This is a genomic window from Bradyrhizobium sp. Ec3.3, assembly GCF_000472925.1.
Classification (GTDB): Bacteria; Pseudomonadota; Alphaproteobacteria; order Rhizobiales; family Xanthobacteraceae; genus Bradyrhizobium.
On record NZ_AXAS01000007.1, the window covers coordinates 57,672 to 115,342 of the forward strand.

Annotated in this window: 48 protein-coding genes and 3 pseudogenes (2 of these 51 cut by a window edge); 29 read left to right on the plus strand and 22 right to left on the minus strand. The window is 57.8% G+C overall.

Translation table 11 applies throughout. The features are described from left to right. The 3 genes from YUU_RS0108285 to YUU_RS0108295 all read left to right on the plus strand — a co-directional run. Positions 1–404, plus strand: the end of a protein-coding gene (locus tag YUU_RS0108285; protein ID WP_027521974.1) for a DUF3363 domain-containing protein. 1,324 nt of this gene lie to the left of the window's left edge; only the last 404 of its 1,728 coding nucleotides appear in the window; its start codon lies beyond the left edge, outside the window; its stop codon occupies positions 402–404. Between the two features lie 91 nt (positions 405–495). After that, positions 496–2,469 carry a conjugal transfer protein TraG gene (locus tag YUU_RS0108290; RefSeq protein ID WP_027521975.1) on the plus strand — a complete coding sequence of 658 codons (1,974 nt, stop codon included), beginning with the start codon at positions 496–498 and terminating at the stop codon, positions 2,467–2,469. 9 nt (positions 2,470–2,478) lie between these two features. Further along, positions 2,479–2,928 carry a hypothetical protein gene (locus tag YUU_RS0108295; RefSeq protein WP_027521976.1) on the plus strand — a complete coding sequence of 150 codons (450 nt, stop codon included), beginning with the start codon at positions 2,479–2,481 and terminating at the stop codon, positions 2,926–2,928. Between the two features lie 733 nt (positions 2,929–3,661). On the opposite strand, the gene YUU_RS0108310 is transcribed toward YUU_RS0108295, so the two are convergent. Both YUU_RS0108310 and YUU_RS50315 read right to left on the minus strand, forming a co-directional pair. Beyond that, positions 3,662–4,528 carry a phosphonopyruvate hydrolase gene (locus YUU_RS0108310; RefSeq protein ID WP_035661639.1) on the minus strand — a complete coding sequence of 289 codons (867 nt, stop codon included), beginning with the start codon at positions 4,526–4,528 and terminating at the stop codon, positions 3,662–3,664. Between the two features lie 63 nt (positions 4,529–4,591). After that, the gene (locus YUU_RS50315; RefSeq protein WP_084801359.1) at positions 4,592–5,734 is read right to left on the minus strand and encodes a PLP-dependent aminotransferase family protein; all 1,143 of its coding nucleotides are present in this window, start codon (positions 5,732–5,734) and stop codon (positions 4,592–4,594) included. A 159-nt stretch (positions 5,735–5,893) separates the two neighbouring features. On the opposite strand from YUU_RS50315, the gene phnF reads away from it, so the two are divergent. From phnF to YUU_RS0108340, 5 genes are all read left to right on the plus strand, one after another. Then, the gene (gene phnF / locus YUU_RS50320; protein ID WP_198031714.1) at positions 5,894–6,649 is read left to right on the plus strand and encodes a phosphonate metabolism transcriptional regulator PhnF; all 756 of its coding nucleotides are present in this window, start codon (positions 5,894–5,896) and stop codon (positions 6,647–6,649) included. Between the two features lie 235 nt (positions 6,650–6,884). Further along, positions 6,885–8,051, plus strand: coding sequence for an ABC transporter ATP-binding protein (locus YUU_RS0108325; protein ID WP_027521979.1), 1,167 nt, complete (start codon positions 6,885–6,887; stop codon positions 8,049–8,051). Further along, positions 8,048–8,971 carry a carbohydrate ABC transporter permease gene (locus tag YUU_RS0108330; RefSeq protein WP_027521980.1) on the plus strand — a complete coding sequence of 308 codons (924 nt, stop codon included), beginning with the start codon at positions 8,048–8,050 and terminating at the stop codon, positions 8,969–8,971. The genes YUU_RS0108325 and YUU_RS0108330 overlap by 4 nt, the downstream gene beginning before the upstream one ends. An 8-nt stretch (positions 8,972–8,979) precedes the next feature. Next, positions 8,980–9,801: a carbohydrate ABC transporter permease gene (locus YUU_RS0108335; RefSeq protein WP_245287969.1), complete on the plus strand. Its 822-nt coding sequence runs from the start codon at positions 8,980–8,982 to the stop codon at positions 9,799–9,801. Next, positions 9,798–11,069: an extracellular solute-binding protein gene (locus tag YUU_RS0108340; RefSeq protein WP_084801361.1), complete on the plus strand. Its 1,272-nt coding sequence runs from the start codon at positions 9,798–9,800 to the stop codon at positions 11,067–11,069. Before YUU_RS0108335 ends, YUU_RS0108340 begins: the two co-directional genes overlap by 4 nt. A 727-nt stretch (positions 11,070–11,796) precedes the next feature. Here YUU_RS0108340 and YUU_RS58445 read toward each other — a convergent pair. Beyond that, complete coding sequence (locus YUU_RS58445) at positions 11,797–12,114, minus strand: hypothetical protein (RefSeq protein WP_156944163.1); 318 nt, start codon at positions 12,112–12,114, stop codon at positions 11,797–11,799. 301 nt (positions 12,115–12,415) lie between these two features. Here YUU_RS58445 and YUU_RS0108350 point away from each other — a divergent pair, with 301 nt between their 5' ends. From YUU_RS0108350 to YUU_RS0108410, 12 genes are all read left to right on the plus strand, one after another. Next, on the plus strand, positions 12,416–14,560 hold the full coding sequence (locus YUU_RS0108350) for a TonB-dependent receptor (protein ID WP_084801362.1): 2,145 nt from the start codon (positions 12,416–12,418) through the stop codon (positions 14,558–14,560). A 28-nt stretch (positions 14,561–14,588) separates the two neighbouring features. Next, positions 14,589–15,272 (plus strand): MotA/TolQ/ExbB proton channel family protein, encoded by a 684-nt coding sequence (locus YUU_RS50325; protein ID WP_051389653.1) that lies wholly within the window; start codon positions 14,589–14,591, stop codon positions 15,270–15,272. 2 nt (positions 15,273–15,274) lie between these two features. After that, positions 15,275–15,670, plus strand: coding sequence for a biopolymer transporter ExbD (locus YUU_RS0108360; RefSeq protein ID WP_027521984.1), 396 nt, complete (start codon positions 15,275–15,277; stop codon positions 15,668–15,670). 493 nt (positions 15,671–16,163) lie between these two features. Beyond that, a complete protein-coding gene (locus tag YUU_RS62635; protein WP_156944164.1) occupies positions 16,164–16,445 on the plus strand; it encodes an energy transducer TonB in 282 nt (93 codons plus the stop codon). Positions 16,446–16,544: 99 nt separating this feature from the next. Beyond that, positions 16,545–18,197 carry a DUF1592 domain-containing protein gene (locus YUU_RS50335; RefSeq protein WP_035661648.1) on the plus strand — a complete coding sequence of 551 codons (1,653 nt, stop codon included), beginning with the start codon at positions 16,545–16,547 and terminating at the stop codon, positions 18,195–18,197. Positions 18,198–18,210: 13 nt separating this feature from the next. After that, positions 18,211–19,545, plus strand: a complete 1,335-nt coding sequence (locus YUU_RS0108370; RefSeq protein WP_035661651.1) for a DUF1552 domain-containing protein — start codon at positions 18,211–18,213, stop codon at positions 19,543–19,545. A 57-nt stretch (positions 19,546–19,602) separates the two neighbouring features. Continuing rightward, positions 19,603–20,097, plus strand: a complete 495-nt coding sequence (locus YUU_RS50340; protein ID WP_084801363.1) for a cytochrome c — start codon at positions 19,603–19,605, stop codon at positions 20,095–20,097. A gap of 44 nt (positions 20,098–20,141) precedes the next feature. Beyond that, complete coding sequence (locus tag YUU_RS0108380) at positions 20,142–20,810, plus strand: cytochrome b/b6 domain-containing protein (protein ID WP_198031715.1); 669 nt, start codon at positions 20,142–20,144, stop codon at positions 20,808–20,810. Positions 20,811–20,814: 4 nt separating this feature from the next. Next, positions 20,815–21,462, plus strand: coding sequence for a hypothetical protein (locus YUU_RS0108385; protein ID WP_156944165.1), 648 nt, complete (start codon positions 20,815–20,817; stop codon positions 21,460–21,462). A gap of 15 nt (positions 21,463–21,477) precedes the next feature. Then, positions 21,478–21,867 (plus strand): plastocyanin/azurin family copper-binding protein, encoded by a 390-nt coding sequence (locus tag YUU_RS50345; RefSeq protein WP_051389656.1) that lies wholly within the window; start codon positions 21,478–21,480, stop codon positions 21,865–21,867. A gap of 26 nt (positions 21,868–21,893) precedes the next feature. Then, positions 21,894–23,345, plus strand: coding sequence for a hypothetical protein (locus tag YUU_RS0108395; RefSeq protein ID WP_027521988.1), 1,452 nt, complete (start codon positions 21,894–21,896; stop codon positions 23,343–23,345). Positions 23,346–24,406: 1,061 nt separating this feature from the next. Further along, the gene (locus YUU_RS0108410; protein ID WP_156944166.1) at positions 24,407–25,516 is read left to right on the plus strand and encodes a hypothetical protein; all 1,110 of its coding nucleotides are present in this window, start codon (positions 24,407–24,409) and stop codon (positions 25,514–25,516) included. A 490-nt stretch (positions 25,517–26,006) separates the two neighbouring features. Here YUU_RS0108410 and YUU_RS56180 read toward each other — a convergent pair. The 4 genes and pseudogenes from YUU_RS56180 to YUU_RS0108435 form a co-directional block, all read right to left on the minus strand. Continuing rightward, a pseudogene (locus YUU_RS56180) lies at positions 26,007–26,630 on the minus strand (IS630 family transposase); the annotation flags it as partial. A gap of 335 nt (positions 26,631–26,965) precedes the next feature. Continuing rightward, positions 26,966–27,571 (minus strand): annotated as a pseudogene (locus tag YUU_RS50350) (ISNCY family transposase); the annotation flags it as partial. Positions 27,572–27,633: 62 nt separating this feature from the next. Continuing rightward, a complete protein-coding gene (locus tag YUU_RS56185) occupies positions 27,634–28,410 on the minus strand; it encodes a methyltransferase domain-containing protein (RefSeq protein ID WP_084801366.1) in 777 nt (258 codons plus the stop codon). Positions 28,411–28,467: 57 nt separating this feature from the next. Continuing rightward, positions 28,468–28,758: a hypothetical protein gene (locus YUU_RS0108435; RefSeq protein ID WP_027521992.1), complete on the minus strand. Its 291-nt coding sequence runs from the start codon at positions 28,756–28,758 to the stop codon at positions 28,468–28,470. Positions 28,759–30,889: 2,131 nt separating this feature from the next. Here YUU_RS0108435 and YUU_RS0108440 point away from each other — a divergent pair. From YUU_RS0108440 to YUU_RS58455, 3 genes are all read left to right on the plus strand, one after another. Beyond that, positions 30,890–31,726 carry a class I SAM-dependent methyltransferase gene (locus tag YUU_RS0108440; RefSeq protein ID WP_027521993.1) on the plus strand — a complete coding sequence of 279 codons (837 nt, stop codon included), beginning with the start codon at positions 30,890–30,892 and terminating at the stop codon, positions 31,724–31,726. Between the two features lie 292 nt (positions 31,727–32,018). Next, complete coding sequence (locus YUU_RS50360; protein ID WP_256375272.1) at positions 32,019–32,915, plus strand: IS4 family transposase; 897 nt, start codon at positions 32,019–32,021, stop codon at positions 32,913–32,915. Between the two features lie 454 nt (positions 32,916–33,369). Next, a complete protein-coding gene (locus tag YUU_RS58455; RefSeq protein WP_156944167.1) occupies positions 33,370–33,828 on the plus strand; it encodes a hypothetical protein in 459 nt (152 codons plus the stop codon). Positions 33,829–33,876: 48 nt separating this feature from the next. Here the strand turns inward: YUU_RS58455 and asnB are convergent, their stop codons facing one another. The 15 genes and pseudogenes from asnB to aepX all read right to left on the minus strand — a co-directional run bounded on the left by asnB (position 33,877) and on the right by aepX (position 50,259). After that, the gene (gene asnB / locus YUU_RS0108450; RefSeq protein WP_027521994.1) at positions 33,877–35,736 is read right to left on the minus strand and encodes an asparagine synthase (glutamine-hydrolyzing); all 1,860 of its coding nucleotides are present in this window, start codon (positions 35,734–35,736) and stop codon (positions 33,877–33,879) included. Continuing rightward, positions 35,736–36,734 carry a glycosyltransferase family 2 protein gene (locus YUU_RS0108455; protein ID WP_051389659.1) on the minus strand — a complete coding sequence of 333 codons (999 nt, stop codon included), beginning with the start codon at positions 36,732–36,734 and terminating at the stop codon, positions 35,736–35,738. Before YUU_RS0108455 ends, asnB begins: the two co-directional genes overlap by 1 nt. Positions 36,735–36,877: 143 nt before the next feature. Beyond that, positions 36,878–37,138: a hypothetical protein gene (locus YUU_RS58460; protein WP_156944168.1), complete on the minus strand. Its 261-nt coding sequence runs from the start codon at positions 37,136–37,138 to the stop codon at positions 36,878–36,880. Between the two features lie 769 nt (positions 37,139–37,907). Further along, positions 37,908–38,675 (minus strand): bifunctional 2-polyprenyl-6-hydroxyphenol methylase/3-demethylubiquinol 3-O-methyltransferase UbiG, encoded by a 768-nt coding sequence (locus tag YUU_RS0108465; RefSeq protein WP_027521996.1) that lies wholly within the window; start codon positions 38,673–38,675, stop codon positions 37,908–37,910. A gap of 331 nt (positions 38,676–39,006) precedes the next feature. Next, positions 39,007–40,896, minus strand: coding sequence for a hypothetical protein (locus tag YUU_RS0108470; RefSeq protein ID WP_027521997.1), 1,890 nt, complete (start codon positions 40,894–40,896; stop codon positions 39,007–39,009). Positions 40,897–41,069: 173 nt separating this feature from the next. Beyond that, entirely contained in the window at positions 41,070–42,074 is a 1,005-nt protein-coding gene (locus tag YUU_RS0108475) for a succinylglutamate desuccinylase/aspartoacylase family protein (protein ID WP_027521998.1), read from the minus strand. Positions 42,075–42,154: 80 nt separating this feature from the next. After that, positions 42,155–42,383, minus strand: a pseudogene (locus YUU_RS61065) (IS256 family transposase); the annotation flags it as partial. A gap of 183 nt (positions 42,384–42,566) precedes the next feature. After that, positions 42,567–43,913, minus strand: a complete 1,347-nt coding sequence (locus tag YUU_RS0108490; RefSeq protein WP_027522000.1) for an LLM class flavin-dependent oxidoreductase — start codon at positions 43,911–43,913, stop codon at positions 42,567–42,569. A 63-nt stretch (positions 43,914–43,976) separates the two neighbouring features. Next, complete coding sequence (locus tag YUU_RS0108495; RefSeq protein WP_027522001.1) at positions 43,977–44,747, minus strand: class I SAM-dependent methyltransferase; 771 nt, start codon at positions 44,745–44,747, stop codon at positions 43,977–43,979. A gap of 2 nt (positions 44,748–44,749) precedes the next feature. After that, entirely contained in the window at positions 44,750–45,241 is a 492-nt protein-coding gene (locus YUU_RS56200; RefSeq protein ID WP_084801369.1) for a GNAT family N-acetyltransferase, read from the minus strand. A 10-nt stretch (positions 45,242–45,251) separates the two neighbouring features. Continuing rightward, positions 45,252–46,415, minus strand: a complete 1,164-nt coding sequence (locus YUU_RS0108505) for a PLP-dependent aminotransferase family protein (RefSeq protein WP_156944169.1) — start codon at positions 46,413–46,415, stop codon at positions 45,252–45,254. Positions 46,416–46,465: 50 nt separating this feature from the next. Beyond that, positions 46,466–47,080, minus strand: coding sequence for a phosphatidylcholine/phosphatidylserine synthase (locus YUU_RS0108510; protein ID WP_245287970.1), 615 nt, complete (start codon positions 47,078–47,080; stop codon positions 46,466–46,468). Between the two features lie 154 nt (positions 47,081–47,234). Beyond that, positions 47,235–48,041 (minus strand): sugar phosphate nucleotidyltransferase, encoded by an 807-nt coding sequence (locus YUU_RS50365; protein ID WP_198031718.1) that lies wholly within the window; start codon positions 48,039–48,041, stop codon positions 47,235–47,237. A gap of 46 nt (positions 48,042–48,087) precedes the next feature. Further along, positions 48,088–49,278, minus strand: a complete 1,191-nt coding sequence (locus tag YUU_RS0108520; protein ID WP_027522005.1) for an aminotransferase class I/II-fold pyridoxal phosphate-dependent enzyme — start codon at positions 49,276–49,278, stop codon at positions 48,088–48,090. A 123-nt stretch (positions 49,279–49,401) separates the two neighbouring features. Then, a complete protein-coding gene (gene aepX / locus YUU_RS0108525; RefSeq protein ID WP_027522006.1) occupies positions 49,402–50,259 on the minus strand; it encodes a phosphoenolpyruvate mutase in 858 nt (285 codons plus the stop codon). Between the two features lie 851 nt (positions 50,260–51,110). On the opposite strand from aepX, the gene tssA reads away from it, so the two are divergent. The 6 genes in view from tssA to tssG are tightly spaced (at most 34 nt apart) and all read left to right on the plus strand, a layout consistent with a single transcriptional unit that may run on beyond the window. Beyond that, positions 51,111–52,718, plus strand: a complete 1,608-nt coding sequence (gene tssA / locus YUU_RS0108530) for a type VI secretion system protein TssA (RefSeq protein ID WP_156944170.1) — start codon at positions 51,111–51,113, stop codon at positions 52,716–52,718. Positions 52,719–52,752: 34 nt separating this feature from the next. Beyond that, positions 52,753–53,253, plus strand: coding sequence for a type VI secretion system contractile sheath small subunit (gene tssB / locus YUU_RS0108535; RefSeq protein WP_027522008.1), 501 nt, complete (start codon positions 52,753–52,755; stop codon positions 53,251–53,253). An 11-nt stretch (positions 53,254–53,264) separates the two neighbouring features. Next, positions 53,265–54,749: a type VI secretion system contractile sheath large subunit gene (tssC, locus tag YUU_RS0108540; RefSeq protein ID WP_027522009.1), complete on the plus strand. Its 1,485-nt coding sequence runs from the start codon at positions 53,265–53,267 to the stop codon at positions 54,747–54,749. 14 nt (positions 54,750–54,763) lie between these two features. Then, positions 54,764–55,177 carry a type VI secretion system baseplate subunit TssE gene (gene tssE, locus YUU_RS50370; protein ID WP_051389661.1) on the plus strand — a complete coding sequence of 138 codons (414 nt, stop codon included), beginning with the start codon at positions 54,764–54,766 and terminating at the stop codon, positions 55,175–55,177. A 4-nt stretch (positions 55,178–55,181) separates the two neighbouring features. After that, positions 55,182–56,933, plus strand: a complete 1,752-nt coding sequence (gene tssF, locus YUU_RS0108550; protein ID WP_027522010.1) for a type VI secretion system baseplate subunit TssF — start codon at positions 55,182–55,184, stop codon at positions 56,931–56,933. Then, a protein-coding gene (gene tssG / locus YUU_RS50375; protein ID WP_051389662.1) for a type VI secretion system baseplate subunit TssG crosses the window boundary here: on the plus strand, positions 56,897–57,671 show its 5' portion. 212 nt of this gene lie beyond the right edge of the window; the window shows 775 of its 987 coding nt (coding positions 1–775); the start codon lies at positions 56,897–56,899; its stop codon lies off the right edge, out of view. The genes tssF and tssG overlap by 37 nt, the downstream gene beginning before the upstream one ends.

The following is a 57,671-nucleotide window of genomic DNA, read 5'->3' on the forward strand; positions in this document are numbered from 1 at the left end:
CGCGCGGCGGATTTGGCGCCGAGGTTCGGGCCGCGCTCGATCGCCGGATCGGTGCGCTGGTGGAGCAGGGGCTTGCCCGCCGGGATGGCGACAAAGTCACATTAGGCCGCAACCTGATTGGCACTCTCCGCAAGCGTGAGCTCGATACCGTGGGCCGGCGCTTGGCCTCCGAAACAGGGCTGGCGCATGTACCCGCCGAGGCGGGAGAGTCCGTTTCCGGGGTTTACCGCCAGAGGATCTCGCTCGCCTCCGGTCGCTTTGTCATGATCGACAACGGGCTCGGCTTCCAGCTCGTGCCCTGGACCCCGTCGCTCGAGCGTGAGCTCGGCAAGCAGGTCAGCGGTATCGCCGGTCCCGGCGGGGTCGACTGGAGTTTTGGGCGCAAGCGCGACCTTTCGCTCTGACCCGCCGATCTCTTCGCCATGCTGCGCAACACCGCGACCTCGACAGGATAGCCGTTGAATGGCGCCGTCGCGGTGCGCATCAATTCTGGTCATGCCCGCAACGAAGATTCTTTGGGGTCAACTGCTCTTTGTCTCGCTGGTCGTGCTCGCTTTCCTCTGGGCGGCCACCGAATGGACGGCTTGGCGTCTGGCTTTCCAGCCGCAGCTCGGGCCTGCCTGGTTCATGATCGCGGGCTGGCCTATCTACCAACCGGCTGCCTTCTTCCTTTGGTGGTTCGAGTTCGACGCCTACGCGCCTGTCATCTTCGTCAAGGGAGCGTGCATCGCCGCAAGCGGCGGGATCGTATCGGTCGGCGTCGCCATCTTCCTTTCGGTGTGGCGGGCAAAGGAAGCTCGGCATGTGACAACATACGGGTCGTCCCGTTGGGCGGATGCGCGGGAGGTTCGCCGTGCGGGACTTCTGGGGCTAGATGGCGTCGTGCTCGGTCGTTTTGAGGGCCGTTACCTCCGGCACGATGGGCCCGAGCACGTCTTGTGCTTTGCCCCGACACGTTCCGGCAAAGGCGTCGGCCTTGTCATTCCGACACTGCTGACCTGGCCGAACTCCACGATCGTCCACGATATCAAGGGCGAGAACTTCCAGCTGACCTCCGGATGGCGTGCCCGCTTTGGGCCAGTGCTGTTATTTGACCCGACCAATCCGGCGAGCGCGGCCTACAACCCACTGCTCGAGATTCGCCGAGGCGACTGCGAGGTTCGCGACGCCCAGAACATCGCCGACATTCTCGTCGATCCTGAAGGCGCGCTCGAGCGTCGCAATCACTGGGAGAAGACCAGCCATTCCCTGCTGGTCGGGGCAATTCTCCACATCCTCTACGCGGAACCAGACAAGACGCTTGCGGGCGTTGCCAACTTCCTGTCGGACCCGTTGCGCCCGATCGAAACGACCCTGAATGCAATGTTGGCGACGCCCCATCTGGGAGAGCGTGTTCATCCGGTCGTGGCTTCGGCGGCGCGCGAACTCCTCAACAAGAGTGAAAATGAACGCTCCGGCGTCTTGTCGACCACGATGAGCTTCCTAGGGCTCTACCGGGACCCCGTGGTTGCCAAGGTCACGGGGCGGAGCGACTGGTGCATTCGCGATCTTGTCGACGGACCCCGACCGATCTCACTTTACCTTGTGGTGCCGCCGTCCGACATAGCCCGAACAAAGCCCCTCATGCGGCTCGTGCTCAACCAGATCGGACGGCGGCTAACCGAGAGCCTCGATACCGACCGACGGCGGCAGAAGCTGCTCCTGATGCTCGATGAGTTCGCGGCCCTCGGCCGGCTCGACTTCTTCGAGAGCCAGCTCGCCTTCATGGCTGGCTATGGCATCCGCAGCTTTCTGATCACCCAAAGCCTGAACCAGCTCGAGCGCGCCTATGGGGCGAACCACGCGATCCTCGACAATTGCCATATCCGCGTTGCCTTCTCGACCAACGATGAGCGCACTGCCAAACGCGTGTCTGACGCGCTCGGAACCGCCACCGAAATGCGCGCGATGAAGAACTATGCCGGGCATCGGCTCTCGCCATGGCTTGGCCACCTGATGGTCAGCCGCCAGGAAACATCACGTCCGCTGCTCACACCCGGGGAAGTGATGCAGCTCTCGCCCAGCGAGGCCATTGTGATGGTTTCCGGCGTGCACCCGGTGCGCGCGCACAAGGTGCGGTACTACGAAGATCCGCAGTTCCAAACTCGTATATTGGGCCCGTCGCGCAACGTTCCAGTCGGCTTGGTCTCGCAGCCCGACGATTGGTCGGCCCACACGCCGATTCCGCCCTCGATCGATCTGCTTACCGGGTTAAAGCGCAACGTCCGCGATGGGAATGGCGGCATTCGACGCGAGCCAGAACTGGCGCAGGAGGAGGTCGTGATCACGGCGCCGCGCGCCGACAACGAATTCGATGCCGCGCTCGATGACAGCGATGCTGATGCCGTACAAGCGACGGCGGTGAACCGCTCGATGCAAGGGCTCGCACGTTCGGTCAGCCTCGACCCGGACGATAAGATGGGTCTTTGAGGGGCCGAGATGAAGAAGGCCCAGCTCAGCATCTATCTCGATCCAGAGATCTTCCGCAGCCTTGAGGCATTTGCAAAACGTCAGGCCAAGCCCAAGTCGCTAGTTGCCGAGGCTGCCGTTGCCTCCTTCCTGTCTCCCGACGAGTCCGAGCGGCGTGAGGCAGCGATAGCCAAGCGGCTCGACCGGATGGTGCGTGTGCTCGAGCGCCTTGAGCGTAATGACAGTGTTGCGCTGGAAACAATTGGCCTGTTCATCCGCTTTTGGTTGACGGCAACTCCAGCATTGCCGGAGCAGTCGAGCCCTGGAGCGCGCGCCAAGGGCGCTGAACGCTACGATCGCTTTATTGAAGCGCTCGGACGGCGGCTCTCCAGTGGATCGTCGATCGTCAAGGAAGTCAGTCTCGAATCGTGTGACGTGGGAAGCCTTGATCCGACCCAAGACAAAGCCGGCCCCACCTGATCGCCCGCCATATCTTTCGCTACGCCAGACTGCGATCGCCATCGTCAATGAGTTGAAGCACGCTCGCTGATGTCCTTTCGTTCCCGCCAGGTACAATCATCTCATCGAAATCGATCGTTGCGGCGTCGGCTGGTGTACCTGGGAAGGAGAAGAGAGACATGCGCTCCATGGCGAAATCAATCGCAGGCAATCGAGCTCGAGCCCGCTGTCTCCGTGCCGCGCAAGTGTCGCTCTTCGGCTGCGCGAAAAGCGATCGTCTGGACTCAGCGAAGCGCTCGATGAGCGGCCCGAGTTCGCCGCGGACCGTCCGAGTGTCGGCAAAAAGAAGCCGCCCTCCAAGGTTTTCTGAAGCCCGCTTCATCTGGAGACGCGGTATACTTTGACGACATGCGCCAGGTTTGACCGTCTCGAGCGCAATGTGCAGATGATAACCCTAGACCGGCGCGCTACACGCCCGCTATCACCTCTCGGTCATGTGCGGCTGCCGGAATCTCGGTAGGCGAGGCAGCTCTCCTCAGCGACGAGTGCTTCAAGGTTCTGGCCGAACAGGATTTCGGAGTAACCAATCATCGCATGCTCCCAAAACCAAGTCCCGAAGATATCATCTCGGACGGTCCTGTCCATTTAGTGAGGCCGAAGTGAACCTCCTGCTTATGCTGTGTGCGGCTTGGCCGGGCCAGCCCGTCGAGAGCCTCGGCGTCCGCCGCTCCGGCTAGAAAACGAGGCAAAGAACTCAGCGTAGAAACTGCTTCTCAACGAGCCTCACGCGGTCCATTCCCTGCAGACGGAAAATTTCTTCGACGGAAACGATATCCTTGTTCACCGTATGAATGCCGCCATCACGGCGAATGCGTGCAAACACATCCTTCATTGCCGTCACAGACGCTCGGATTGCGTGGTTGCCGTAAATGACCATTCTTATTTTGCCCAACGCAGAGATCCGCGCCGCGTTCATTTCGGGATAAGCGGTCGGCACGATGACTATAGGAGCATGGCCGCTCCAGGCGCGCACAAAGCTTTCTACCTCATTAGGTGTCTTCTGCTTGGAGTGTATCAGGATCATGTCGGCGCCAGCCGATTCATATGCTGCCGCTCGCTTGAGTGCCTCCGCCTCCCCCAAGCCCGCAATTAATGCTTCGGTGCGAGCGATGACCAGAAAGTTAGGATCTCGCCGCGAAGCAAGGGCCGCGGCAATTTTGCCTTCGAACTCCTCGATCCGGAGTAACTCCTGCCGGCCTGTTGTCGCAAGGCTAGATACCTTGGGAAACGTTTTGTCCTCGATGACGATTGCGGCAGCACCAGCACGTTCGTATTCGGCAATTGCATGGGTGACGTTGATGGCATTGCCGTAGCCGGTATCAATATCGGCAATGATTGGCAACGGCGTTTGATCTGACATTGCACGCACCATATCAAGGTGCTGAGTCATGCTGACGAAGGACAGATCAGGCAGGCCGTAAAGAGCCGAGAGTTCAAAGCCTGAAGCCCAGATTCCATCGAACCCTGCCTCCTCCACGAGTTTTGCGGATAAGGGGCTGTGAGCCGCCATGACATGTAACAGCCGATCTTCAGCTATTTTTTTTCGCAATTTCGAGGTCATGGTGACTCCGTTCCAGTAGCGTCTCGGTTAACAGCGTGTTGAGCACCGAGCAGATTGAATCACTTAATCCGCGGGCCCGCACTCGAGGAGTGCTGCTATCCGGGTGATGCCGATCTCAGCCGCTTTCCGGTTCGATGGCGTCGAAAGCGACAATCGCACTGCGTTCGGCACGGGCTGATTGTCTACGGCGAAGAGCTCGGCGCTCCTAATCAATACCCCAGCAGCCACTGCCGATCGTGCAAAGCTGTCGCGCGTCCATGGCGGCGGCAACGGCAACCAGACATGCATCGAAGCCGGTTTTGAGACAAGGCCGAAGCGGCCTAAGGCGCGACGTGCAATCGCCTCTCGCGCTCTATTCTCCTCTCGGATCGCCCCTGAAATCAAATCCGCCGCGCCCGTTAGCGTCCAATTTGCAACGACTGCGGCCAACAATGGAGCCGCAGTCCAGAACGACAGTCGTTCGACCGGCGTCAGCGCCGAATTGCAATGCGCCCGCGAAGGCGCCACCAAGTATGCCAAACGTAACCCGTGTGCGAGTCCTTTCGTCGCGCTCATCACGTACCACACGACGTCTGGTGCGATCTTGGCAATCGGTGGCACGGCATCGGGATGCAGGCGTCCAAGGGCGTCATCCTCGATGATCGGCACGCCGTAACGGCGGGAAATGTCTGCAAGAGCGAGCCGACGGGATAACGGCATGATCGCCGTCGTCGGATTCTGCACCGTGGGATTGCAGTAAAGGGCGCGGACGCCGCCGTTCCGGCAAGCTCTTTCGAAGGCGTCAGGCAAAATACCATGCTCGTCGGCATCGAGTCCCACCAACTGCACGCCGGCCATCCCGGCAAGCTCACGTAAGGCCCCGTAAGACAAGCGTTCCGCTAACAATCGGCCACCTTTGCCAACCAAATGATGAAGCAGAATAAGCAGCGCGCTTTGCGTCCCATTTGTCGTGAGGATGCATTCGATATCGATCGCATCGCCAAGGCGTGGCGCCAGATAGCGCGCCCCACCCAGTCTTCCGCTGGACGAGCCGCGCGCGGCGCCACCATGAACCAATGGGTCCAGGCCATGCTCAGAACGAAGCCGCTGAATCGCGCGAGCCAGTTTGATATCAAGCCTGGGCACCGCAGGGGGCAATGAACGAGTGAAATCAACAAGCGAGATTTCTTCATTGGGTCGGCAAACTTGTGGAGCTTGGAGTTCCATGGAAGCTGGGTTTGTATTTTGCAAAAGAAATCGCTCGCAGCCGAATTTTGGCCACTACAGACCTTAAGTCTATAACCATACAACGTTTCGAAGTCAAAGGTTCTATACAACTATTTCCAAAACAGGTACCGTTCTGTGCACAGCAAGGGAAGCTCAGCGGTGAAGGAAAATTCAAATCGGATTGAGCGGGCGGGTATTAGCCTGTGGCGACAGGTCGGGGATGCCCTCGCCGAGGATATTGCAAGTGGCGCTTTCGCGGCGGGCGAGCGCCTACCTTCCAGTGAGTCGCTTGCAGCACGTTTCAGCGTAAATCGACACACCGTGCTCAAGGCGATCTCACATCTGGAAACGGAGGGTTTTGTGAGGATCGAGCGTGCGCGGGGAGCCTTCGCCGTCGTAAATCCCATTGAATTGCGTCTCGGTGCCAGAAGTTGGTTCGAACAGAACCTTCGTGATGGCAATCGCGCGCCTTCACGTACAGTTATCGCGGTCGAAAGAATTCGGGCTCCACTAGAGATCGCTACGCCGCTCCAAATCAAGCCCGGCAGCCCAGTTCTCTTCGTGACCCTGCTCGGCGAAGCGGATGGATTTCCGGTCAACTATAACTACAACTATTTTCCGCTGCAGCGCATGCCGAATGTTGAGACAGCATTCCAGGCAATCGGTAAGGGCCCGACGGAGGACTTTTCTTTCGGCAAGATATTCAAGTCCATCGGCGTGAAAGATTTTCGGCGCAAAACGATCCGAATTCGCGCGCGACCACCGAGCCGCGAAGAGGCAGCGCATCTGAAAATGCCGATGAGCGCTTACGTTCTTATGACTGAAGTCGTTCAGGTCGACAGCAAGGATACCCCTGTCGTGTATGCCGAAACTTGCTACAGCGCCGGCCGCGTGAGCTTACTCGTGGACATTTGATGCCTCGCGATTGGCAAGGCTCGCGCCGGCCCGGACAAATCCTCGCCAGACCGGGCGCGAGTACCGCCGGTCTCAAGCGCTCGACGAGACCGCATAGCCTGGGGCGAAGTCATGTCCGGCGGTAAAGCCGGGCGTCCGGCCCTGCGGAGTTGCAATACTTCCGTCATCAAACCGTCATGCGTCAATGGTTCTATAATCATAATCGCCAATGGCGACCCAGATGATGAGGAATGCTTTGGCAGGCGTATCAATCCACGGAATTTCTAAATCGTTCGACTCCGCTCCCATCCTCAACGGGATTTCGCTCGACATTCGCGATGGGGAGTTTCTGACCCTGCTGGGTCCGTCGGGGTGTGGTAAATCCACCCTTCTAAGAATCATCGCGGGGCTCGAGCAGCAGGATTGCGGGACTATCGAGGTTGCCGGAGTCAAAGTGGATCGCCTCCGCCCCAAACAGCGTGATGTTGCGATGGTGTTTCAGTCATACGCGCTCTACCCGCATATGACTGTCTCGGAAAATATGGCGCTGCCTCTGAAAATGCGTCGGCTTTCGGCTTGGCAGCGACTTCCTGTCATCGGCGCTCTGCTTCCAAAAACTTGCGCGGTGAGCGCCGAGATCAAGACGGAGGTGGTGCGCACTGCGAAGGCGCTTGGGATCGATCATCTCCTCGCGCACAAGCCTGGCCAACTTTCCGGCGGTCAACGCCAACGGGTTGCCGTCGGGCGGGCCATGGTTCGCCATCCCGCAGTGTTTCTGATGGACGAGCCGCTCTCCAATCTGGACGCGAAGTTGCGCGTCCAGATGCGCGGCGAAATCAAGGAACTGCATCGTCGTCTTGGCGTAACCTTCATCTACGTCACTCACGATCAGACGGAAGCAATGACCATGTCCGATCGCATCGCGGTCATGCTGAATGGTCAACTGGCACAAGTGGCGTCGCCGCGGCAGATTTATGCCTGTCCCGCCGATCGGCGTGTCGCCGAATTGATAGGCTCGCCCAAGATCAACCTGCTCGAGGCCACAGCGAGGAGTGAGGGACTCTTGACTGTTGCCGGGTCTGCGCTTGCGGTCGACAATAAGCTGGATTCCGGAAGCAGCGTCACGCTTGGTATCCGCCCAGAGTCGCTGCAGCCCGCCGAGTGGGCTGGCCTGAATACATTGACGGGTCGGCTGCGCTATGTCGAGCACGTTGGCGCCGATCTTTTTGCCCATGTCGACGTCCCCGGCTCAAGCGAACCTTTGGTTGCGCGCCTTCCAGTCGAACTCGCCTCAAACTTTCAATCCGACCAAATTGTGCATCTCCAGATTCGGCGCGAACAGGTGTTGCTGTTCTCCGCAGATGGGCGCCGAGTTTCCGAAGGCGATGCTAGGGTTACACCGCTTCGGAGCTACGCACAGTGAAGGCGCAACAGGCATCTGTTGTCGATCGACGCTCACGGGTCGAAACAGGATTTGCGGAAACGCTTGCCGGCTATACCCTAGCCGGGCCGGCTTTGGTCCTCATCTTTGCGCTGTTCATCCTGCCCGGAGCTGCCGTTCTCGCGATTGCCACGACCGATTGGCATCTCGGAGCAAAGACACTGTCATTCGTTGGCGCGGCGAACTTCACAAGCCTGTTCGCCGATAGGGTGTTCCGCGCGGCGCTCTTCAACACGGCCGTATATGTCCTCATGGTTGTGCCAAGCACGCTGGTTCTCGGGCTCTCCCTGGCTCTCCTGATCGAGAGCGGCAAGAGCCTGCGCGCCTTCTATCGCGCGGTGCACTTCTTGCCGTTTATGACCTCACTTGCTGCCATGGCAATCGTGTGGGAGGCGCTGCTGCATCCGACCATAGGTCTGGTCAATCAGGTATTCGGGTTGATCGGTTTGCCGACCGCCAACTGGCTGCGCAGCGAGGCGACCGTGTTGCCCATCCTCGCGATCATCGGTACCTGGCAAAGTCTTGGCTTGGCACTGGTGCTGTTTCTCGCGGGCCTCAAGGCCATTCCGCAGGATCTCTATGACGCTGCCGACATCGATGGCGCCGATGGGGTGCTGGATCGCTTGCGGGTCGTGACCCTGCCGTCGCTAGCTCCGGTCTCGCTCTTCGTGCTTATCGTCGTGACGCTGCGCGCTTTCGCGGCCTTCGATATTGTCCAGATCCTGACGCGGGGAGGGCCTGGCGACGCGTCTGTCATGCTGCTGTACGCTCTCTACCGAGAGAGTTTTGAGTATCTGACAACCGGCTACGGGGCGGCTATCGCTGTTATCTTTCTGGTGATTGTCATCGCTCTTGCAATGCTTCAGACGCGTGTCGTGAACAGCCGGACGTCCCGCTCATGACATTGCCTATGAAAATCCTGGCCGGCGCGGTCCGCCACGCTATATTGCTTACGACCGGTTCTCTCGTTCTAGCGCCCTTTGTCTGGATGGTGAGTTTGTCTCTCAAGCCGCCGGCCGAACTCTTTTCGTCGAGCTTCACACTGCTGCCGCAGCATTGGTTTGCGGTGGAAAACTACGCTAGGGCGCTCACCGAAGCGCCGTTGCCAAGATATATGCTGAATGGCGTGATCGTATGCGCGGCGATCCTTCTGCTGCAAATCATGATTTGCGCGCCGGCCGCCTATGCGCTCGCAAAAGTTCGTTTCGCCGGTCGCCAGGTTATGTTCGGGTTCGTGCTGATCGGGCTGCTCATTCCGCATCAGGTGCTAGCGTTGCCGCTGTTCATTCTCTGCTACGGCCTCGGAATTTTCAACACTTATGCCGCGCTGATCTTCCCGTTTGTCGTCTCACCCTTCGGCATCTTCCTGTTCCGCCAGTTCTTTATGTCTATCCCCGACGACATCGTCCATGCGGCTCGCCTCGATGGTCTCTCGGAGCTGAGCATCGTCTGGCGAATCATGCTGCCGATGTCGCTTCCTGCCGTCCTCGCCTTTTCGATTGTCTCGGTTGTTAGCCATTGGAACGATCTCTTCTGGCCACTCCTCGTGGTGCGCTCTCAAGAGTTCATGCCTCCGTCACTCGGCATCGTCACCTTCGCCAATGCGGAAGCCGGCAATGACTACGGACCCTTGATGGCAGGGGCTACCGTGGTTGTCGCACCACTGGTCATTTCCTTTCTTGCGGCCCAGCGTTGGTTTATCGAAGGGCTCACGGCCGGAAGCATCAAATGAAAGTTCTGAAGATCAAGGGTCTACGCTGCTCGATTGCTGCGGTTATCCTCGGTAGTGCTTTGACCGCAAATATTGCCCATGCCCAGTCTGTCTTGCGCGTTTCCGCGATACCCTCGATCTTCTCAAAGACATTTCGCGCACTGGCATCCGCGTTCGAAAAAGAGAACCCTGACGTTCGCATCGATCTTGACGTCTCGCAGTTCGACCAGCTCGCAATAATGCGGCAGACTCTCCGAATGGCGGTCTTTGGCGACTTGCCAGACGTCTCTTTTCAGGGCTCCAACTATCTCCGCATACTTTCAGACCGTGATTTGCTGATTCCGCTGGACAGCTTTATCAAGACCGACCCGGCGTGGACCTCCGAACTTTATTCTTCCTCGGTGGTGTCGACCGGCCGTATTGGCAAGACGACCTATGGTCTGGGCGTCGGGATGTCCTTTCCCATTATCTTTTACAACAAGTCTCTCGTTTCGAAGGTTCAGGAGGGAGCCAACTCGCTGCCGCGCAGTTGGGATGGCATCCTCGACGTCGCCGCACGAATCCAGTCGGAAAACACCCACGTCCTCGGATTTTTCTCCCGATACAACTCATTCATATTTCAAGGCCTCGTGGGTTGCTTCGGCGGATCCATGATGAATTCCGACGACTCGCGGATCGCCTTTACGGACAGTCCCGGCCAAGAGGCGATGCAATTGATACGCCGCATCGGTGCTGCCGGGCAGGCGAAGGTTGACATGACCACATCGCAGGCGCGGCAGGCGTTCACGGGAGGACAGACCGCGATCCTCCTGGATTCGAGCAGCAGCCTCGCATCATTTGAAAGCGAGGCGGCCGGCCGGTTCGAAATCGGCACGGCTCCGCTCCCGATGACAGGAAGCGACGCCTCGCTTCCGGCGGCCGGCATAACAGTCGTCATGCACACGACTGACCCGGCCCGCCAAGCCGTTGCATGGCGTTTCATGAAATTTGTAACCGGGGCAGAAGGGCAAAGCGTGGTCGGAACGACGACCGGCTATGTTCCCGCCAACGAAATCGCGATCGCTAGGCCTGGTCCCCTCGCCACCTACCATGCGGCGCATCCGAATATGCAGGCGGCGCTGAATTCCGTCGCGCACAGTCGAGGCTGGTACGCCTTCCCAGGCGAAAACGGCGGCCGGATTGATGTGATGATCGAGGATCGCGCAGGCGAGGTCATGAGGCTTCGGCAACTTCCAACGCCGGCGCTCGATCGTCTCGCCGAAGAAATCAGGAACTTGCTTCCAAAATAATGGTAGGTACTCCCGACGACTCGAGTCGGCAATCGTTGAAGGTTGCGGCGCGCTTTCGCAACTTCGCCCGCTGCGATCTTATGAGAATTCGAACCACTTGGACGACTGAGTGAAACTCCTGGTCCAATTGCGCCGACGGTCATGCCTCAGAGTCGGCGGAGCCGTAAGCACACGCCAACCGGAAAAACAGTGCGCGATCCCTTCTACCGTCACAGAGCTGTCGACGATCTCTTCTCTATTGCCTCGAGATTGTCAACAGCGAGAAGCGAGGATGGTTTCAGCCAGATCCCGCAGTAACGTCTGCGACAGCCGCCACTCGAAATTGCGAAAGAGTTCACAGAAGCGGCTGAAAACCTAGTGGGGTGGCCGGCCTCTGCTGCGCAGGCTCGCGTCCGTTAGAACCAATCCACTCTACACGATCAGTCGTTTCGCTAAGGACCTCGGCCAGAACCAAGAATGGTTACACGAAATCCGCCTACGAACTCGAACCTTAAAACGTTCTCCTCTACATCTGGGCCGTGCCAAGGAAACTCGCAAATCGGGGTGACCAAATTCGACGTTGAAAATCTCCAATAGCTCATCCGCAAATATCGAGAGATCAAGGACGATTGCCGCCACCGCGGCGGGCCCGCATAATTCACTGATGTTCACCAAACGATAAGGACTGGGATACGCCACGGGTATGGCTGGAAACTGGGTGGAGGTGATCACTCTGGTGATCTCTTGGTCATTTTTCGTAGTACCGTTTTGCGACACGAATTGCGAAAGGAAAGCGAAGATGCCAGCGCCCCATTTGCAGAGTGAAATCACGCATGCCGAGTTTACTCGAATAGCGGACGCCTGAACTTGGCACCACCTCGCGTGAAATCGCATCCCCGGAAAATTGAGCAAAGGTGTTCCACAGCCGTTTCAGCTGCCGCTGCGGATTGTGATGATTGAGGGTCGAGTCGGCGAGGTCATGAGGCTTCGGCAAGCTCCAGCTCCGGCGCTCGAGCGCCTTGCCGACGATATTAGGGCCCTGCTGCCCAAATAATGCGGCAGGCACTCCTGCGACGCGTCGTCAAACTCTAAAGACGAGCGCATTCGCAGCTTTCGCGCGCCATCAATTGCTAGACCCTAAGCCCATTGCATTGGCTCCAAGCGCCGAGGGCCTCGCCTTGCGATCGCACTAGCAATCGATTCCATCCCGCAGCGGCACCGACCAGCACCAGGGCACTCAGCAAGAGAAAAGCGCATGATCTTCCGACTGTCACAAAACCGTCTGAACTAACCTATAATTATAGAACAAATAGATGGGGCGCCGCCGACGATGAGGTGGCCCAAACGGGCAACAGGAGGGGTTATAAATGCGACGAGTTTCGAGTACCGCAGGCAGGCGGAAGAAGAGGCGGTACGTCATCGATGCCGCGCTTTGGCTGGCTGCGAGCGTTCCGCCGGTGGCGGGAGCAACAGGTGCTCTCGCCCAGACGACAGACCTCGGAACTGTCCAGACATCCGACAGTGCTGTCGATGTCAATTCGGCCGTGTATCAAGCTCCAACGACAACGCCGTTGACGGTGACGCAGCCGACCTCCGTTATCGACAAGCACTACATCGAGAACAACATTCCGGCGACCGCCAACTTCGACAGTGTCATCAACGTTGCGCCGAGCGTGATGGTTCAGCCGAGCGGAAGCGGTGGAGATGATGCCAAGATCTCGATCCGCGGCTTCCAGAACGGCCAATTCAACGTCACGCTGGATGGAATTCCGCTTCGGGCCTTCAACCTCACCCAGCGCAGCGGCTCTTTCATCATGACAAATGATCTCGGGCAGGTCACTGTCGATCGGGGTCCGGGCACGGCGTCGACTGTAGGCGATGCGACGTTCGGTGGCACGGTGGGACTCCAAACCAAGTCACCAATGTCGTCCTTGGCTACAACGGCAACCACGGGCTACGGCAGCTTCAATACGCAGCTCTACGGCATCCAGCTTGATTCCGGTCAGCTCAAAAGCGCGAACGGTGCCTCGTTCTTCCTTGACACGCAGTTTACGAAAAGCGACGGCTATTTCACCAACGTTGCCAAAGAGCGGGAAAACGTGGCGCTGAAGCTTGTGCAGCCGCTCAGCGACAATACCACCCTCACTTTCGTTTCGATCAACAATAATGACCTACGAAATTATTTTTCGGGTGCATCGCTCGCCCAGATCAAGGCCTACGGCCCAAACTACGGACTATCCTCCTCCCCGAACCAGCAGAACTACGCGGGCTACAACCGCTGGACTTTAACGACTGACTTCGAGTACCTCGGCCTCAAGTCTGACTATGGCGACGGCTGGCATCTTGACCAGAAGCTCTACACCTACGGCTACAGGGAGCACCCCTCGTTCTATGGCCTGGATGTCAGTAATAACTCCGGTCCCGGTACGGTGTTCGGCGCCAGCGACGTGCCGGGCACGTTAGGTCAAGTACACTTCCGCTCCTATGGCGATGTGGTCGCGATCACCAAAGACCTGCCTGACGGAGACGTGAAGTTTGGTGCATGGGCCGAGCACCAGCCGAGCTATCGGGGTAGCTTTAAGGTCGACATGACTTTGGCGCAGCAATACATATCCACCAACTACGATCAACACATGACGCTTAATACATTTCAACCTTACCTAGAAGGAGATTGGAAGCCATTACCTGGCCTGACGATCACGACCGGTGCCAAATACGCCAATGTCGAGCGCAGCTATGAATCGTTGGTAGATCCGAACACACACGGGGTGGCGCAGTATGACCAGACCTGGGCGAAGGTACTGCCGTCGCTTGCAGCGAACTACAAGCTGTCGCCTAATTGGTCGGTCTATGCCCAAGCCGCGGAAGGGTTCTTGACCCCACCCAATGCTCTGCCCGGCAGCGCCAATGTCCAACCTCAAACTACCTGGAACTATCAGGTTGGTACGAGCTATCAGAGTAAGACCTTCACGCTTGCTGGCGATGTCTATTACATCGACTTCCAGAACATGATCGCATCGCAGACGATCGGCGGGATTGCTAACTACTTCAACCAAGGTGGCGCAATCTACAAGGGTATCGAACTCGAAGGAACGGTTCACGTCGGCAACGGCTTCAGCGTTTTCGGCAATGGCAGCCTTAACAGTGCCAAGAGCACCCAGACCGGGCTATGGATTCAAGAGGCGCCCAACGCGACGCTTGCAGGCGGCCTGATTTACGAAGAGGGTAACTGGCACGCCTCGCTGACGGACAAATGGGTAGGTTCCCGGTTCGGCGACGTCGGGCAAAAGCAACCGCTATCACCATTTAATCAGCTCGACATGGCCGTTACGTACAAGGTCAAAAACCCTCTGCCCAATCTGGCGGCGGTGACCGCAAAATTCGGGATCAACAATATCCTCGACAGTCGTACAATTGTAGATTTCGCCGGCTATTCCGGCGTTTCGGTAACACCGCTGTTCTATACACAGATCGGCCGGAACATCTATAGCAGCCTGACTGTGCAGTTCTGACGCCACACCATCATCGAAGGAATTGAGCATGACTCTGGATCGTCTCTCCGAACTCGCGGCGCAGTCCGACGGCATTCTCTATGTTATGGCCATCCTACTGTTAATCGCGCTCACCGTGATTATCGATCGCTTCTGGTATCTTGGCCGGACCATACGTCGCGGAAAGCACGTCACCAGCACCGTTTCGCAATTCGGGCATCTAGATCGGAGGACGCTTGCAGACCTCGTCGAGAAATCGCCACGGCTGCCGCATCGCGCCTTGCTGGAAGTGCCGCTGCACCATTCCGAGCTGAAGGATGCGCATCGGATGTCCGAGCTGCTGGAGGAAGCAATCCTATGGCAAGTCCCCAAGCTGGATAGCCGCTTGTGGCTGCTCGACACCATCGTGACGCTCGCGCCTTTGCTAGGCCTTCTCGGCACGATCGCTGGCATGGTCAAGGCGTTCGCAGTTCTCGGCGACGCAGGCAATGCAGCGACGCAGATCACCGGTGGCGTCGGCGAGGCTCTGATCGCGACCGCATGCGGTCTGCTCATCGCCATTGTCGGTCTCGTTTGTTTCAACAGCCTGAACAACTGGACGCGGCTTATCGTTCATCAACTCGAGACTTTGAAGGTCTCTATGGTCAACCGCCTCGATGCGCCTCGGATCGCTGCAGGAGAAAAGCGTGCTCATGGTCCTGCAATCCACCCGGTCGCGAATACGGGGACCTGACAATGCGATATTTCGAGATGCGGAAGGGCCGCATAGAAATCATCCCGATGATCGACATCATGCTATTCCTGCTGGTGTTCTTCATCATGATCACGTTGCGAATGATCCCGGCGACCGGCATCGCCTCGCAGCTTCCGCAAAGCAGCACTGCACAGGATCTCCCCCACCCAAAGATCGTCGTTACCCTGTTTGCCGACGGCGCTATCGAGACGGATGGGCAAAAACTAACTATTGACGATCTGACGACAAAATTGGCCAGCGAGCCGGACCGCGAGCACGCTGCCGTTACCATTGCCGGAGCCGGAACCGCCACGCTCCAGAATCTTCTCGCAGTGATGGATGCGTGCCGCAAAGCCGGCATTGTTCAGGTGGGACTAGCCGCGAAGGAAACCAAGTAGGAGTGCAATCGTTGTGACCATCGCGACAGTCGATCATTTCAGCCCACTGCAGGAGCGCTCCGCACTGCCCGCTTCGTTTGTCGCTGCGCTGTTGCTGGAGGGCCTCTGTTTTCTCGCCGTCGTCGGCTGGGTCACGCAACGCCCGGCCCGGATCGAGTCATCAGCGCCGACCATGCAGATTTCGCTGGTGGCCGCGCCACCTGCGCCGGCCGAAGCTCCGCCGGATCCGCCTTCTATGGTCGCGGAAACTCGGCCGGTGCCCGAAGAGGCTCCCCCGGTACCGGAAGATCCTCAGGTTACTCCACCGCCCTCGGAGGTCCCTCCTCCGCCGGCAGACGTTGCTCCACCTGAACCTGCTCCGCCACCTCCGAAGGCGGAGGCGCCGGTCGTACGCCCCAAGCCTGCAAAGCCACCGCAGCAGGTCCAGCGAAAACCGGCCGCGCGCCCAGCGCAGCAACAAGCGACCGCAAGCGCGGCGCCGAGCGCTGGCGCGATGTCGAGTTTTCAAGGGGCACTACGGCAAGCCGTCGAAAGTGCATTGATCTATCCGGCGTCTGCGCGCGCCAGCGGCCAGCATGGTCGTGCCCGCGTGACATTCGATTATCAGGACGGGCGCGTATCGGGGGTCAGCTTGTCCCAATCGAGCGGATCTGCGGTTCTCGATCAGGCCGCACTTGCTACGATCAGGAGCGCGCATTATCCGCCTCCGCCGCCTGAGATGAGCCATCGTACGCTTCACCTTAGTATCTTCGTCGAGTTTAAGGCAGGTATGTGATGACGGGGACGCCATGATTGAGCGAAGGCACGGGCGGGCGATACGTGTGAGCGCAAGGAAAACCGCAAACGGGCGCGTGGTCTACCGAGAGGCCGTATAATGGGACGCATCCGAAGTCTTGCCATCTCCCTTTCATCCTTAACAGTGTTGGCGTCCGGTGCGACGGCTGCCGACGTCACTTCAGCTCGGTCCGGCGCCAATTCGGAAGTCGTGAGCATGAGGCGGCTGACACATGCAGAGTACCGCAACTCCATTGCCGATATCTTCGGAACCGAAATTGAAGTGCGCGGCTTCTTCGAGCCGACGATCCGCATTGGCGGCTTGCAGGCAGCCAGCACCTCGGTGCTTTCGGTAACGCCTGTGGGCTTTGAATCCTTCACCAAACTGGCGGACAGCATCGCTATCCAGGTCACGGGGGAGAAATATCGCGCCAAGCTTCCCTGCGTGCCGAAGTCGGCCAAAGAGCCCAATGATGCCTGCACCGCACAAGTGCTGAGCCATTATGGACGGATGCTGTACCGCCGGCCATTGATCGAGGACGAAATCAAAAGCGCCGTCGATCTGAGCCACGGGCTCGCCGAGTCGCAGAACGACTTCTATGCCGGCCTGCGCTATGGCCTGGCCAGTTTGCTCCAGGCGCCCAATTTCGTATTCCGCATGGAAACTGCGGTGCCGGCCGGCAACAAGCAATGGGCGCTGGACTCATATAGCCGGGCGACGCGCCTCAGTTACCTGATGTGGGATTCAACGCCCGACGCCGAGTTGCTCCAAGCGGCCGAGAAGGGCGATCTGAATACGCCCGCCGGGCTTGACAAGCAGGTCGACCGCCTCATGGCCTCGCCACGGCTGGACCTCGGCATCCGGGCCTTCTTCACCGACATGTTGGAGCTCGACAACTTCGACACGGTGTCTAAGGACAGCAACCTGTACCCCAAGTGGAGCTCGGGTACTGCCGCCTCGGCGAAGGAGGAAACCCTGCGGACCGCCATCGATCTGGCATTGCATACCAATGGCGACATGCGCGACCTGATGACCACGCGCAAGACCTTCATCAACCGCAATTTGGCCGCCGACTATCAGCTGCCGTTCCAATTCAAGGGCGAATGGATGCCCTATGAATTTGCCGCTGATTCAGGTCGCAGCGGCATTCTCACGCAGGCCAGCATGCTGGCCATGTTCTCCCATCCCGGCCGCAGTTCACCCACGAAGCGCGGCGTGGCGGTAATGGATATCTTCCTTTGCGAGCCCACGCCTGCGCCGCCCGCCAATGTGGATTTTTCGGTGGTCAATGACACCAGCGGCCCGTTGAAAACGGTGCGCGAGCGCTTGATGGCGCATGCCGCTAACCCGACCTGCGCCTCCTGCCACAATCACAGCGATCCAATCGGGCTGACTCTTGAGGGCTTTGACACGATCGGTCAGCGCCGTACCATGGAGAATGGCAAGTTTATCGATCTTTCGGCCACGATAAAGGGCAAGCATTATGCCGGCGCCGCGGGGCTTGGCCAATTCCTGCACGACGATCCCAAATACACGGCCTGTCTTGCACGCAAGGTCTATGCGTATTCCCGCGGTGTGAACAGCGAAGATGTCCCCGCCTCCGCTGTTAAGACCGCCTACCAGGCCTTCGCGGATTCCGGTTTTCGGATGCGTTCGTTGCTGAAGAGCCTGGTCGACGACAAGGACTACTTCAGCGCGCCTGCGCCTTCCCCCGAAACAACCAGCTCCGCGCCCAACGTCGCGGACCAATAGATCGGAGCCCGTCATGAAGATCGATCGCAGATTTCTGCTCCGCGGCACATGCCAGGGCGCTCTGGCCGTCATGGGCATCCCATTTCTGGACTGTTTCCTGGACAGCAAGGGCGAGGCCCTGGCCGCGACCGGAAAGCCGCTTCCCACCCGTTTCAACACATTCTTTTTTGGCTTGGGCCTGACCTCGCAACTGTGGATTCCCAAGACGGCCGGGAAAGAGTGGGAGATGACGTCCCAGTTGAAACCACTGGAGCCCTATCGCGCCAAGCTGAACGTGTTCAGTGGGTTGCGCGTTCCGCTCGACGACAATCCGAATTACCAGCATTGGTCGGGGGCGGCGGCCGCCGCCACCGGCATTTCGCCCACCAAGGATAAGGAATTCGATTCTAAGACCATCGACCAGCAGATCGCCGACGTCATCTCCCACGGCGCCCGCTTCAAATCGGTGTCGGCTTCTTCCGCTGGCGATCCGAAGCAGAGCTATTCCAGCCTTGGTGGCGCCAACACCCTGCCGGCCGAGCCGTCGCCCCTCTCGCTTTATACCCGCTTGTTCGGGCCGGGCTTCCAGGATCCCACCAAAGAGGACTGGAAACCGGATCCGCAAGTCCTGATACAACAAAGCGTGCTGTCAGTTGTGGCGGACAATCGCAAGCGGGTCATGCAGAACCTCGGTCCCGCTGATCGCGCCCGCATGGACCAGTATTTTACCTCCGTGCGCGAAGCCGAACTGCAGCTGGCCGCGGAACTGCAGCGTCCCGAAATCCAGGCCAAGGTCACCATTCCTTCCGCACCCGCCGAGATGGTCTGCAACAATTCACTTCCCAACCTTCGCAACGTGACGCCGTTGATGGCGCGGCTTGGAGCTCTGGCGCTCGCCACCGACCAGACGCGGGTGTTCAATCTCAGCATTTCTGAGCCGACATCCCAAATCTTCGTGCCTGGCGACTCGCTCGGGTATCACCAGACTACGCATGAAGAGCCCACCGATCCGGGCCTAGGTTATCAGCCGCGGGTTGCGCAGTACAATGTCGACATGATGCAATTGTTCGCCATGCTCCTGAAGGAGCTCGATGCGGTTTCAGAAGGTGACGGCACGGTTCTCGACCATAGTCTGGTCTTTGCCTTTACCGACCAAAGCTTTGCCAAGATCCACGCTGTCGATGGCCTACCGATCTTCGTGGCTGGTGGAGCCAGCGGCCGCATGAAGGCTGGTTATCATGTCGCAGGCGACGGCAGTACGGTTTCCCGTGTCGGCCTGACAATCCAAAAGGCGTTGGGCGTGTCGCTTGATGCCTGGGGCAAAGGCTCCATGGAGGTCAAGCAGCCCTACACGGATTTGCTCGCGTAAGGGTGCTCGCCAAATCGATGACATCTAGAGTGCTTCGGCCAGGGAGTTGTTATTTGCATGTTTGCGTTGGGCTTTCGCTGTGTTGCCGCCGCAGTGTGTGTAGCATTTGGTCTTGCCGTGTTGGAGAGCGTTGCCGGTCCGGCAGAGGTCGCTCAAATCAAGTCCCGCCAGGACAAGTTCCGTGACATGGGCGGTGCACTCAAGGCGATCAGTGACGAGCTGAAGAAGCGAACGATTGATTGGGACAACACGGTCCTGCCTAACGCTCAGACGATCAAGGATCGCAGCGGCTATCTGCTGAACTGGTTTCCCAAGGGCAGCGGCCCTGAGTCCGGAGCCAAGACATATGGGCTGCCAGCACTCTGGCAGAACAATGATGATTTCGTAACGTTGGGCAAAGTGGCGCAGGTCGAGGCAGCAAAGCTGAATCAGGTTGCGATCAGCAAGGACGCGAATGCACTGAAGGCGCAAGTGGAAGCGATGGGCAAGGCCTGCAAGGCCTGCCATGATAGCTATCGCTCGCCGGACTACGCAAAAGAAAACGATGACTAGAGCGGTCTATGACTTCCTCTGAGCTGAGCCGTATGGAATCGACCTTGGCCGACACGACGGACCTGGGAGTCTGGGACCTTCCAGTGCGCGGCATGCACTGGCTCCTGGTGATCGGGATCGGCGTTTGCTGGTGGACCGGCCTTCACAATGAACTCGAATATCATCTCTATAGCGGCTATGCGATCCTGTGGATCGTGCTGATGCGTCTCTATTGGGGACTGGTTGGCTCCTCGACCGCACGGTTTGCCAATTTCGTGCGCGGTCCGAAGGCTATCCTCGACTATGCCAGCACGCTGCACTGGCGTGATACGCCCCACACCCACGGCCACAACGCGCTAGGGGCGGTCAGCATTGTTCTGATGGTGGGCCTGGTCTTGGCCGTGGTGATTCTTGGCCTGTTTGCGGTCGATGTGGACGGGCTCTATTCGGGACCCTTGTCTAGCTACGTGACCTTCAGGCAAGGCCGCCATCTCGCGCATCTGCACTATTATTGGTTCACTATTCTTCTGTGGGTGATCGCGCTGCATCTCGCGGCGGTGATCTTCTACTTCATCTATAAACGCCAAAATCTCGTCACGCCCATGATCTCCGGCAAGCGCCCAAGCAATGCGGGCGATGCTGAGATGAAAATTGCTCCCTTGTGGCGATTTGCGGTCGGCGGAGTCATCGCCACCGCCCTCGTATGGGCGGTGTCGATAGGCTTCAATTTCTGAGGAAATGAAAAAGAGCAGGCAGGCAAGTATGAAACGCAGTTGTGGTAGTATCGGCTTTGTTCTCGCGGCGCTCTGCGCTTCGGCGGGAATCAGTTTCGCGGCGGAGCGGCCGCCTGTCGCCGCCACTCCGGTGCCCACCGAGCCCGCGCAAGCCTCCGACAAGCTTCCCATGGTGCCGCCGGCCAAGCCGGGGATGTTCACCAAGCAGAAGAAAGACGCCGACCGGTTTCACCTGGTGGTCGCCGGCCACAAATTCACTAGCCGCGACGACATCGAGAAGTATCTCGCCTATCGCGCCGCCGAGCTGACCATGGAGCAAAAGGCGAGCTGGTTCACACTTGCTGAATCCCGCTCCAAGGGCGACACGGCACCGGTGCCCAAGCGCGATCCCGCAGGCCTACGCTACAGCTTCCGCATGGAATATTTCCGGCCCGCCTGGCGCTATAAGACTAGCGCCTCCTCCGCCTGGAAGACTTGGAGTCCTTTCGCGGGCACAACATTCATTTCCGATGACGCCAAGAGCATCACCGATTTCGAAGTGAGCGCCGACATCGTGCTTCACAAGGGACAGATGGACGACGCCGATCCCCTGGCTTTTGAAGCCAGAGCGGTATCTGACCTCTTGATCAATCAAGTTTCTCCGCCGGAATAGCCGCAAGGACCTTCAATGAAGATTCATCGTCGTGCCTGTATCGAGATGTTCGCCAGTCTCGGTGTCATCGTCGCCTCGCCCGCGCTGGCCGAAGGAAAGACCGTCGAGGTGGTCATGAAGAACAACCCCAAGAGCGTGTTCGTGCCTGCGATCGTCAATATCAGCGTCGGCGACACGGTGAAGTGGACCAATCCCGGCGTCATCACCCACTCCGTGACCTTCGTTCCCGCCCAGCCGACCGCGGCTTTCGATGCCGCGCTGCCGGTCGGCGTGGCGCCTTTCGACTCTGGCAACATGGAGGAAGACGCCACCTTCAGCCACACCTTCACGGTAAAAGGGACTTACAAATATTTCTGCAAGTTTCACGACGCGATGGGAATGGTTGGAACGGTCGTCGTTTCCTAAATCCAACCGTTGGAAGGAGTAGCGTTATGGTAGTGAAAAACCGTCTCATCATTTGCACGACGGTCGTGGGCCTGATCGGCGGCGCCGCATTTCCCGCCAAGGCTGATTCCTGGACTCGCGGCTTTGTGGTGAGTGCCTATGAATATGCCTTCCGCTACGGCGGTCGCCCTGGCTTTACGCGCGGCGCGGAAATCGAGCCGGGCGTGGACTGCCCGCATGGCAGCACCATTCACTTCGCCAATTCTGATCAGACCAGGATCGCGCTCGCGCGCCAAAAATGGCGGTCCCGGCAGGAGATCGACTGGATCATTGCGCCTCCGGGGCTGGACCAAGTCCGGGACCCTGCGATGGTGAGGGTAGACATTTGGGACCGCGCCATCTCTTATCGGGGCTATAAGCGCGGCATTGAAACCTACGTCAATCCATGGGCCGCCGACGATCCAGGGCAGCCGGAGGTAACCAGCCGCATCGCCGACGGCTTCAATCTGGACAGCCAGATCGGGGCCAATGACTTTGTCGGTCCGGATGGCGAGAAGGGCATCGACAACTCTCTGTACCGCGCTTGGGGCTGCGACGCGCCGTGGCGCGGCAACGGCAACGCGGAGTTCGGTCTGCGAGTCAATGATAAGATGCAGTCCGGCCTTTTTACTATGGTTGTGCGCATCTCCGGCAACCAGGACCCCATGAATGACAGTGACGCCACGGTCGAGATCGGCTATTCACCGGACAAGATTGTGAAAGGCGCTCGCGGCAGCATCGCGGCGGATTATTCCTATCGTATTCCGAAATCAGACCAGTACACCAAGCTGAAAGCCAAGATAAAAAACGGCGTCGTGGAGACGGAACAGGTGGAACATCTGCACGCCCCACGTATCGCATGGTACTTTAATCAGACCGGCGACGCCAACTTCGCCAATGGCATAATCCGCCTGAATATTGCCTCCGATGGTTTAAGGGGCACCGGTCTGATCGGCGGATACCGCAACTGGCGTGATCTTTATGCCGAGGCCACTTTCCCGTTTAACGCCGGCGGGCAAGACACCTCGCACCATCAGGATCATTTGGCGCTCTACTTCGCGCTCCGCCGCAATGCCGATGGCATGTATAACGAGAAGACCGGCCAATATGACGGCATCTCCACTGCTTATCGTATCAAGATCTCTTCGGCTTTTGTGGTCGACGCCGACGAGCCGATGGACATTCCGATAAAGGATTATGACCTGTGGCAAAAGAACGCCTTTGAGGCCATCAAGGCCAACACCATCAAGGGCATCGAGTCTCGCATTCCACAGGATGTCCCGCCAGGTAACATTGAAGCATCCTATCCCCGTCTCGAGAGACGTATCAGAGATCTACCCAGCAGAGATTTCTTCCTCACGACGCTGGACCGTCCGCACTATCCGGACGGCGTGGGCATGGACGAGAGCGGCAACCCGATTGATGACCAGGGTAACCGCATCGACAAGCTTGACGAGTAGGGCAATCCAATAAGGGCGCCACGCCCGACAGCAGGTCAACAATGGCGGTCCGCCGCGGTCTACCATCTCGATGCGCCTCCGGTAACCACCGCGGAAAGGCCGTGTCCAGCCCAGTGATCCACACCGTCGCAAATGTGGGACACTGACCAACGGGGTATTTCGAGATGCGAAAAGGCCGCATAGAGATCTTCCCGATGATCGACATCATGCTTCGTTACTGGTATTCATCATCACCCTGCGGGCGATCCGGCGACAGCCGTTGCATCCCAACTCCCGCAAAGCGGCACCGCGCAAGACCTGCCCCACCCGAAGATCGTCGTCATGTTGTTTGCCGGCGGATGCATTGAGATGGATCCTCAAGAATGTCGATCGACGAGTTACCAGAGGCCAGCGAGCCGAACCGCGAGCAGGCAGCCAGCACTATTGCAGGCGCTGGCGCGGCCACGCCGCAGACTCTGCTCGCTGTCACGCATGGATGTCGCAAGGTCGGTGTTGTCCAGGCGGGGCTCGCTCCTAAGTAAGCCTGGTAAGGATGCAATCCTCATGACCATTGCCGCGGCCGATCATTTTCAGCCTGCCACAGGATCGCTCTGCGGTGCCTGCCTCGTTTGCCGCTGCGCTGTTGCTGGAGAGCCCGTGTTTTCTCGCCATCGTTGGCTGGCTCATCCAACGTCCGTCAAGGCAAGAAGCGTCGGCGCCGACCATGCAGATCTCCCTCGTGATCATTCCAGTTGCAACAATCGAAGCGCCGCCAGATCGCCTGAGATAATTATCGAAGCTCCGAAGGCACCTGGACATTCACCGCCTGTTCAAGCCGAGAGCGCAGGCGCTTCGAGCCCTTCGTCGACCTGGGCGCGCAAGTCTCGTCAGTCCAAGATCCGGACCACTCCTCACGCCTGAGGTTCCTTCGCGCGAACAGTTCACATCCATAGGTCGCGGGTATGCTCCTATCTGTCGGTATGCACGAGGTTTTGCGGGCAGGCGGATGACTGAGGACCTCCAGTGTTGAACCAGCAACGGACCGATTCTGATGCGCCTTCCGGCAATAAGGAACAAATACAATGGTCGCAAATTCAACAAGCCACGAGCCAGAGGCCCTGTTGCCATCGGAGTTTCTTATAGAAGCCTCCGGTGTTCCTGCCATCGCATATTTCCGCGCGGGATCGCCGGGATCTCCCGTAATCATCGGGCTTCCAGGCGGCGGCCATATGGCAAGAATTTTTTACGGTCACCCGGGCAGCCGGGGCGAGGATTTTCTCGACCATTGGCTCAAGGAGCACGGCATGGGCTTCATCGCCCTATCCTATCCGTCCGATCATCGCGCCTTCCGGCGTCGCTTGCCTGATCTGACGGTGACTGATTGGGCAAACGCCGCCGCGGCGATAACGCTCGAAATCATCCGAACACGAGGTTCGCGCGCTCCAATCGTGCCGATCGCTTGGAGCATGGCGGGACGGGCCTGCCGGGCATTCCATGTTGCTGCGCGCCGTTTGGGTCTCGAGATGCCGGGGTTCATTGCACTTGCAGCGACTCCGCCAATGCCCGGTATGGTTCCAGCGGAACCGGAAGGAGTGCCACTAACGGCGGAGGGCTTCTGGAGAACCGGGAATGATGATGCAGGTTTTTCTGCCCGTAGCGCATCCTTTCTTCGCGACATCAACTGGAGAGGGAAGGAGATCATCGGCGCGGCCGCATACGCGTCGTACTATCTCGTGAACACTCCGATCCGCTTACGGGGCGAACCCAATCAGCGAACCGGACTTGAACGCAATTCTCTGCTCGACACAATCGTCGATCTGGGGACTTTTGCCTACCCCGAGTATCCCTTCACGGCCGCGATTGCGCCTACGCGCACGACCGACGCGCGGCACGCTCTTACGGATCAGGCAACATGGGGTTTCCTGAACAGCCAAAAACTGTTCTGTGAGTATTCTGCTGCAAGCTCAACGTCCGCGCTCGACGGAGTCTGGAGCGAGCTGCGAGACCTAGCGCTGCAACTCCAAACCCGACTTTGTCGTTATGTGGAGGGCGGCCATTTCTTCTTTATCGGACGCGAAGGCGCGAAGCAGAGCGCGCTACATATCGCAGACTTGTGCAAGCAGCTACAACGTTTGCAAGTGACCTTGGTACAACTTCTGTCAGCCGAATCTGCGGGCCTTCAGGCGGAATAGGAATCTGATGCACTCGTTCCCATCACGTGACGGTTCGGCTGGTCTCTCTTTATTGAGCGCCGGCGCGTGATTGTCCATTCGAGTGAGGAGGCGGCCGACGCGGAGAAAGACCAAACTGGGGCACACTTGCATCACCTACTTTCATCCCGAATTGAGTCGCAAACGAGACTTGTTGATGAGAGCTCCCGCGAAACATGCTATGCAGCGTCCCGCCGTGGCGGCATGTTCACAGGTCCTCCGCTTGAAGGGAATGCAATTGTCCTGAGAGGGAATCCGGCGTCCTGATCAAGGTCATCCTTTACAACGCCGATGTGTGCCGCAAGACATTCAGACCCGAAGCTGGGAAACAATGAAGCCTTCCGCGATGTTTTGAGCGACGCCGAGATCGCGCCCGTGGCGAAATTTCATCCGTGAGAGCTGGAACAATCGCGCTCGAGGGACAAGCCCCTCTGAAGTCAGCCCGGCATAGATGAAGCTGCTTCCGCGCCCTGTGTTCTGTCCCGGAAAATTCGCCGACAAGGTTGCGCGAGTTTCTGGAGGATGGAATCGGCGGTAGCGGTCCACATGAAGGGGCGTGAATCTGCATTGTGGGTGCGGATAAAGCGGTCGATTTTTTTTGACGAGGTCGGCGGTGGAATCGAACGATCCCCGTCGGATTGCGCGTTGGGTGATGAGTGCGAAGAAGGGTTCGACCTGGTCAAACCAGGGAGCGTAGGTTGGTGTGAAGTGAATGTGCCAACGCGGACGGCGGGCGAGCCGGGCCCTGATCTTGGGATGCTTGTGGGTGGCGTAGTTGTCGACGACGAGATGGATGTCGAGTTGCGCCGGCACATTAGCTTCGATGTGACGCAGGAAGGCGAGGAACTTCTGGTGACGATGGCGGGGTTTGCATTGAGCGATGATTGCGCCGTCGAGCACGTTGAGGCGGCGAACAGGGTGGTCGTGCCATGACGCTGGTAGTCGTGGGTGACACCTTCGATGTAGCCTAGGGTCGTTCGAGGGCCTGAATCTGGCTCTTCTCATTGACGCAAAGCACTACGGCCTTGTCAGGCGGATTGAGATAGAGCCCGACCACGTCGCGCAGCTTCTCGACAAATACTTTTCCAGTTGAAATAGGTCGCCTGGCCGATCCCGGGTTTGCGCGGAGCGGCGCCGTATTGGTCGACGTGCCGTTCGAGCATCGGGAGAAAGCGCTCGGCGTCGGCCGGTTTTCGCTCTCGACAACGACATCTAGAATCAAGCCGGTTCGTCCGGTGGTGATTATGGCCCTACTGAACTTTACGGCCGCCCTTGACGATGATGTCATAACAGGCGCACCAGCTTCCCGCCGACCGGCGCGCCTCACCGGCAAAACGCGGCGCTCGGCTTGGGTCGATCAGGCGTGCAACCAGCGGCATACAATTCTCGACCTCGCCGCAAGGCGATCGCCTCGATCGTCATGCAGTGGACCAGATGTTGCAGTGCTTGTTGAAGTGCGGCGACGGTGGCGCGGGTTGCCGCGATCAAGTCCCGATAGAGTGTGGCCCTGTTTCTCACCGCGGCAGTGCTGGATCGTCTGAGCGCGCTTCTTGGCCAGGTGCGATGATTGCGCCAGACGATCTGCGCGGCGCCGGGCAGTTTGCCCGTCTGCTTCAAAAGCCGCACCATCACCCGCACCGCATCCCACAACAGCGAACTATCGGACGGCGCATGCATCAGCGCTGCGGTCACCGTACTGTTGATCCGCGCCACAGTTCCGTCTTCAAACTTCTCCTGGCGTGCGTAGCTGATTAGCGTTCGGTTGATCGCCTCCAAGGTCTCCGCACGGATCGCACTAATCGTCTTGTGGAGCACCGTCTGCTTCGCAACCAGCCGAGCGGCAGCCGGAAAAAGGTGATAAACGACGCGGACTCCTCCAATATGAAACGCCAGCTCCACGTAAGACAATTGCCGATATTGTGTCAGCAGCGGGCAGTGCGCCACGGCTTCCGCCGACAGGCCATCGCGGCCCGTTGGTCGAACCTCGCAGCAACGCAGATCATTCATCACCAACCCGAGCAACTCGCGATGTTGATTGCTCCTACCCGAAACCGCCCAGTTTCACTTCACGCGCGAACATTCCGCTTCGCTAAGTGATTTCAGAATCTTAACCGTTTATGGACGGCGACTCTTCCATGAGTTTGATTCAACCAAAAGTAGTTCATCCTAGAAAGTTTAGTTACGGCCGAGACGGGTAGAGAGCGTAGAATTGATTTTCGCAATCGCCAACCCAAATCGCCGATCTCCTCAATCCCGTTGGGTGCGATCCGGGTCTTCTGAACTCCATGCGGCAGTAGATCAGCGATATCCCTCTTTGCGTACAGTATCGTATTGAACCGATACCAGGGCTCCACTGCTTTGTTGTCTTTGAGCGCAAGGCGAATGACATCGTAAGCCTCGTAGTCAAGGGAGCCGAACCGTTCTTGCCAGAACACAAGGGGGCGCTCGTTGATATGGTTTTCCCCACCCTGCCCAGGTGTGGCCGCCGAAAACGCAACCAAGTCGCCATGCGCAGTGAGGCTAGATATGAAAGTGTCGGAACACAATGGATCGAGGTGCTCAGCAACCTCGAAACTTGTCACCAAGTCAAACTTGTCGCCAACGCGAAATGGAGTTGATAGATTCACAGGTAAGAACTCTTCTCGTGGAATGTGAAGCGATTCAACCCGAACGTAGGGCCCGTCTACGCCCTTTGCCGTTTTGACGCCGGCAGCCTTCCACTCGCGAAGCCACGCACCACGTCCGCAACCAACGTCGAGGACAGAAGAAGGTTGCAATAGCGGCACAACGAGCCTTACGAGTTCCTTCGCGGATGAAATTGCACCGCGCTCAGTGTATTCAAAAAAGTCCTCTGAATAGGAATGCAGCTCACTCATCTCTCAGCGCTTCGTTTGACCTGATCAGCGATAGAAAGGGGGCTGAGATAAATGCAGTCAATTTCCTCCGGCGGCTGCGTCTTGGCACCTTAGCGGACTTGGCTTGCGGAGTCGCGCGCCCTCCGTAACAAGCATTCTCAGCCGGCAGGGCCGCATGTCGTGCATTTTGTGAAACAATAGATCTGCCGGAACCACGCGGAAGTTGACCTCTTCCGGCCTTATCGCGACGGCATCTTCGACCACCGAAAGCGCGCTCGCCCAATCGTCGACGTTCATCGCCTGCACAAGTTCGGCGAAGGTCGGCTCGGTCAGTGTGCGTTCGCGCGCTACGTGTTGTTTTTCGGTCATCCGCTTCGTTTCCGCGGCTTTAGCTTCATCGTTGGTGCGCCAGATGCCTTTGAGAACTTCGACAATATTTCATCTGTGAACTTGTTTCGGAAAATCCTGCGTCACTCAACCGATGGATACCAGGTGCGAGCATCGCACGGAATCAACAAACTTCAATCGGCAGCCAAGCGGGCACATGCGCAGCCGATCCGCAAAAATGAGGCGCTTGACGACATCGGGGCGAACTCGAGAGTCTGTACAAATCTTGCGGGCAGCTCGCTCGTCCCCCTAGTCCAAATGAATTAAACCACGGCGAGGTGGCTTGGCAGCTACCAAGTCAGGTAGGGTTACAGCGCATAAGGGCGTTGTGGTCGCAGCACGGTCCAGTGGCAGTAGCGACTAAGTAGGTGGCGGCCCGAATTCGTGGCGACCTGCACGGTCCATGGGGCTGTACCGATCCGGCACAGACTCGCAGCTATTCTCAGGAGATTAGAGAAGGGAACTCACAACGTTTGAGGGACATAGCTTGAGCCCTTCATGATTGCGTTTTGCGGAGCGACTTCTGGAGATTGCTCGAATTGATCTTTTACCTGGCCGATGGGATTGTGGAGAGGTCGTTAGTCGGGCCGTAGTGTGCCCGACTAAGAAGAAATGCCCTCTGACACACACATCGTTGACGGCGCATCGGCTGGCTATGGAGGGTCTGCAGAAACGTGTTCCACCGAGCGTGTGATAGTATCGGTGGGATGCATACGCGAGGTTATGGCCTGAATCGTGATGCTTCCCCATAACGCCGCATTGTTCATGCGCGGCGCGCGTCACTCGTACCATCCGGCGTGATGCGGGCGCAGATCGGATAGATAATGTGACGAATCGAACGTCGCCATCGCCTCGACTGCTTTCGCCAAGGTCGGTTAGATCGTTTGAACGCGTCTCGCCGCGCGCCGCGATTGGAGTACCCCGTAAATAGTGGTCATAGCAGTCATGCGAGTACAGTGGTGTGCACCTTGCGGACGAAATGGACGAAGTTACGGTCAAAGGCCTGCAAAAGATCAAAGTCAAGGACGACAAAAGGCTATCCGGATGAAGCGCGTCTCGAAATTCGTTTGCGTAAGCCTCGAATTCTGCCGCCGATCGCCAAACAGACGGAATACCCCGCACTCACTCTGACAGTGATTCATGCTGAAGAGGGAGAACGCCGAAGCGGCGAAAGAAGATCGAGTGGAAGCTCCTCACCGATCTCCCAATCCAATCGCGCGAGGACGCCATCGAGAAGATCGAATGGTACGCGTTGAGGAAGATCGAAGTGTTCCATAAAATCCTTAAATCGGGCTGTAAAGCTGAGGCATCGAAATTGCGAACCGCTGAACGTGGTTGATCTGATCGCGTTTTTTGCATTGTGAGTTGACGGGGCTTCTCGTTGACCATGCTCAGTCGTTCCTCGCCGAATGCCGTACCGCAAACGCCGTTGACAGATCCCGAAATCAAGCTTCTTGATCATTTGGTGAAACACAGGAATGGCGCGATCACTCTCGACGAAACACGCTCTCGCACTATGTCGTCAAGATCGCGCGAACCAGAGGAGCACTTGACCCGAGCCGACGATCCGCCTCCAGGTAATATCGTGATCTGGCGCGGGCTATCGTGGCTAACCGACATCGAACTGAGAGCCGCAATAGCTGCCAAAATTATGGGTAATTGGAAGGTCGGCCGCCCCACGTAGCGATGACGGTTGATTGTCGGAGAATTGTCTTGGTGATTTTTCGCCGCACTGGATCGCGTGAAGAAGAAACGGGATCGTCGGGGAAACGTTTGCGTGGGGGGGAGGCGGTGGCCAGTCTCTTGCGTCATCTTTGGATGCAAACAGTTCGCAGTCCAGTCAGCTACCAACTCCAGTAGTTGATTCAGATGACAGAAGCATGTCACCCATTCCTCATGAACGTCAGCTGGTCAAACGCACTAGTGCGGAGTGGATGCACCGAGTTGTGCCTCCCGTACCCGGTCCTCCCTAACATGGTCGAGCGTCGAAGAACTCTCCGTAGGGCTGCCTCAACGGATGTACGCAGCACCTAGGGGATAGTCGGAGCGATCCTCGACACGCATCAAAAGCCAGTTCCGAGCGCGCAGCTAGCGAATGGAGAGGTGGAAAGTGATGACGAACATTGAACGGTTTCGCGAAAAAAGAGAATATTTTGGCCTTGTTGCAGAAATATATGACCGGTCACGACCGAGATATCATGACAACGCGATAACGCACCTAGTAGACCGCGCAGCCAAGGGCGGATCGCGGTCGACAGGGGAGTCATGTCGCATTGCAGATGTCGGCTGCGGCACGGGAATATTTACGAGGCAGATCGCGAAGCTTGTCGGTCCGCTTGGAGATGTCATCGGGATCGAGCCGACCACACCGTTGCGCGTTGTGGCGGAAGCAGCGTCGGACGACCCAGGCAACGTTCGTTATATGGATGGAGTGGCGGAAGAGTTGCCGCTAGGCGATGCGACTTGCGACCTAGTCACCACCGCCACATCTGCCAATTGGTTCAATAGGATGCTATTTTACGGCGAAGCAAAGCGAGTATTGAAGCCAGATGGAGTTCTTGGGCTCCTTATGAACAAGCGAAGGTATATTGGAAACGAGTTTCTTTCGTCGTACGAGACGTTCCTCGAATCGATTTTGCCTATATATACGCGTGGCACCCATGGCAACGCGAATGGTGGCTTCACCCCCGTGAACTATGCGGAAGAACTTGAAACTCGTCAGGATGTGCATTTCGTCGAATTCATGTCCTGGACATGGGAGAGTGCATTATCGGGGGACCAATTTGTGGAATTGGCTCTGACTAATACTGTCGTGCAGCGGGCAATCGAGCGACACGGCGAGGAGAGCGTCCTAAACGAGCTTCGAAATGTTATCAGAGCCCACTTGGGCATTGATGGGTTGCTCACCATCCCTTTCGTCACTGAATTGACGGTCGCATCATTCCAGTAAGGTAACCGGTGCTTTTCTCTTTCAATTGCCCACAGTTGACGGCCGATTTAGACGACGCTCCCGGGACAAAATCTTGAATCTGCAGAATCTGATGTGATTCCTTGTTGAGCACTTGATTCGGAAGCGCGGGGTGCTCGATGGGCTTGGTATTGAAGGAGCGCGCGAAGGCGCGTGCTCCGCGATCGAGGACCGGTATCGAGACGTGGATTGATCGGGAAGTTGCGGGATGCGAGTTTAAGGATGAGCGGCTTGGCCGCCGCTGAAGCGAAAGATCAATCCGACACGTGTTCCGATCGAGCAGAAGGAGAGCATCCGCTGGCTGGAGAATTTACGGCAATCGACCGACCTTCTCGCGGCCCCTGGACGATGTGTTCATATCGGTGACCGCGAGAGCGACATCTATGAGCTGTTTTGCCTCGCCGAGGAGGTTGGAACGCATTTCCTGGTGCGAACCTGTGTTGATCGGCTTGCTGGAGACGGCAATCATACAATTGCCGACGAAATGGACGAGGTTACGGTCAAAGGCCTACATCGGATCGAGGTCAAGGACGACAAAGGCGATCCGGATGAAGCGCTTCTCGAAATTCGTTTCCGCAAGCTTCGAATTCTGCCGCCGATCGGCAAGCAGAAGAAATATCCCGCACTCACTCTAACCGTGATCCATGCTCAAGAGCGGGGAACGCCGAAGCGGAGAACGAAGATCGAGTGGAAGCTCCTCACGGATCTCCCGGTCCAATCGCGCAAGGACGCTATTGAGAAGCTCGGATGGTACGCGTTGAGGTGGAAGATCGAAGTCTTCCATAAGATCCTCAAATCGGGCTGCAAGGCGGAGGAGTCGAAATTGCGAACCGCTGAGCGTCTGGTCAATCTGATCGCGGTATTTTGCATTGTGAGTTGGCGCGTCTTCTGGATGACGATGCTCAATCGTTCCTCGCCGAATGCCCTACCGCAGACGGCGCTGACAGATCCCGAAATCAGGCTTCTTGATCACTTGGTGAAAGACAGAGGTGGCGATCACTCTCGACGAAGCACGCTCTCGCGCTATGTCGTCAAGATCGCGCGGCTTGGAGGGTACTTAGCGCGTGCCAGCGATCCGCCTCCAGGAAATACCGTGATCTGGCGCGGGCTATCGCGGTTAACCGACATCGAGCTGGGCGCCACGATCGGCCCCAAAATTGTGGGTAATTGAAAGTGCTTTTCTCCCACATTGTCGCATACCAGGATCTGTCATCGGTTGCCCATGGACAAACGCCAGCGGCTCGGACAGCTGGTCGCGCTGATCCAGGAAAGTCTGGCGGTGGCGCACAAGACCGGCACCTTGGGTTGTGGTCGATACGACGGTGCGGCCCAAGGAAGCTGCGCATCCGACCGACGCAGGGTTGATGCATCGGGCTACACCGGGTCTATGCGTTGCGCGCGCTGGAGGACGAGTGCATCGGCAAGGGGAGATCCCGCGCGCCGTACGAGTTCGCCTGCAAGGTTAGTATCGCTAACCCCCGTGACATCGCCGAAGGGCGGACAGTTCGTGCTCCCAGAATCTGGATCTCCGGTCAGGTCTGCCGTGTCACGGCTCCATCCGCTGCGAGATAAGCGTAGCACATTGTCGAACCAGTCATCGGCCACCTCAAGGCCGGGGGCACCGCATGGATCGCAACAATCTCAAAGGCCGCGCAGTGGCAATGGTTCGGTTCGCCGTGCAGCCACCGCAAGAAAGCGCCCATCAAGTGCTCGGTGTCGAGCCGGTCGGTTTTGGCCCGTCGGTGCTCGCGTGGCGCCGCGACGCTCGTAGAGTTGAGCTAAGGAGGACTGTTTTTAACGCGGTTCGAGCGGCGCTTGCCAGCGCTCTTGATGTCGCGAAAGGGCGCAAGCGCATCCGCAGTTTGGCTACAATGCTTTCCTCCAACTGCTCGACAGTTTTTAGATGCTGTGAGAGCAGAAAGCGATGTTGTTCGCGGATCCGGCTCGTGAGCGCCGCGCGGCCGGCAGCGGAGCCGCTCCTGGTCGAACGCTTTTTGAGCGTCCGTCTCGCCCGCGATCAGCGCTTTCCCCCTAAGATCGATGCAAATAAATGCACCGTTCGACGAACCACCAATGCGTTTTGATCTTCGCCTCTGCCGCAAATGCGGCGCGATACAAAGCTAGGGACTCCGTTACGCGACAGGATGCAGGACGTTCTGCAAACTCAACCACGTCCAGAGCAAAAGTCGATGATCCTCGCGTTTGCAAAGATGGTCCTGCCAAGCTTGCCTGATCCATTGCAGCCGCATGCCGGATACAGGCGACAGAGGCAGGGTCTTGGGTACTTGACGCATCCATTCGGCCAAAGGAATTCCAAATCCCTTCTTCTTTCGATGGATGATCGCTTCCGGAAGCAAAGGGCCAAGCGCCTTCTTAAGCAGAACCTTCCTCTTGCCGTTCTTGTACTTAAATCGGTGCGGCAACCGCTGGCAAAAATCTACCAGGTCGTTATCCAGAAAGATCGCTCGTGTCTCCAACGAAGACATCATGGAAGCGCGGTCAACTTTGGTTAAGATGTCATCCTGCAGATAGAAGATTGTGAAGAACTGCAAGAGGCGATCGACCCGTGTTTTGGCCGGACCCATTTCCCATAACTCCATGGCTTCGCTGTAAACATCCTCAGCGCGCATCGGCTTGTCGAACAGATCTCTGGCATTGGCAGGATCCAGCGGCGACATCCATGTCGGCGCCCACGCCGATTCCGGGTGCGAAAGCCCCATCAATGTCCGCCGGAGCCTAAAATCCAGGCTCATGTTGCGAGCAGACTTTGGCATGAAGGCAGCAAGGTCGCGCAAAAGACAATGAAGCTTGTTCGGAACGAGGCGGCTGTAAACGCTGGCGAGCCGCAAAGCTCTAAACGGGTCATAGCCGGCGAACAGTTCATCTCCACCGTCACCGGACAGGGCTACCGTTGCCTGTGCCCTCGTGAAGGCGGAGAGCAGATAGGTGGGGACAATAGAGGGGTCGCCCAACGGTTCATCAAGTTTTGAGAGAACTTGAGGAATGAGATCCCGTGCCTCCTCCAGATCGAGGATGCGTTGATTGTGGCGGGAGCCCACGTGCGAGGCCGCAATCTTGGCGAACTCAGATTCGTCATATGATGGTTCGGAAAATCCGACCGTGAAGCTGTTGAGGGGCCCCCCATTGCGGACCCGCGCCGCGGCCGCCAATACGGCACTTGAATCGAGACCGCCGCTGAGAAAAACCCCGACCGACACATCGCTGACCAATCGCCGGCCGACAGCTTGCAGCAACAAATGACGTAGCTCCTCGGCAAGAGCTTCATCTCCTTTTGCCGCAAGGTCTTCATCGGGCTCAAGCACGAAGCGCCAATATGCTTCGATGGTCGAAGCAAGCGTATTCAGATCGACCGTCATGAAATGACCGGCGGGAAGCTTCGCCGAACCCTCATATAGTGCGTGGGGAGCAGGAAGGTAGCCGTAAGCAAACAGCTTTTGCAGTGCCAGCGTCGAAGGCCTGGCCAAAATGTCGCGGTGGCAAGTCAAGGCGTTCAGCTCGCTCGCAAACGCGAATACCCCGGGCCGAGATGCATAATAAAGAGGCTTCTCGCCAAACCTGTCGCGGGCGAGAAACAAGCGTTGTCGTTCCTCATCGAGCACGGCGAAAGCGAACATGCCGTTAAGGCGTTCAGCCACTCCGGTCCCCCATTCGGCATATCCGCAGACGAGGATTTCGGTATCAGAATGGCTGCTAGAAAATACGTGGCCAGCTGCCACCAATTCTGCGCGCAGCGTTTCGTGGTTATAGATCTCACCGTTATAAACGACGCATATCGTGCCTGCTGCATTCCACATCGGCTGGACGCCGCCGCTGATGTCTCTGATAGCGAGGCGGCGATGCCCAAGATGCACGGCTCTATCGCGATCGATGTGGAAGCCTTCACTATCGGGCCCGCGATGAACAAGGGCGCGTGTCATACGCATGAGGTCAAGCTGATCGCCACGTCCTACGAAACCCGCGATACCGCACATCAGTCGGTCTGAAAATTAAAAGTTTCGCGAACGGTATACGCACGCCGTTCGCGCGCCTCAAAGTAGGTGCGGGCCAAGATCTCGGCGATCAATCCCAACAGGATGCTCTGAACGCCGATAAGAAAGGTCAGCGCAGTAAGCGGAAGAATTGGGGTCTGGACCATTGACACATCTTCGCAAAGCTTGAGCCATATCATTAGGGCGGTCAATGAAATCGAGAGCAGCAGCGACAGCAATCCGAAGCCGCCAAATAAATAAATCGGCTTTACAAGGTATCGATCCAGAAACTTGACGACAACCAGGTCAAGGATGACCTTGAGAATACGCTCTATCCCGTATTTCGATTTGTCGAATTTGCGTGCGTGATGACGCACAGGAATTTCACACAGCCGCGCGCCCATCCATGACACATATATCGGAACAAATCGATGCATTTCGCCGTATAAGCGAACGTCCTTAACCATCTCGCGCCGATATGCCTTCAACGTGCACCCATAATCGTGCAGATGAACCCCCGAGATCCGCGAGATGATCCTGTTGGCGACACGGCTGACGAAATTGCGTCGGATCGTCGCGTCGTATCGCTCCTTTCTCCATCCCGAGACGACATCAAATCCCTCGTCCATCTTCGCAAGTAGTTCCGGAATATCTTGTGGATCGTTTTGAAGGTCCGCATCAATGGATATGATGACACGACCCCTCGCATAATCTATTCCAGCCATCATTGCGGCCGTCTGGCCATAGTTTCTACAAAAGCTCACGACGCGCAGCTCTTTTCGCCTGTTGGCGATCTCTTGCAATAGACCCATCGACCTGTCGGTGCTACCGTCGTTGACGCAAATGACCTCGAACGATCTTCCGATGCTGTCGAGCACGCGCAGCAGTTCGTCACACAGTCGGACGATGCTGCCCTCTTCGTTGAAGATCGGGACGATGACCGAAATCGCTGGGCCTTCAGGATCAGGAGCCAATCGGCGGTTATCCTTTGGTTCAATCATGATTTAGTTGCTCAGGGCCAGTGCAGTTATCGTTGCGCCTCAAACGCCTCGATCACGCTAACGACGAGCACGGGATGATTGTCGAGGCCCAGACGCATTGGACGAACTCAATTGCCTTAAGTCGGCTGTCAAGCGGACGAACGTCAAAAACCAAAGGTTCGACCGGTTTTTGAATGTCGTTGGACGGCTATGAGAGCAGCCTCATGCATCACATCGAACTGTATCCTGCGCTCGTTGATCACTTGATCGAGGTTTTCAGAATTTGCGCTGCCCCGGCCACCGTTAGAAAGGGCGATCAGCTGTTGTGAGTTTTTTGTTGTGAGTTTTTCTTCATTCTGTTTGCCAAGCATACCCGACTTGCCAAGCATACCCGACTTGCCAAGCATACCCGACTTGCCAAGCATACCCGACCGGCTGGTTGACTCGGCGCGACAGACGACTTGACGACATCGGGCCGAACTGGAGGTTCTGAGTAGTTTTACGCGCAGCTTTGCGGTCCGCATTTAACGCACTAAACCACTGGATGCGTCGCTTGGGGAGCTACCAGATCAGATGGGGCTAAAGTGTCACCCGGCATCGAGCTAATAGCGGCGCACGAGGATGGCATCTCGATCAAGTCGGCTGGACTGTTGGCGATGGCGACGCGATGCGCATAGCGACCGAGGAAGGGCTGTGCCTGTTGTGGTCCGCCAAATGGCGGCTTGGCATAGACGACCTAGTTGGCGTGTCGGAGCCATCGAGCCGTTGGTGAACGGAGGGATCGGCGAGATGGACAAGATCACCAGAATGAGCCAAACTGGCTAACCGAAGGCAACTTGCAGCTCTTCTTGCAGCTCTTGAAGAAACAGGCGGCGGAACAGCCGAGTGAGCACGCGCACTAGCAGGAAGAAGCCGGGCTGGCGAGCGACCTAGCGTGTGCGGTCGAGTGAAGGTCAATTCAGGCACGACATAGTGGACAAGCGGATGGTGCTGCGGGTTTGGTCCCAGGTCCGGAGGGCGGCGGTCATGCCGAGCTGGGGCGCGACGTGGTGCCCTCCGGATCGGCTCGCATTGATTGCTGCGTCGGCCTCAGCCGCATCTATCGTGGTTAGTCGGCTGTGGCAATCGGTTTGCTCGCCTCCTCGCCTTGTGATCGACCGTATCTGTAGTGAGCCGTTGATGCGCCAGGAGATCTTAGATCGGGGGATCTTTGGCGCAGGCACAGATCAGTGATGTGCCGTAGACATAGTTGGGCAAAAGTTGGCTTTCCACCCAAAATGCGATTCCCAATAGTCCATGCAGCCAGGATGCTTTGGGTGGACCAAACGCAGTCGCGCGGTTCATACCAAGTTTCTTCTGTAATAAGGCCGGCACATACAAAGCATGAAAAAAGTAGCTGTACGATTTGATCGAAAGGCGCGACGGAAGCGCTAATTTGCGAAGTTCAGCAACATCGTAGCGTAGGAAATGGCGGTAATGGTCGTCGAAGTTCGACCACAGCTCTTGCCGCGCTGGCACTGTGATGATCAGCGAACGCAGCGCCGGAAAGGCACGAAAAATTGCTTCGATAAATGTGACTGGCTGCTCGATGTGTTCGAGTACGTCCAAGAGCAGAACTGTCGTCACTCGGTCGCGCAGGTCCTTGTCAATACTGGCGAAATCAGTCTTCAAAAAGACAAACGGTCTCGCCTCTTCGTGCACCCATGGATCGCCCAGGTCGCAGCCATACACGTCGAATCCGGCTTTGCGCAAGCCGCTAACGTAGTAACCTCGAGCAGCGCCGATTTCGAGTAGCGTCTCGCGGCGGTCACAAAACGCTTGGACGTAGCTCTTCACAATAGCGCTCCGAGCACGATGCCAATAGTGTCTCTCATAACCAGGCGGAAAGGCTTCATCGAACTCGTTGTTCGAAAATTCGCTACCGACTCGGGGATGATCGGAAACGCTCACTTCATCAATCATTGGAGACCTGCATAGTGAACCATCAGATCCCGAATCATGGCCGGCTAGGGCCCCCTTGCGATGGCCAAGCGCGCGAGCATTGCGGCGGGGCGACAACTAGTACATTCGAGTAGGTGCTTGGACGCTGCTTCCAACCGGGCTCCGAAGCCGTGCTTGGTCTACGTTGGGCGCCTCAAAATTGCGGCTCTCGCCCCCTGAATAAACAATTTTCGCAGATAACGGTTGCTGGGCCCGTTATGCGGACGAGAATCGTGTGATCATCGTCGAGAGTTGTCTCGGTGCAGGTTTCCTCGGAGATTCGGGTTCCAAGGCTACCACGAGGATCACAGTTTCACGATGGGGTCTGTTTCTGGCTGTCCAGCCGTTGTCGCCTGGCTTCACGGCAGGATTGCTCCGCCAGCACGGCGGGGCGTACGGGCTTGAGCAAAAACTGCCCGTAAGCATCCGGATCATCTCCGTTATTGATGGGCGTCTCGAACGCAGCGGCGGCGACGTAGTCCGCTTGGCGGGCTCCAAAGGAGGCCATGACACTGGCTTGGTCAAGATGATGCGGGCCCTTCGGCTCGATCAATAACCACGCGTTGGCCAGATCGGCGCAGCTCTCAAGTCCGAGCGCTTTCACCGCGGCTGCGTTACTGCCGGTATCTGGCACGAGCGGCCATGTTTGACCGAAGTGTGCTACGGTTCTGTCCCATGGCCCGATAAGCCATGGTCGACCGAGGGCTCGCGTTTCAAGCACAAACAGCAGGCCCGGCGAGCGGCCCGAGAGATCGACCATCGGCGTGCCGACTTCAAGGCCAGCCGCATGAGCCTGGGCTCTGGCCGTGGCCAGATAGTCGTGGAGGGGTTGCGGGAGCACCAATTTTCCGCCGCCCGGCATGGGTGTGACAGCGCTATAAGCGCGCAGATCTTTCACCTGATCCCACGGTTTGAGGATGGCAGTATTGATCACTGATGCAGTGAGCAACTGCGCCAACACCGTCAGGGGCAGCAGAGTGGCGATGCTGCGCCCCTGTTGCCCAAGAGGACTCAGGAACGCAACGACCGCGAGCATCCAGAACAAGGCGGCCTTCGAACCGCCCCACCAGTAGTTGACATTGGAGCCCAGCGCGAACAAGTGCGGCAGGACCAAAAACGTGAGCGCTAGTGTGACGCTGGTGGGAGCTTGGGTGCGCAGAACCAACCCCTCATGATAGAACATCGCGCCAAGGCATGTGAAGGCCGGCACAAGGAACAGGGTGGAGAGCGTGATGCTGATCGGATCGGTCCCCAGCAGCGCAATCGCTATTGTTACGATCAACACCGCAGCGAGAGCCAGTGATAGGAGCAACTTGTGCGTAGACGCCATGAGAATGCCGAGCAGAAGGGCGATCACCATTAACACAGTGATAGCGAGTTGCGCGCGACTGGTTTCGAGCCAGTCGATCCGAAACATAAAAGACACGTCGTGTCGGGCACCCAGCAGGATTTCAAAATCGGCGCTGTTGACCATACGGCTCACCAGCCCGGTGATGCCGCCGTCGATCAAGTAGGCGGTAACGATCAGTAGAGCGAGAGCGACCAGCGCCGAGCCAAGCATGGGCAGCAGCGACTTTCGGCGCAAAAAGACGAAATATAGCATAACGAGGAGGGCAATGGCCGCAGCGGTGGTCGGCTTGCCCATGAAGCTGGACCAGCCGCCAACGCCGACCAGGATCCATCCCGAGACCTGGCGGATGCGCCCTGGCCGATCGGCCAGCAGCAAGCCGATCATCACCACCAAGAGCGATTGAAAGGTCAGCGTGTTGTAGTTGGGGGTGCGCGACCACGTGGTATTAAAGTTGACTAATGCCAGGCTGGCGATCCCTGCTGACAGTACCGCCGCATGGGGCCAGCCCACTGGCCAGAGGCGCCGGATCACAAGGAGGCTGAGAATCCAACCGAGCACCACAGTGAGCGTGACGTTGGCAATGCGAAGCACTGTGATGTCGCCACCCGTCCACTGATATGGCCAGTAATAGACGAAACCGAAAAGGGACGGCGGGCTATTGATTGCGTAGGCGAACGGGTTTGCTATGGAATTGAGGTAGAAACCTTCGGTGCCGAGAAGGAAGCCGTAACTGCTGTAATATAGTAGCCAGGCGAAAAGAATTGCTGTGGTTACGGCGGACAGACCCAACAAAGTTCGATCTAGCAAAACTGAATACGTTTTTCCGTTGATAAAGCGGTCATCTCTTGGCATAGGTCCTACCTGCCAGCCCCGTAGACGAGGCGCATTCCAATGGATAGCAGCCTCAAGGAGCTTCTAACTGACCGGAGCCCCGCCATCTCCTCCAAGAACTGGTAGAGTGCATCACTTTTACTCATTTGATATCAACAAGCGTGGAGCCGCGTTGGAGTCGAACTGTTATCGGTTCAACAAGGAAGGTCTTCAGCAAAGACCATCAGCCCGTCTCCCCTGCGCGTAAGACCTCGGGAGCGCCGGCAGATGAGCGTGCCCGCGACTTTCGCGTGGACGGTGATCGGTTCGCGCCAAGGTAACTCGGGCGCGAGGATTTGGCCCACCGGTTGGCCTTGCGAGACTTGTGCTCCGAGCTCAATGAACGGGTCGAAGACGCCTGCGCTCTCTGCGTAAAGGTAATAGTAGGTATACGGTCCGGGACGCCTTAGAATTCTCATCGGGCCAGGTGGAGGTAAGTCTGCGGTAGCCGCGGAATCAAGTGCCCCAAGATAAGTGAGCACGCGTAGCACGCCGGTTTCGCCCAGTGTGACCGCGGCCGGCGATACGCCGCCGCCGCCTCCAAGCTCGGTGCCGAGGCGCTCGATTCCGGCACGGCGACAGCATCCGATCGTGCCGACATCCGTAGTTGGCGGCTCCGAGAATACGTACCCAACAGGCGATCCGAAGGAACGCAGGATGCCCAAAAGTCGCGAGCGCGCGTTTTCGTCCTCGATGTCAGTGATGCTGGGACCGGGCACGTAGTTGAGCGAATTTCCGCCTGAGTGAAGATCAATCAGAAACGCTGACTTTGGGATCAGCGTTTTCTCGACAAAGTCGGCGATACGTTCGGTCGGTGTACCACGGGGGTCGCCGGGGAAACTCCGATTCAAATTGCCATTATCAAGAGGTGATGTTCTCGTCCCTGCTAATGCCGCCGGCAGATTGACGGCGGGAAGAAGCAGCAGGCGTCCGCGTACATGTCGAAAGTCAAGTTGGCGCGCCAACCTTGTCAAGATGATCTGGCCTTCGAATTCATCGCCGTGGTTTCCCGCCATGAGCAGAATGCGCGGACCGTCTCCGTTGCGGAACGCGACAACGGGTATTTGTATCTGCCGATAAGCGGAATCGTCCGTCGACGAAGCGAGGCTGATGGTTCCCGTTTGTCTGCCCTGTTTATCGATGTCTATGTTCAATCTCATTGCGGCATTCGCCCAAACTTTGCGTCCCGTGCGATCACGGGGGTGTCCTGCTCGATGTTGAAGCTCTTGGGGGTTGTGCATGCCAGCATCGTCCAGCGCAGGGCCATGCTTGCGTCGCGCCATCGCTTGACGTTGCCGCAGACGCGGCGGATCGTGCCGTTCATGTTCTCGATGATGTTGATGGAGGCGAACGATCGCCGGAGCTGCTGCGAAAGTGCCAAGGCCCGTGACCATGAGGATTTAATTGAGACCCTCGTGAATGCTGGCCGCCACGCTCGGCGCGTCGCGCTCCGGGCGGCGCGCCGGGCGTTTATGCAGGTCATCTTGCTAATCGAGCTAACGCTACATAGTCGGATCGAACCACAGCACTAAGACGTTTTAACTTTCCATCACTTAACCGCGCAATGATGGCGCGCGTTTTGGTGCATTTCATTTCTAGACCGTGTCCATGTAAGGGATTGAACGAAGTCTGATAAAGACCCACTGCTCAAACTACTGCGTCGCTGGTGCGTGGGACAGATCGGCGGGATGCCGTAGACCCAGCTTCTCACGCAGAGTACCCGCGCCTACGGCAGACGAAAGCAGGCCGCGATGTTGCAATTCCGGTATGACCAAGTCCTTAAAGTCGGTCATCGAACCTGGCAGCAAAGGCGGCATGACGTTGAAACCATCCGCAGCCTGGGTACTGACCCACTCTTCGATGCAATCGGCAATCATTGCGGCTGTACCCACGACCTGCAGATGACCTCGAGCGCCCGCGAAGCGCATGAACATCTGCCGGATTGTCAGAGAGTCGCGCCTCGCGGTCGCGACAAACAATTCCTGCCTGCTCCTGCTTGAGTTGGTCACGTCAATAACTGTCGGTAGCATGTCGTCGAGAGTAAGCCCGGACAGGTCGAGACCACCGAGGCGGCTAATGAAAGGAATGCCAACGTCCGGATGCAGCAAGGATTGCAGGTGTTCAAAGCGATCCTCGGCTTCGCGCTGGGTTCGTCCTACCACTGGAAATATGCCGGGCATGATGATGAGATCATCTTCGCTCCGATCATAGTGCCGGAGCCGGGCTTTCAACCTCGCGTAGAACTCCCTCGCCTCGGCGAGGTTTTCTTGCGCAGTGAACACGACGTCGGCTGTCGCCGCAGCAAGCTCCTGACCATCTTCCGACGATCCTGCTTGAACGATTACCGGATGACCTTGTGGTGGCCTAGGAATGTTCAATGGGCCTCGAACCGAGAAGAGTTCCCCCCGATGGTCAAGCACATGCATCTTACTCGGATCGAAATAGAGGCCCGATGCCTTGTCGCGGACGAATGCATCGTCGTCCCAACTATCCCACAGGCCTTTGACAACAGAAACGAACTCCCGAGCACGCCGATATCTCGCCTCATGGGGCGGAAGATCGTCATTGGACAAATTTAGCGCCTCGAACCTATTCGCGGAAGTAACGACATTCCATCCAGCCCGACCATCGCTTAGATGATCGAGCGAGGCGAATCTGCGTGCGACTTGATATGGATCATTGTAAGATGTGGAGGCGGTCGCAACCAAACCGATTGCCTGTGTGAACGGCGCTAGAGCTGACAGAAGGACGATAGGATCGTAACATTCCGTGCGCGCGTTGCGGCTAATCATTGGGAGGTTGTCCGAGGTGATACCAAGCGTGTCAGCAAGAAAAACAAAGTCGAAGAAGTTGCTTTCCGCATTGGTCACGATGTCGACATACCGCTTGAATTCCATCCCTCGCCCCGAGGTTGCGTCGGGATGCCGCCATGCGGCCTCGTGGGAACCGTCGACTATGAGGAATAGACCTAATTTGATGGGGCGTTCTTGGTTGGGCATTATAAGTTCTCCTCGCGTTCGGTACGAAGATGCTTGGAGCTCCGGGAACGGGGCGGCGGCTCCTTAGCTTTTGGATACTTTGTAAGTCCAAGCTCTTGTACGCCAGGCCGTTCTTAATGATTGAACCCTGCCGACCCGAGCGCGTATGTCTTCCAGAAGAGCTACCCATGCCGTCCGTCCAATTTGGCTCGGAACGTAATGCGCCGATCGCCAAGTCGCCATGAAGGTCTCCGGTGACATTTCGTGCCAATCCAGGCGATCGCTATATATGAACGGATCAAAGTACGACGAGCTATTGATAGGCTCGATGGCCTTCTCGGCGTTTGTAAACGTCTGAAAGATTGCCGAAGAAGATGCCCGCACGAGATCATCTATCGAACGCTGAAAGGTATCGGTCACCAAGTCTCTGGGGTTCCAGAGCACGGTGAGGAAGCCATCCCGTCGAAGCACACGGTTACATTCCTTGAGCGTCCGTTGGTGGTCTAAGAATTGGAAAGCATTTCCAATAAGGATCCAGCTCGCGCTCTCGTCATCCAACCCGGTTTCTTCAGCCAATGCGGAGCGCCATTCGAACGAGTCGCGTCCGCGACCAAGACGGCGCGCCTCGGCGTGCATCACGGGCTCAGGCTCAATAGCCCATCCACCAAGGCCGAGCGACACCAGCGTCTCTGTCAGATTCCCGGTTCCTGCGCCTAAATCAACCACGTTCCGTTGGTTCTTTTCGATGTGGAGACCAGAAGATAGTGTTCTCAGGAGTTCTGGAGAGTGCGGCGGGCGTTGGCTGTAATCGTGGGCGCTCGTCGTGAAATCACCCCATTTGATCGCGCTATCCATCGTCAAGCCTTCCCGCTGCGGCGCTGCTTTGAGGTGCTTTTTTCCTCATTGCCAAGCTTCAGCTCATACAACCCGACAAGGCCGGAGATGTGATGCGGGACGCGGGTAGCAACCGGTACAAATCCGAGTTTCACGTAGAAGCCGCCGACGCGCTCTTGTGCATACAGCCAGACTGAGACTTCTCTGTCCGTGATCAGATTGCATGCGCTTTCAACCAGTTGCCGTCCAAGTCCCATATCGCGCAAATGGCTCGCAACTGCGACGCCGCGAATGCGCCACCCGGCAGCACTCCCCGATGGAGGAGGCGCTTGCTCCCTAACAGCGGACGCTACTCCGACGAGCTGATCTTGCAGTGCTGCAGCCACGTGAATGCTATCCGCTAGAAGATCGCCAGACGAAATCGTGTCTCTGGGATGTCTTTCCGGTCGGAGTTCTGATGTTCGCAGCGGGATCACGGCTGAAAGGGGAACGCGCATCATTGATATTTTGTGCATATCCACCTCCTTAGCCGGGTGCCTTCAGAGGCACAGCGTCGACCGGGCTTTGCCTGGTCTTGTGGATCTCTCGGCCTAGGACTTTGTCCAGGATTGAGAGCCCAACGACGAGGTCTTTGGTGGTCGGCGGCGCCGTCAGCGACACCCGGACCGCGTTTGGAATTCTAGAGTCATTGACAGCGAAAACGTCTGCAGGACGTATGAGAACGCCGCAGATTTTTGCGGCGTGTACAAGCGTATGGCGCTCAATACAATCTGGCAAAGGCATCCAAATGTGGAGCGATCCAGGCTTCGTCACGTACTCGGCAGCCGTTAGGATCTCGGATGCGATCGCATGACGTTCGCGAATATTGGTCCTTACGGCATCGATGATTTGCTGCGCAAGGCCGGCGCGTACCCAGTGATTTATTGTCAGAGCGGATAGAGCGTTCGGAAACCACCAGGATAATCTCTGCACCGGTGCGACCAGTTTCCGCGCGCGGGTAGCGGTCGGCGCAAGCAGATAGGCAAAGCGCAAACCCATCGCAAAGCACTTCGAGACGCTCATGCAATACCACGTAATGTCCGGCGCAAGTGCAGCTATGGGGAGAGGGGCATCGGGATGCAGAAAGCCTAGTACGTCGTCCTCAATAATCGTAATCCCGAGTCTCCTGCACGTCTCTGCGAGGCGAACCCTACGGGCGCTCCCCATCACCGCAGTCGTTGGATTGTGGACCGTCGGATTGCAAAACAACGCTCGCTGGCCTGATCCTCCGAGACAGCCGTCGTCAAGGGTTTCGGGAATTATTCCCTCTTGATCAACCGGTAGGCCTACCAGCTTCAACCCAGCGCGTGTCGCGAGTTGTCTCAATACGGCATAAGTGACTGATTCAGTGAACAACGTTGCTCCCGGCTCGATCATTCCAAATAGCAGGTTCAACGCGCTCTGCGTGCCATTCGTCACAACTATACGGTCGGGATCGAGCTCTTCGTCGAAACGGGCGCGAAGCCAGCACGATCCGGCTTCAACATCTTCCTTTGCTCCGCCCGGACGGTTGCAACGGAGGTTCATTGCGGTCGTATCCGAATGACAAATCTCCCGAAACGCCTCCTCGAGCGCGTCGTGGATAATGTGCGGTGCGGGCGGTAGGGCCGTGGTCAGGTCGATCGAACTATCCATGCTAGAGTCGGCCATCAATTCCTCCAAACGGTAATTTATTTCGTTACCAATTGGCAGCAGTTCGTCTACGTTCTCGTTGCCAATATGATAGATGCCCAGACACAGAACGCGGTGACGACGAGGTACATGACGCCTGTCGTCTTCGGCACTCGGAGGGGCACAATGTGCAGGACAGCAAGAACGACGAGGACGAACGCGAACAGGTTAGGGAAGATGGCCTCTGGAATATCCGGACGGAACAAAAACATGATAGCCGTTACCGGTACCGCATAGGTGGTCGGCACGCCGATGAACCGGCCACCCGGAGATCCGAATACGTTGAAGTAGCTTAGCCGCAAGGCGCTGGCCACAATGAGGGTCGCTCCGGCAGCAACTGAGATCGTTGAGCCATGGCCGATGATGATTGACGTGACGGCCGGAAAGACGCCGGCACTCACCAAGTCGGCGAGCGAATCCAGATTCTTGCCGACCTGTCCTGCCTCAACCACGCGGCCTCGCGTCCGCTGGGCCACCACGCCGTCGAGGTGATCGGCAAGCAATGCCCAGAGCACGATTGCTACCCCGATCTCAGGCATGCTGGCTACTGTAAAGTTGATACCGATGGCCGAGAGCACAAGACCTGCTGCAGTCACGGCGTTTGCCGGATCGAGAAGCTGGCGGAACATTGAAACCTTTCGCATCAAGCAATCCGATGCCAAAACGGCACGGCTGACGAACGACGGCGATACGGCGACGGATTTGCATTGAGCGGGCCGAAAATCCTCCGTGCCGTCGATCTCCCAACGGAGCCCGTCACAGCGGGCAGCGTGGTATTTCCGAGCTGCTCTATCAGCATCACACCTTGTTTGATGTCGCCGCCCCGCGATTGGACGTGCCACTGAGGCCGGATCTCTGGCTGCGGAAAATCCGCTCGGCTACACGGAGGTCTGCCGTGCTGTCGATCTCAAACCATCTCAGGTCATCGCAGAGTGCCCCCTTTATCCTCAGCTCACCATCCGCGATCAAGCAGGCAAGCACCTGTTCGACATAGGCCTTGCTGCCACCAGCGGCGAAAAGGGCGTCTAGTCGCGGAACGAGGTGCTCCTTCAGCGTGTACTTGCCGAAGCGGAAGAGGTTGATGGTCTTATAGAGTGGCTCCGTCGATAGGTCGGCACTGCTTTGGTTTAAACGGAATTCACGCACGTAGCCATCCTCAGAGAGGATCACGGCCGAGCCGGTCATCATTTCGTCGAAGATGTCGATCGCTGCGACATCGCCTTCATGATCGAGCAGGCGGGACAGCGCAGAGCTTTCGAAAATGACATCACCCTCCAATAGGAATATGTCGCCATTCATTAGGGTGTCGCGCGCGAGCCACAGCGAATACGCGCTACCGGTTCTTTCGAATTCCGAAGAGTCGACGTAGGTTATTTTCATGCTGCCGTATGCGTCGCCGCAGGACGCCGTGATGTCGTCCTTTCGATAGCCGACGACGATGGTCGTTTCCGAAACGCCAAGAGCGGCAAGATTGCCGAGTGCGTTGTGCAAAATCGGCCTACCATGTACTTCGATTAGAGGCTTCGGCCGCGTCTCGGTCAGAGGCCGAAGGCGCGAGCCGAGTCCCGCTGCAAGAATGATGGCTTTGCTTGGAGCATCGGGCATGATGTTAACCGTCTTCGATTGCAGGCGCTTGGCCGGAGCCGATTATTCAGTTCCACGTGTTCAGAGTTGCGGTCAGACGCTGCAAGCCTTTGTCGAGTAATTCGAGATCGATGCCGTAGGAGAGTCGAACTCCAGCGGGATCGCCAAATGCGGTGCCGGAAACAGTTGCGATACCAGCATCCGTCAGCAAGGCGTTAACAACGTCATCGGCATTGAATTCGCGACCATTACGGTTGGTGCGCCGCAGCAATTCGGTAAGATCAAGATAGAAGTAGAATCCACCTTGCGCAGCGGGCGAGGGCACCGATGTCAGCCCTGAAAGAATCGACAGCCCGCGCGCTCGCGCGTTGGCCACATGGTTCTGCAACTGCAGTTGGAATGCGGGATCACCGCGCTCCAGGTAATGCAGCAGCGCATGCTGTGCAATGACATTGGGATTGGACGTGGTATGGCTTTGTAACGTCTTAGCCGCACTGATGACCGCCTTGGGGCCGGCGAGATAACCAATCCGCCAGCCTGTAAGGGCCAACGACTTGGAAAACGAATTGACAATCAAAGTACGATCGCGTGCCTGGGGGGCGACCGAAACGATCGGATGATGGGTATGTGGGGCATGGGCGAAAGCTCCGTAGCATTCATCGAAAATGATCCAGAGGTCCCGGTCGATGGCGAGTTTGGCAATGCCAGCAAGAATGTCGCGGTCGTAGATCGAGCCGGTCGGATTATTCGGCGTGTTGACTACGATCGCCTTAGTCTTTGATGTAATAGCCGCCACGAGGTCCGTAAGCCTCGGGACAAAGTTATTATGTCGGGTTTCGATAAAGACGGGCTTGCCGCCGGCAACGACAATCTGGGCCGGGAACGTAGTCCAGTAGGGGGCGGGGATGAGCACTTCATCCCCGGGATTCAGAAGAGCCATGGCCGCATTGAAGAGCGCCTGTTTGGCGCCGCTCGTCACCGCGATCTCGTCTGCCGACCAGGGTTGAGTAGCTTCGGCGGAAATCTTGCAAGCTAGTGCATGGCGCAACTCCATCAGACCGATCGTGTCGGTGTAGCGGTTGAGGTTGCGGCTGATCGCGGCGATTGCCCCCTCGCGCACCGATGGTGCTATATCGGCCCAGATCTCTCCGGCGGTTAAATCGATAATTTCCTCGCCCTTCGCGGCAGCTGCTTTGGCAGTGGCCCTCGCCGCGGCGGTGCCCGACGGGTTGAGCAAGGCTGTCCGTTGCGCCAACATGCCGTTTCCTTCGATCTAAAATGCCGCTTTATGGTTACCGCCGTGGCGTAAAGTCTGCCGGAAGCCTTTCGAAAGGTGACCTAACGACCCGAACGAAAGAACTCATGCTCCGACCGCCGTAGGTTATCGGGGAGTCAGATATCGCACTTCCGCACGGGCGAGTTCGTCATACCCCAACAGCGCGAAGACCTCGTCGAGCGTCGCGATACGTGGCTCAACGCCGGCAATGCCTTCCTCGGCCATTATGTCATCGCAGACTTGCCGCATTGCTGCCGCTGCGGCTCGCATGGAGTGATTCGCCCAGATCACCGTCGAGATGTCGGCGTCGCGATATGTTGAGACCGGTGTTCGGAAGTACTTCGTAGGAACGATGACGACCGGCAGCCTGTTCTGCCAGGCACTCACAAACGAAAAGATCTCGTCCGCGCTGCTCTTTCGTGAGTGGATAAGAATCGCATCGGCGCCCGCGTCGGCGTAAGCGTGAGCGCGCAAAAGTGCTTCGTCCATTACATGGCCGCCGATCAGGGCTTCGATCCGAGCAACGAGGACCATGTCGTCCGCGACTGTATCCTTCACGGCCCGCAGACGGCCAGAGAATTCATTGATATCGGCGAGGGGATGCCGCTCGCCAACAAATGAGTTCATCTTCGGAAAACAACTGTCCTCGAGCGCGACGCCGGCTGCGCCACGCTGACGGAGCTTGCGCGCCAAGAGGCGTGCATTATTGAAGTTTCCAAAGCCGCCATCGCCGTCAACGAGCACAGGAAGCGCGGTCGAGTCCACGATGCGCTCGACCACGTCGACGAACTGGCTCCATGAAGCTTCGTTGGCATCGCGGTAGCCGAGAGTGGTGGCAATCGACAGGCCCGACGCCCAGAGACCTTTGAATCCTGCACGCTTGGCGATCGCGGCGGAGAGTCCGTCATGCGCTTCCATGAGGAACGAGAGCTCGCTATTGGAGCAGACCAGTGCGCGCAGCATTTCTACGGATGACGAAACAGCCGATCGGCTAGGTCCGTTATCGAATACATATTGTGGTTGATGTTGCATGCCGAAATCCTTGCAGGTCTCGTTCGACCTGCCGACGTTCATCCACCGAAAGTGACATGTTTCTGTCACGTAGATCAATTGCTAGCGTTGGTAGTTGACTGACGCGAAAAATTGTTATGTGGAGGCGAATTGATGCAGGGCGTCGCGGCTGCCGCCCCGACAATTATAGGGCGTGCGATCGTTGGTATCAGAATTCAAAAAATAGTTGTTCGATCGGAGGCAATTTTGCCCACCGAGTCCGTAGTCGCTTCATCAATGTTGATCGTGGCGGCCTTTGCATTGTTGAGGCTCCGCGCCAGACGCTAAGCCCCGAGGCTCCTCGTATTGTAGGACCCTTCGGATTGCTACCGTTGAAGTGGTCGAAACTCGACGAGGCTGTCGCCGTCGACCCGGATCACGATGGCGCCTCAACTTGCGCAATATTTGCCGTGATTTAGTCTTTGAGGAGCATACCAGAAGCATGGGATCCGCTACGAAGCTCAATAGCCGATCTGGGCAGGCACTGCGAGATCGAGATCAAGCGTCTCTGATGCCAACTGTCGAAGTTGCGACAGGCTGTCAGGGCCGACACATCAGCTTTAGCAGATACTCTTATAAATCAAGCACTCGCGATTGGCACGAGCCTTGAAGGACGGTTGTCATCCAGCATCGCCTCCATAACGAGTCGGAGTAATGGCTTACAAGATTGGGTCTTCTCAGTTCACCGGATGCGGCGGGTATGAATTCGATCGCTCCAGCGTCGCTATGCGCCTAGACGCGCGTCCGCGCACGAGTTTTTCACCGTGATCGAACAGATGGGCATAGCGGTTAGTGCCGCCGCCGATGCACGCGCGTTCTGCGGCGCCGCACCTGTGCCGGGCGCCGTGCCTGCCGGCGCTGACGTCCGTGATGCGGCCGACTTTGAGCAGCTCGAGGCCGAAGTGCGGCGTATGGATGCCGACGGGCCAGCCGCGGTTGACTGGCGGAGAGTCAGTAAGCTGTCGCTTCATATCCTGGCGAACCAATCAAAAGACATTCTGATCGCCTGTTGGGCTGTCTATGGTCTCTTTCGCATCGAGGGATATCAGGGTCTTGCCGTGGGACTAGCAATCTTGCGCGGCATGATGGACGTGCATTGGGATGGGCTCTATCCCCCGATCAAGCGGGAACGTGCACGGGTTGGAGCGGTCGATTGGCTCGTTGGTCGCCTTGGTCCGGCTGTGGCCGAAACTGCGGCGACTGAAGCCGATTATCCGGCGGTGCTTGCCGTCTATGAAGCGCTTGAAGATCTCGATCGCCAGTTCGGCGAGAAATTGGTCAACCAGCACGTTGCCTTGGGCGAGCTTTTCCGGGCGCTCAAGCCGCATTACGAGGAAGCCAAAAGCACGGCCGCTGAGGCCGCGGATCGCATGGCCGACGCGGTCGGTGCTGCCGAGCAGACCTCGGCCGCGCCGGCGAAAGCTGGGCCACCGGCTGATGGGCCTCAACTTGCGGTAGCACATCTGGCGGTTCTGCGCGGCGTCGATGGCGACTGGGCCGAGTTCACGGAGCGTTTACCGGATATGCTCCGGCAGGCAGCGGCCGCCATGCGGCTCGCCTCGCCGACAAACCCCAAGGCCTATCTGCTCAATCGCGTCGGCTCGTGGATGCGTTTTGACGCGCTCCCACCCGATTCGGGTGGCCGCACCGAGGTGTTTCCGCCCGCCGATAGCATCGTCGCATTAGAAGCAAAAGTGGTGGCCGGTCAGCACGCCGATGTCGTGAATTTGGCCGAAGAGATCGCCTGGACGGGACCGTTCTGGCTCGACGCTCATCGGCATGCAGCCGAGGCGCTGGAGCAAATGGGGCCGTCATTTGAGACGGCGGCCACGGTGGTACGCGGAGCGGTGACCATGCTGGTGACACGCTATCCGCGGATCTTGGAGTGTCATTTCAACAACGGTAGGCCGTTTGCAGATGACGAAACGCGTGCCTGGGCCGCCGCGGTGATAGACGTGGCGACAAGCCCTGATCTCGCGGAGGAGGCGGTCGCTGACGCATACAAGCTCATCGGCGGTGGGCAGCCGCAGGCGGCGCTGGAGAGGCTGTCGCGTGCGCTGGATGGTGCGACAGGCGAACGTGCGCGTTTCGTCGGCCAGCTTGCGCAAGCACGTTTCTGTGTCGAGACCGGATTCGTCACGACCGCTGTCCCGCTGCTCGAGCACATTGAAGGGGTTGTCGCTAAGCGCGACCTGGAAAGTTGGGAGCCGGCGCTTGCGCTTGAGGCTGCTGAACTGCGCTTCCGCGCAATGACCCATTCTGAGTCGCAACAGATGATCGACGAGCCTCGCCGTCGCCTCGCACTGGAGCAGATCCGAATTCGAGCAGCACGGATCGACATCGCACGGGCGAGCCGCCTAGGTCGCGGCTGAGTTCGTCAAAGCCAAAGGGCTAACGGGAGCTGGTATGGCACAGGAAAGCTCGGTCGCTCCGAAGGAGCGCGTTAATATCCGCTTCAAGCCGGCAACCGGCAACCTCAAGGAGGATGTCGAGTTGCCGCTCAAGCTGATGGTTTTGGGTGACTTCACCGGACGGGTCGATGATTGTCCCGTTGAGGACCGAGAACTCGTCGATATCAACAAGGACAACTTTAACGAGGTCGTCAAAGGTAAGAAACTGAGCCTTGACATTTTGGCCGAGAACAAGCTCGACGAATCGCCTGAGGCCGGCAAGCTGTCAGTAACGCTGAGGTTTGAGAGCCTGAAGGATTTTGAGCCCGAGCGTGTCGCGCAACAAATTTCAGAAGTTCGAGCGTTGACTGAATTACGCGCAGCGCTGGTCGCTCTGAAGAGCCCGCTTGGCAATGTGCCGAACTTCCGTAAAGCGATCCAGAACTTGCTCGAAGACGACGGCGCTAGGCCGCGGCTACTTGGCGAGCTCACCGACAAGCCGGAGCAAGTGGCATGAGCGAGGGTGCTATGACTGACGCAAGCGCGCAGCAAACCGCCGAAGTCACCACTACGACCACTGAGCTTTCGCTGCTTGATCAGGTTCTCGTCGAAACCAAAATCACCCCGCGCGACGAGGGATACCACCTCGCCCGCCGGGGCGTCGCGGCTTTCCTTGCCGAGCTCATAAAACCGGGGCGGGCCGATGGGAAGGTCAACAATGCGCTCATCGATCAGATGATCGCGGAGATTGATCGCAAGATCTCGGCTCAGCTCGACGCCGTGCTGCATACCGACGAGTTCCAAAAGCTTGAGGCGGCATGGCGCGGCCTCAAGTTCTTGGTCGACCGAACCGATTTTCGTCAGAACATTAAGATAGAACTTCTTAGCGTCAGCAAGGACGAGCTCCTCACCGACTTCGAAGACAGCCCGGAGATCGTCAAGTCCGGTCTGTATAAGCTCGTCTACACAGCCGAGTTTGGGCAGTTTGGCGGCCAGCCCGTCGCAGCCATGATATCGGCCTACGAGTTTGGCAGTTGGAGTCAAGACGTTAAGCTCATGCGGTACATGAGCGCGGTAGGGGCCATGTCGCATTCGCCTGTCATCGCCTCGACCGGGCCTGAGATGTTCGGCGTCGAAAGGCATGAGGAGATCGCCAACCTCAAGGACCTGCAATCGATTTTCGAGGGGCCGAAATATGCCAAGTGGAATTCGTTCCGCGAAAGCGAGGACGCTCGCTATTTCGGCTTAACGCTACCGCGGTTCCTTCTGCGCTTGCCCTATGGACCGGAGACGGTTCCAGTAAAGAGTTTCAACTATCAGGAAGCTTCGGATGGCGAGACAAGCAACTATCTGTGGGGCAACGGCGCCTTTGCTTTCGCAACCCGCCTGACCGAAAGCTTCGCCAAGTACCGCTGGTGTCCAAACATTATCGGCCCACAGTCAGGTGGGGCGGTGGAGGACCTCAATCTGCATACCTTTGAATCGATGGGGCAGTTGCAAAGTAAAGTACCTACGGAGGTGCTCATCTCGGACCGGCGCGAGTTCGAGCTTGCCGAACAGGGCTTCATTGCCCTGACCATGCGCAAGGGCTCGGACAACGCCGCTTTCTTCTCGGCCAATTCCGTGCAAAAGCCGAAGTATTTCGGCAATACCCAGGAAGGGAAGGCAGCCGAGCTCAACTACAAGCTTGGTACCCAGCTGCCCTATATGTTCATCATCAACCGGTTCGCACACTATATCAAGGTGCTGCAGCGTGAAAACATCGGCTCATGGAAGAGCAGGGAAGAGCTGCAGAGCGAGCTCAACAACTGGATCCGCCAGTATGTTTCCGATCAGCAGAATCCGTCGGCAGATGTCCGCTCGCGCCGTCCCTTGCGTAAGGCGGAGATCGACGTTGAAGATGTCGAAGGTGAGCCGGGCTGGTATCGCGTCGGCATATCCGTCGTCCCGCACCTGAAGTACATGGGCGCGGATTTTGCTTTGACGCTAAAGGGCAGGCTCGACAAGCAATAAAGGGTCGGTAGTCGATGTTCGACCGCAGCCTTATTGAGCGCTTGGAAGAAGCGGCCGTGACCATGGTCCCATCGCATCATCTTTCGTTCGACCGTCTCCAAGCGAGTATTCTGGAAAATCTGCGTCGGATCTTGAACTCGCGCCAGGGCTGCTGCGAGACGCGACCTGACTACGGCTTGCCAGATCTAAATGACGCGATCGGCCAGGGAGTTGACGCGGTTCGCGCGGTCGCTCGCCTGCTCAAGCAGGAGATCGAGGCGTTCGAACCTCGATTGAAAAATGTTTCGATCCGCTTTCATGCCGATCCCGACAAGCCGTTACAGCTGACGTTCCACGTAACCGCAATGGTGAACGATGACGACCAGGTCGAGCACGTTTCGTTCGATACGATCTTGAGCGACGACAGGCGCGTCCTCTTGAGAGGCTGAAGCGGTGGCCATCAACCCGTATTACGAAGATGAACTGTCCTACTTGCGCGAGCTTGGCCGCGACTTCGCCCAGGCTAGTCCCGAGCTCGCTCCCTTTCTCGGGCGTGAAGCGACCGATCCGGACGTGGAGCGGCTCTTGGAAGGCTTCGCCTTCCTCGTGGCGCGGCTACGCCAGAAGCTCGACGACGAGTTCCCAGAACTTGTCCATGACCTGTTGCGGATGGTATGGCCACAATATCTCCAACCCCTGCCGCCCATCACGACGCTGGCGTTTGCCGTGAAGCCATCGGCGAGCGACGTGAGCGTGAACGTTCCTGCTGGCACAAGCATCCGCTCGCGTCCGATTGAGGGAACCAGTTGCGCGTTTGTCACCTGCTATCCAATTGACGTGCTGCCGCTGGAGATCAATGCCATCGAGCTCGAGAACCGGACGAGTTCGGCTCGCCTTACCCTGGCTATCAAGGCAACCGGTCGGCAAACCCTATCATGTCTTCGGAAAGGCCGGCTCCGGTTCTTCTTTTCGACTGAGCGCGAGCCGCAAGTAGGTCGCTATCTATTGACCTGGCTGTGCCGTCACGTCACGGCAGCGACAGTCACCGTGGGAGATCAACAGGTCGTTGCCGCAATTGGGCCAACACAAATCGCGCCAGTCGGCTTTGGCGATGACGAGGCGGTTTTGCCTTGGCCGCCGAACGAGTTCTCGGGATTCCGGATCATTCAAGAATATCTGACTTATCCCTCGAAGTTCCTCTATGTCGAATTGTCCGGTCTCGACCCGGTCGGAACCAAGACGGAGAGCGAGTGCAAGCTCGGCATCGAGTTTCATCGTCCGTTCCCCCCGCAATTGCGCTTAAGCAAGGATCAGATTCGCTTGAATTGCGCACCAGCCATCAATGTCTTCGCTCACGAGGCGTCGCCGATCCGCCTGGGCCAGAAGAAAACCGAATACCGTGTGCTTTCGTCGGGGGGACCGAACTTCAGCATCCGTTCTGTCGATCGCGTGACCGGCCACATGCAAGGACACCCCGAACGCATGGAGTTCGAGCCATTCGATCTGTTGCGCCACGATCTACCCGGGGCCGGTCGCAGCCGAGCTTACTTTCGCCAGCGCATTCGCCCCTCGGTGGTCGGCCGGGGCATCGATCACTACGTCAGTTTCGTTGATCGACTCGACATCACCCAACATCCGCCGATCGATGTCGCCTCGCTTCAATTGACCTGTTCCAATGGCCCCATCGCCGAGCGGCTACCGGTTGGTGCGGTGGATCAGCCTTCCTCCGACACGCCTCGCTCGGTCACCTTCTCCAACATTACCGGGGTCGTTGCAGAGGTGCCGCCACCGATCAATGACGGCCTGTTGCGGCGCTTGACGGCCAATCTGGCGCGCAATTACGGCTCCATGGTCAATATCGATACGCTGCGGACCGTTATTTCCAGCTACGATTTCCGCGCGGTGCACGATCTTCAGGCGCGCCGTCGCCTGGAGCTGTTGCTCGAGGGGCTCGACCGGTTCGTGACCACCGATACGGACCATGTGGTGCGCGGCGCCCCGATCCGGATGCGCAACATCGAACTCTTCGTGGCTGACAGCAAGATCGGTAGTGAAGGCGAATTGTTCCTGTTCGGCTCGGTACTCGACGCCTTCCTCGCGACCTTCGCCGGTATCAACATGCTGCACCGGTTTTCGGTCTGCGGCACGGAGAGCAACGCGCACTACACATGGCCAGCGAGAAGCGGAAAGATCACGCCGTTCTGACTGCGCCCGACGATGTCAAGGAACTCGCGGCTTACGGATTTTTCTCTCTCGCAGCCCTTCTTGAACGGCGCTTCAGCGATGCTCCCCCAATCGGATCAACCGACGATCCTGCGCGCGAGGCGGTGCGCTTCCGCGCGGCGCCGATGCTCGGCTTTCCCGCTGACGAGATCGAGGAGATCACGCAAGTCAAGGCCGTCGGCGAGCGGCTGGAAGTCTTTGTCAATTTCCTGGGGCTGCACGGCCCATCGTCGCCGCTGCCCCCCTTGTTCACCGAACGGGTGATTCACGGGGACGGTACTGGAGCGCTCGGCCAATTTTTTGATTTTTTCAATCACCGTCTGATTAGCCTGCTGCTGCGAATTTGGAAGTACTATCGCCACCATTTGCGGTTCGAGGAGGGAGCAACCGATGCGATATCGGTGTCGGTCGGTGCGCTTTTTGGGCTCATGCCCGCGGAAAACACAGCTGATGAACGGGAATGGCGGATCCGGTTGCTGCCTCATGCAGGTCAGCTTGCCTTGTCCAGCCGATCGGCACCGCTCGTAGCCGGTGTCATTTCAAACCATCTGGACCTTCCGGCCCGGGTTGAAGAATTCATTTGGCGCGAAATCGAGATTCCGCCGGAAGCGCAGTGGCGTCTGGGTAGCCCTGGTGTTCAGCTCGGCTTTGATACTCTTGCTGGCGAGACAATGCCTGACCTAATGGGAAAATTTCGGCTTTGCCTCGGTCCGCTCAGCA

Excerpts from the sequence above, each read along its gene's own strand:
- YUU_RS0108465 (WP_027521996.1), bottom strand. The coding sequence starts at position 38,675 with ATGATTGATGAAGTGAGCGTTTCCGATCATCCCCGAGTCGGTAGCGAA.
- YUU_RS58460 (WP_156944168.1), bottom strand. The coding sequence starts at position 37,138 with ATGCTTGGCAAGTCGGGTATGCTTGGCAAGTCGGGTATGCTTGGCAAG.
- asnB (WP_027521994.1), bottom strand. The coding sequence starts at position 35,736 with ATGTGCGGTATCGCGGGTTTCGTAGGACGTGGCGATCAGCTTGACCTC.
- YUU_RS50335 (WP_035661648.1), top strand. The coding sequence starts at position 16,545 with ATGGGACGCATCCGAAGTCTTGCCATCTCCCTTTCATCCTTAACAGTG.
- YUU_RS0108475 (WP_027521998.1), bottom strand. The coding sequence starts at position 42,074 with ATGAGATTGAACATAGACATCGATAAACAGGGCAGACAAACGGGAACC.
- YUU_RS0108520 (WP_027522005.1), bottom strand. The coding sequence starts at position 49,278 with ATGTTGGCGCAACGGACAGCCTTGCTCAACCCGTCGGGCACCGCCGCG.
- tssB (WP_027522008.1), top strand. The coding sequence starts at position 52,753 with ATGGCACAGGAAAGCTCGGTCGCTCCGAAGGAGCGCGTTAATATCCGC.
- YUU_RS56185 (WP_084801366.1), bottom strand. The coding sequence starts at position 28,410 with ATGAGTGAGCTGCATTCCTATTCAGAGGACTTTTTTGAATACACTGAG.
- YUU_RS50315 (WP_084801359.1), bottom strand. The coding sequence starts at position 5,734 with ATGGAACTCCAAGCTCCACAAGTTTGCCGACCCAATGAAGAAATCTCG.
- YUU_RS0108505 (WP_156944169.1), bottom strand. The coding sequence starts at position 46,415 with ATGGCCGACTCTAGCATGGATAGTTCGATCGACCTGACCACGGCCCTA.
- YUU_RS0108490 (WP_027522000.1), bottom strand. The coding sequence starts at position 43,913 with ATGCCCAACCAAGAACGCCCCATCAAATTAGGTCTATTCCTCATAGTC.
- YUU_RS0108295 (WP_027521976.1), top strand. The coding sequence starts at position 2,479 with ATGAAGAAGGCCCAGCTCAGCATCTATCTCGATCCAGAGATCTTCCGC.
- YUU_RS0108350 (WP_084801362.1), top strand. The coding sequence starts at position 12,416 with ATGCGACGAGTTTCGAGTACCGCAGGCAGGCGGAAGAAGAGGCGGTAC.
- YUU_RS0108290 (WP_027521975.1), top strand. The coding sequence starts at position 496 with ATGCCCGCAACGAAGATTCTTTGGGGTCAACTGCTCTTTGTCTCGCTG.
- YUU_RS0108335 (WP_245287969.1), top strand. The coding sequence starts at position 8,980 with ATGAAAATCCTGGCCGGCGCGGTCCGCCACGCTATATTGCTTACGACC.
- YUU_RS0108470 (WP_027521997.1), bottom strand. The coding sequence starts at position 40,896 with ATGCCAAGAGATGACCGCTTTATCAACGGAAAAACGTATTCAGTTTTG.
- YUU_RS50365 (WP_198031718.1), bottom strand. The coding sequence starts at position 48,041 with ATGCCCGATGCTCCAAGCAAAGCCATCATTCTTGCAGCGGGACTCGGC.
- YUU_RS0108440 (WP_027521993.1), top strand. The coding sequence starts at position 30,890 with ATGACGAACATTGAACGGTTTCGCGAAAAAAGAGAATATTTTGGCCTT.
- YUU_RS62635 (WP_156944164.1), top strand. The coding sequence starts at position 16,164 with ATGTCGAGTTTTCAAGGGGCACTACGGCAAGCCGTCGAAAGTGCATTG.
- tssE (WP_051389661.1), top strand. The coding sequence starts at position 54,764 with ATGTTCGACCGCAGCCTTATTGAGCGCTTGGAAGAAGCGGCCGTGACC.
- YUU_RS50340 (WP_084801363.1), top strand. The coding sequence starts at position 19,603 with ATGTTTGCGTTGGGCTTTCGCTGTGTTGCCGCCGCAGTGTGTGTAGCA.
- YUU_RS0108455 (WP_051389659.1), bottom strand. The coding sequence starts at position 36,734 with ATGATTGAACCAAAGGATAACCGCCGATTGGCTCCTGATCCTGAAGGC.
- aepX (WP_027522006.1), bottom strand. The coding sequence starts at position 50,259 with ATGCTGCGCGCACTGGTCTGCTCCAATAGCGAGCTCTCGTTCCTCATG.
- YUU_RS56200 (WP_084801369.1), bottom strand. The coding sequence starts at position 45,241 with ATGCACAAAATATCAATGATGCGCGTTCCCCTTTCAGCCGTGATCCCG.
- YUU_RS0108395 (WP_027521988.1), top strand. The coding sequence starts at position 21,894 with ATGGTAGTGAAAAACCGTCTCATCATTTGCACGACGGTCGTGGGCCTG.
- YUU_RS0108435 (WP_027521992.1), bottom strand. The coding sequence starts at position 28,758 with ATGACCGAAAAACAACACGTAGCGCGCGAACGCACACTGACCGAGCCG.
- YUU_RS50325 (WP_051389653.1), top strand. The coding sequence starts at position 14,589 with ATGACTCTGGATCGTCTCTCCGAACTCGCGGCGCAGTCCGACGGCATT.
- YUU_RS58455 (WP_156944167.1), top strand. The coding sequence starts at position 33,370 with ATGGATCGCAACAATCTCAAAGGCCGCGCAGTGGCAATGGTTCGGTTC.
- YUU_RS50345 (WP_051389656.1), top strand. The coding sequence starts at position 21,478 with ATGAAGATTCATCGTCGTGCCTGTATCGAGATGTTCGCCAGTCTCGGT.
- tssC (WP_027522009.1), top strand. The coding sequence starts at position 53,265 with ATGACTGACGCAAGCGCGCAGCAAACCGCCGAAGTCACCACTACGACC.
- YUU_RS0108360 (WP_027521984.1), top strand. The coding sequence starts at position 15,275 with ATGCGATATTTCGAGATGCGGAAGGGCCGCATAGAAATCATCCCGATG.
- YUU_RS0108495 (WP_027522001.1), bottom strand. The coding sequence starts at position 44,747 with ATGGATAGCGCGATCAAATGGGGTGATTTCACGACGAGCGCCCACGAT.
- YUU_RS0108340 (WP_084801361.1), top strand. The coding sequence starts at position 9,798 with ATGAAAGTTCTGAAGATCAAGGGTCTACGCTGCTCGATTGCTGCGGTT.
- YUU_RS0108410 (WP_156944166.1), top strand. The coding sequence starts at position 24,407 with ATGGTCGCAAATTCAACAAGCCACGAGCCAGAGGCCCTGTTGCCATCG.
- YUU_RS0108385 (WP_156944165.1), top strand. The coding sequence starts at position 20,815 with ATGAAAAAGAGCAGGCAGGCAAGTATGAAACGCAGTTGTGGTAGTATC.
- YUU_RS0108310 (WP_035661639.1), bottom strand. The coding sequence starts at position 4,528 with ATGACCTCGAAATTGCGAAAAAAAATAGCTGAAGATCGGCTGTTACAT.
- YUU_RS0108510 (WP_245287970.1), bottom strand. The coding sequence starts at position 47,080 with ATGCGAAAGGTTTCAATGTTCCGCCAGCTTCTCGATCCGGCAAACGCC.
- YUU_RS0108370 (WP_035661651.1), top strand. The coding sequence starts at position 18,211 with ATGAAGATCGATCGCAGATTTCTGCTCCGCGGCACATGCCAGGGCGCT.